The organism is Georgenia yuyongxinii (genome assembly GCF_006352065.1).
Lineage (GTDB): Bacteria > Actinomycetota > Actinomycetes > Actinomycetales > Actinomycetaceae > Georgenia > Georgenia yuyongxinii.
On sequence record NZ_CP040915.1, the window covers coordinates 56,188 to 113,858 of the forward strand.

At 73.6% G+C, this 57,671-nt stretch carries 44 protein-coding genes and 1 pseudogene (2 of these 45 only partly in view); 29 read left to right on the forward strand and 16 right to left on the reverse strand.

From position 1 onward, the window contains the following. Nucleotides 1–644 carry the 3' portion of a YeiH family protein gene (locus FE374_RS00275; RefSeq protein WP_223173596.1) on the forward strand. Its footprint begins 484 nt before the window's first position, so 644 of the gene's 1,128 nt are visible here — the last part of the coding sequence; the start codon falls outside the window, past its left edge; its stop codon occupies nt 642–644. A gap of 98 nt (nt 645–742) precedes the next feature. Then, complete coding sequence (locus tag FE374_RS00280; RefSeq protein ID WP_139926718.1) at nt 743–1,387, forward strand: nucleoside/nucleotide kinase family protein; 645 nt, start codon at nt 743–745, stop codon at nt 1,385–1,387. Between the two features lie 68 nt (nt 1,388–1,455). On the opposite strand, the gene FE374_RS00285 is transcribed toward FE374_RS00280, so the two are convergent. After that, the gene (locus FE374_RS00285) at nt 1,456–2,580 is read right to left on the reverse strand and encodes a ScyD/ScyE family protein (protein WP_139926719.1); all 1,125 of its coding nucleotides are present in this window, start codon (nt 2,578–2,580) and stop codon (nt 1,456–1,458) included. Nucleotides 2,581–2,859: 279 nt separating this feature from the next. Continuing rightward, entirely contained in the window at nt 2,860–3,801 is a 942-nt protein-coding gene (locus FE374_RS00290) for a SprT-like domain-containing protein (RefSeq protein ID WP_139926720.1), read from the reverse strand. Between the two features lie 370 nt (nt 3,802–4,171). Between FE374_RS00290 and FE374_RS00295 the strand changes: the two genes are divergently transcribed. Further along, the gene (locus FE374_RS00295) at nt 4,172–5,311 is read left to right on the forward strand and encodes an NAD(P)-binding domain-containing protein (RefSeq protein WP_230978617.1); all 1,140 of its coding nucleotides are present in this window, start codon (nt 4,172–4,174) and stop codon (nt 5,309–5,311) included. A 55-nt stretch (nt 5,312–5,366) separates the two neighbouring features. Further along, nucleotides 5,367–6,935 (forward strand): aspartate:alanine exchanger family transporter, encoded by a 1,569-nt coding sequence (locus tag FE374_RS00300; RefSeq protein ID WP_139926721.1) that lies wholly within the window; start codon nt 5,367–5,369, stop codon nt 6,933–6,935. 12 nt (nt 6,936–6,947) lie between these two features. Here the strand turns inward: FE374_RS00300 and FE374_RS00305 are convergent, their stop codons facing one another. From FE374_RS00305 to hrpA, 5 genes and pseudogenes are all read right to left on the reverse strand, one after another. Then, entirely contained in the window at nt 6,948–7,628 is a 681-nt protein-coding gene (locus FE374_RS00305; RefSeq protein ID WP_139926722.1) for an ABC transporter ATP-binding protein, read from the reverse strand. Nucleotides 7,629–7,971: 343 nt separating this feature from the next. After that, a pseudogene (locus tag FE374_RS00310) lies at nt 7,972–8,847 on the reverse strand (ABC transporter ATP-binding protein); the annotation flags it as partial. Then, nucleotides 8,844–11,735 (reverse strand): FtsX-like permease family protein, encoded by a 2,892-nt coding sequence (locus FE374_RS00315; RefSeq protein ID WP_139926724.1) that lies wholly within the window; start codon nt 11,733–11,735, stop codon nt 8,844–8,846. The pseudogene FE374_RS00310 and the gene FE374_RS00315, both read right to left, overlap by 4 nt. After that, nucleotides 11,732–14,908, reverse strand: coding sequence for an ABC transporter permease (locus FE374_RS00320; RefSeq protein WP_139926725.1), 3,177 nt, complete (start codon nt 14,906–14,908; stop codon nt 11,732–11,734). The genes FE374_RS00315 and FE374_RS00320 overlap by 4 nt, the downstream gene beginning before the upstream one ends. Before the next feature lie 27 nt (nt 14,909–14,935). Then, nucleotides 14,936–19,351 (reverse strand): ATP-dependent RNA helicase HrpA, encoded by a 4,416-nt coding sequence (hrpA, locus tag FE374_RS00325; protein ID WP_168205517.1) that lies wholly within the window; start codon nt 19,349–19,351, stop codon nt 14,936–14,938. 127 nt (nt 19,352–19,478) lie between these two features. On the opposite strand from hrpA, the gene FE374_RS00330 reads away from it, so the two are divergent. From FE374_RS00330 to FE374_RS00355, 6 genes are all read left to right on the forward strand, one after another. Next, a complete protein-coding gene (locus FE374_RS00330; RefSeq protein WP_139926726.1) occupies nt 19,479–20,684 on the forward strand; it encodes a multidrug effflux MFS transporter in 1,206 nt (401 codons plus the stop codon). 142 nt (nt 20,685–20,826) lie between these two features. After that, nucleotides 20,827–21,498, forward strand: coding sequence for an alpha/beta hydrolase (locus FE374_RS00335; protein WP_139926727.1), 672 nt, complete (start codon nt 20,827–20,829; stop codon nt 21,496–21,498). A gap of 35 nt (nt 21,499–21,533) precedes the next feature. Beyond that, on the forward strand, nt 21,534–22,058 hold the full coding sequence (locus FE374_RS00340; RefSeq protein WP_139926728.1) for an ASCH domain-containing protein: 525 nt from the start codon (nt 21,534–21,536) through the stop codon (nt 22,056–22,058). Between the two features lie 132 nt (nt 22,059–22,190). Further along, entirely contained in the window at nt 22,191–23,237 is a 1,047-nt protein-coding gene (locus FE374_RS00345) for an endonuclease/exonuclease/phosphatase family protein (RefSeq protein ID WP_168205518.1), read from the forward strand. A gap of 73 nt (nt 23,238–23,310) precedes the next feature. Next, complete coding sequence (locus FE374_RS00350) at nt 23,311–23,994, forward strand: GNAT family N-acetyltransferase (RefSeq protein ID WP_139926730.1); 684 nt, start codon at nt 23,311–23,313, stop codon at nt 23,992–23,994. Continuing rightward, nucleotides 23,991–24,239, forward strand: coding sequence for a hypothetical protein (locus FE374_RS00355; protein ID WP_139926731.1), 249 nt, complete (start codon nt 23,991–23,993; stop codon nt 24,237–24,239). Before FE374_RS00350 ends, FE374_RS00355 begins: the two co-directional genes overlap by 4 nt. A gap of 3 nt (nt 24,240–24,242) precedes the next feature. On the opposite strand, the gene FE374_RS00360 is transcribed toward FE374_RS00355, so the two are convergent. The 6 genes from FE374_RS00360 to FE374_RS00385 all read right to left on the reverse strand — a co-directional run bounded on the left by FE374_RS00360 (nt 24,243) and on the right by FE374_RS00385 (nt 28,373). Continuing rightward, nucleotides 24,243–25,016, reverse strand: a complete 774-nt coding sequence (locus tag FE374_RS00360; RefSeq protein ID WP_139926732.1) for an alpha/beta hydrolase family protein — start codon at nt 25,014–25,016, stop codon at nt 24,243–24,245. 98 nt (nt 25,017–25,114) lie between these two features. Further along, a complete protein-coding gene (locus FE374_RS00365; RefSeq protein ID WP_139926733.1) occupies nt 25,115–25,681 on the reverse strand; it encodes a hypothetical protein in 567 nt (188 codons plus the stop codon). 60 nt (nt 25,682–25,741) lie between these two features. Next, nucleotides 25,742–26,455: an ABC transporter permease gene (locus FE374_RS00370; RefSeq protein ID WP_139926734.1), complete on the reverse strand. Its 714-nt coding sequence runs from the start codon at nt 26,453–26,455 to the stop codon at nt 25,742–25,744. After that, on the reverse strand, nt 26,452–27,369 hold the full coding sequence (locus FE374_RS00375; protein WP_139926735.1) for an ABC transporter ATP-binding protein: 918 nt from the start codon (nt 27,367–27,369) through the stop codon (nt 26,452–26,454). Before FE374_RS00375 ends, FE374_RS00370 begins: the two co-directional genes overlap by 4 nt. 77 nt (nt 27,370–27,446) lie before the next feature. Beyond that, nucleotides 27,447–28,043: a TetR/AcrR family transcriptional regulator gene (locus tag FE374_RS00380; protein WP_139926736.1), complete on the reverse strand. Its 597-nt coding sequence runs from the start codon at nt 28,041–28,043 to the stop codon at nt 27,447–27,449. Nucleotides 28,044–28,145: 102 nt separating this feature from the next. Next, on the reverse strand, nt 28,146–28,373 hold the full coding sequence (locus tag FE374_RS00385; RefSeq protein WP_168205519.1) for a PLDc N-terminal domain-containing protein: 228 nt from the start codon (nt 28,371–28,373) through the stop codon (nt 28,146–28,148). A gap of 186 nt (nt 28,374–28,559) precedes the next feature. Between FE374_RS00385 and FE374_RS00390 the strand changes: the two genes are divergently transcribed. The 6 genes from FE374_RS00390 (at nt 28,560) to FE374_RS00415 (ending at nt 37,432) form a co-directional block, all read left to right on the forward strand. Continuing rightward, nucleotides 28,560–29,555 carry an SAM-dependent methyltransferase gene (locus tag FE374_RS00390; RefSeq protein ID WP_223173597.1) on the forward strand — a complete coding sequence of 332 codons (996 nt, stop codon included), beginning with the start codon at nt 28,560–28,562 and terminating at the stop codon, nt 29,553–29,555. A gap of 33 nt (nt 29,556–29,588) precedes the next feature. Then, nucleotides 29,589–30,506: an NADP-dependent oxidoreductase gene (locus tag FE374_RS00395; protein ID WP_139926739.1), complete on the forward strand. Its 918-nt coding sequence runs from the start codon at nt 29,589–29,591 to the stop codon at nt 30,504–30,506. A 156-nt stretch (nt 30,507–30,662) separates the two neighbouring features. After that, complete coding sequence (locus tag FE374_RS00400) at nt 30,663–31,694, forward strand: methylenetetrahydrofolate reductase (RefSeq protein WP_168205520.1); 1,032 nt, start codon at nt 30,663–30,665, stop codon at nt 31,692–31,694. An 8-nt stretch (nt 31,695–31,702) separates the two neighbouring features. Then, nucleotides 31,703–34,129: a 5-methyltetrahydropteroyltriglutamate--homocysteine S-methyltransferase gene (gene metE, locus FE374_RS00405; protein WP_139926741.1), complete on the forward strand. Its 2,427-nt coding sequence runs from the start codon at nt 31,703–31,705 to the stop codon at nt 34,127–34,129. Nucleotides 34,130–34,421: 292 nt separating this feature from the next. Further along, nucleotides 34,422–35,873, forward strand: coding sequence for an NAD(P)/FAD-dependent oxidoreductase (locus FE374_RS00410; RefSeq protein ID WP_139926742.1), 1,452 nt, complete (start codon nt 34,422–34,424; stop codon nt 35,871–35,873). A gap of 83 nt (nt 35,874–35,956) precedes the next feature. Then, the gene (locus FE374_RS00415; protein ID WP_139926743.1) at nt 35,957–37,432 is read left to right on the forward strand and encodes a gamma-aminobutyraldehyde dehydrogenase; all 1,476 of its coding nucleotides are present in this window, start codon (nt 35,957–35,959) and stop codon (nt 37,430–37,432) included. A gap of 249 nt (nt 37,433–37,681) precedes the next feature. Here FE374_RS00415 and FE374_RS00420 read toward each other — a convergent pair whose 3' ends face one another. Then, on the reverse strand, nt 37,682–38,149 hold the full coding sequence (locus tag FE374_RS00420; protein WP_139926744.1) for an Lrp/AsnC family transcriptional regulator: 468 nt from the start codon (nt 38,147–38,149) through the stop codon (nt 37,682–37,684). 257 nt (nt 38,150–38,406) lie between these two features. Between FE374_RS00420 and FE374_RS00425 the strand changes: the two genes are divergently transcribed. From FE374_RS00425 to FE374_RS00445, 5 genes are all read left to right on the forward strand, one after another. Further along, nucleotides 38,407–39,627 (forward strand): polyamine ABC transporter substrate-binding protein, encoded by a 1,221-nt coding sequence (locus FE374_RS00425; protein ID WP_223173598.1) that lies wholly within the window; start codon nt 38,407–38,409, stop codon nt 39,625–39,627. A 2-nt stretch (nt 39,628–39,629) separates the two neighbouring features. Beyond that, the gene (locus FE374_RS00430; RefSeq protein ID WP_139931158.1) at nt 39,630–40,805 is read left to right on the forward strand and encodes an ABC transporter ATP-binding protein; all 1,176 of its coding nucleotides are present in this window, start codon (nt 39,630–39,632) and stop codon (nt 40,803–40,805) included. Continuing rightward, a complete protein-coding gene (locus tag FE374_RS00435) occupies nt 40,802–41,710 on the forward strand; it encodes an ABC transporter permease (protein ID WP_139926745.1) in 909 nt (302 codons plus the stop codon). Before FE374_RS00430 ends, FE374_RS00435 begins: the two co-directional genes overlap by 4 nt. Beyond that, on the forward strand, nt 41,710–42,537 hold the full coding sequence (locus FE374_RS00440; protein WP_139926746.1) for an ABC transporter permease: 828 nt from the start codon (nt 41,710–41,712) through the stop codon (nt 42,535–42,537). The genes FE374_RS00435 and FE374_RS00440 overlap by 1 nt, the downstream gene beginning before the upstream one ends. A gap of 126 nt (nt 42,538–42,663) precedes the next feature. Then, a complete protein-coding gene (locus FE374_RS00445; protein ID WP_139926747.1) occupies nt 42,664–43,863 on the forward strand; it encodes a M20 family metallopeptidase in 1,200 nt (399 codons plus the stop codon). Nucleotide 43,864: 1 nt separating this feature from the next. Here the strand turns inward: FE374_RS00445 and FE374_RS00450 are convergent, their stop codons facing one another. Beyond that, nucleotides 43,865–44,146, reverse strand: coding sequence for a helix-turn-helix domain-containing protein (locus FE374_RS00450; RefSeq protein ID WP_139926748.1), 282 nt, complete (start codon nt 44,144–44,146; stop codon nt 43,865–43,867). A gap of 728 nt (nt 44,147–44,874) precedes the next feature. Between FE374_RS00450 and FE374_RS00455 the strand changes: the two genes are divergently transcribed. Continuing rightward, nucleotides 44,875–47,904, forward strand: coding sequence for a S8 family peptidase (locus FE374_RS00455; RefSeq protein ID WP_139926749.1), 3,030 nt, complete (start codon nt 44,875–44,877; stop codon nt 47,902–47,904). A 118-nt stretch (nt 47,905–48,022) separates the two neighbouring features. Here the strand turns inward: FE374_RS00455 and FE374_RS00460 are convergent, their stop codons facing one another. Then, nucleotides 48,023–48,676: a TetR/AcrR family transcriptional regulator gene (locus FE374_RS00460; RefSeq protein WP_168205521.1), complete on the reverse strand. Its 654-nt coding sequence runs from the start codon at nt 48,674–48,676 to the stop codon at nt 48,023–48,025. A 211-nt stretch (nt 48,677–48,887) separates the two neighbouring features. Here FE374_RS00460 and FE374_RS00465 point away from each other — a divergent pair, with 211 nt between their 5' ends. The 7 genes from FE374_RS00465 to FE374_RS00495 all read left to right on the forward strand — a co-directional run. Then, a complete protein-coding gene (locus FE374_RS00465) occupies nt 48,888–50,567 on the forward strand; it encodes an amidohydrolase (protein WP_139926751.1) in 1,680 nt (559 codons plus the stop codon). 51 nt (nt 50,568–50,618) lie between these two features. Then, nucleotides 50,619–51,791, forward strand: coding sequence for an ABC transporter ATP-binding protein (locus FE374_RS00470; RefSeq protein WP_168205522.1), 1,173 nt, complete (start codon nt 50,619–50,621; stop codon nt 51,789–51,791). A gap of 101 nt (nt 51,792–51,892) precedes the next feature. Next, nucleotides 51,893–53,059, forward strand: coding sequence for an ABC transporter substrate-binding protein (locus FE374_RS00475; RefSeq protein WP_139926752.1), 1,167 nt, complete (start codon nt 51,893–51,895; stop codon nt 53,057–53,059). Next, nucleotides 53,056–53,985, forward strand: coding sequence for an ABC transporter permease (locus tag FE374_RS00480; RefSeq protein ID WP_230978408.1), 930 nt, complete (start codon nt 53,056–53,058; stop codon nt 53,983–53,985). The genes FE374_RS00475 and FE374_RS00480 overlap by 4 nt, the downstream gene beginning before the upstream one ends. Then, entirely contained in the window at nt 53,985–54,851 is an 867-nt protein-coding gene (locus FE374_RS00485; RefSeq protein WP_139926753.1) for an ABC transporter permease, read from the forward strand. The genes FE374_RS00480 and FE374_RS00485 overlap by 1 nt, the downstream gene beginning before the upstream one ends. Nucleotides 54,852–54,964: 113 nt before the next feature. After that, a complete protein-coding gene (locus FE374_RS00490) occupies nt 54,965–56,431 on the forward strand; it encodes an aldehyde dehydrogenase family protein (protein ID WP_139926754.1) in 1,467 nt (488 codons plus the stop codon). A gap of 241 nt (nt 56,432–56,672) precedes the next feature. After that, on the forward strand, nt 56,673–57,671 hold the 5' portion of the coding sequence (locus FE374_RS00495; protein ID WP_139926755.1) for an MFS transporter. It continues 570 nt past the right edge of the window; only the first 999 of its 1,569 coding nucleotides appear in the window; the start codon lies at nt 56,673–56,675; its stop codon lies beyond the right edge, outside the window.

Consider the following 57,671-nt stretch of genomic DNA (forward strand, 5'->3'; position numbering starts at 1 on the left):
CTGGCGAGATCGCGGACGACGAGGACGTCGAGGACGCCGCGGCCACCGCCGTCGCCGCCGTGACCGTGTTCGGCACTCTCTCGATGCTGGTGCTGCCCACGGCGGCCGCGGCCCTCGGGCTGGGGGACCACGCCGCCGGGGTCTGGGTGGGGGCCGGCATCCACGAGGTGGGCCAGGTGGTGGCCGCCGGCGGCGTCCTGGGTCCGACGGTGCTGGCCACCGCCGTCGTCACCAAGCTCGGCCGGGTGGTGCTGCTCGCCCCGCTGGTGGCCGGGGTCGGCTACGCCCGCAGCCGGCGGGCCCGCGTCGCCGTCGAGCACCAGGTGGCCGTCGACTCGGCCAGCGTCGTCACCGGCGCGGCGCCGACCGGCGTCACGCACACCCGCCCGCCGCTGGTCCCCGGGTTCGTGCTCGGGTTCCTGGCACTGGTCGCGGTCCGGTCGCTGCTGCCCGTACCCGCCGTCGTGCTCGACGTGGTCGAGACAGCGGCCACGCTGCTGCTCACCGTCGCCATGGTCGCCCTGGGCACCGGGGTCAACCTCACGGTCCTGCTCCGGCGGGGCGGACCGGCGATGCTGCTGGGGCTCGTCGCGGCGCTGCTCGCGGCCGGGATCTCGCTGCTCGGGGTGCTCACCCTGCTCTGACCAGCTGCCCCGAGGCCACGGCGTGGGCCGAGGTCCACCATGAGGGACAGACGGCCACATGTGTCGCTCGCCACCGGATGTCCCCCTACGATCACGCCATGGCGCCGCAGGGGGTTACCAGCAGGACCGAAGTGCTCGAACGACTGGCCCGCGGTCTGGCGGCGCGTGCCAGCTCCGGGCGCGTCCTGCGCCTCGCGATCGACGGCCCCGACGCCGTCGGCAAGTCCACCTTCGCCCGCGACCTCGACGACGTGCTGCACCGGTTCCTCCCCGAGGGGGCCGAGGTGCGGCGCTTCTCGGCGGACAACCACATGATCTCGATCCAGGTGCGCCGCTCGGCCCAGGCGACCGACCCCCGATGGCTCTACGACAACTTCCTCGACCTCAAGCGCATCCGCGAGATCGCCCGCGGTGTGCCGGAGGCGTCGCCGTCGGGCTCGGTGGTCATCATCGAGGGGATGACACTCCAGCGCCCCGAGCTCGCGGACCTGTGGGACGTCACGGTCTACATGTCCGCCTCCGCGGAGCTGACGATCGAGCGTGCCGGTGCCCGGTACGCCTCTCTCATCGACGTCACCGAGGAGCCGGACGAGGTCGGCGACATGGAGCGCCGCTACCGGGAGCGGTACGTGCCGGCGTACCGGGTGTACATCGACGACGTCGCACCTCACGAGCGTGCGGACGTCTTCGTCGACATGACGGACTTCGACGCCCCGCGGGTGGAGCGCTGGAACGGGTTCTGACGGACGCGGTGCGCCGTGCCCGAGGGCTGCCGTGCCCGAGGGCTCCCGGCGCACCGCGGTCGGAAGTCCTACCGTCGCACCGGGAACGAGGCCTTCACCTTCAGGAGTGCGCCAGTGCCCTCTTCCGACGTCAGGTCGTAGGTGGTCAGGTACAGCTTGCCGCGCTGCCACTCAACAGACGCTGGTCCGTCGATCTCGAGGAAGGTGCGGGCCGTCGAGGATCCGCGTGGCAGCACCGAGACCTTGCCGCCGAACAGCTCGCTGACGTAGATGTCGCCCCACGGGGCGACGGCCAGGTTGGTCGCGCCCATGAAGCCGCTGGCCACCTGGCGCTGCTTGCCCGTCCACGGGTTGATGCGCCAGACCGACCCGTACGCGCCCTGCTCACCGGGGAAGCCGGGGAGCGAGGTGACGTAGAGCTGGCCGTCGTGCCCGAGCTCGACGTCGGTGGGCACCGGCTCGGCGAGGTAGGTCAGTCCGACGGCGCACTCGGGCACCCCCATCTCCACCGCCTCGGGCGGGATCACCGCCTCTACCGGCGGCAGCACGGCGAGCACCTTTGGGTCCTTGCCGTGCGCGCTGACCTTGAGGATCGCGTTCGCCGCCGCATCGGCGACGATGACGTCCCCACCCGGAAGGGTGGCGGTGGCGTAGGGGTGGGACTCCACGATGCCGGTGTAGGTGCTGGGCCCGAGCTCGGGGGGCACCACGCAGCTGGCGGGCAGATCGACGACACCATACGTGACCTTGGCGTCCGGGTTGTTCGTCTCCTCGAAGGCCCAGAGGTCGGCGAGGGTGCGGACCTTGCCCTTCCGGTCCATCTGCTGGATGAGCGCGGTGGGCGGGGGTGCGTTCGGGTCGGGCTCTGCGCCGGGCTCCGGGCTGGGGGTGCGGTTCTCGGCGAAGGTCACCTTGCCCGAGCCCACCGAGACCCCGGCGATCTCGGCGCCCTCCGCCGCGTAGATGTCAGAGCGCTTGCCGCGCTTGTCGACCTTGGTGAGGACGCCGGCGTTGGACTGGGTGACGTAGCTGGTGCCGTCGGACGTCACCGCCAGGGACAGGGGGCTGACGAGACCCTCGGCGAAAGTCTCCGGCTCTGGCGGGGAATGCCGGGCAGCGGCCGGCGCGGCCACGCCGGCCAGAAGGAGACAGCCGGCCGCGGCCGTGCTGAGGAGGCGTGCGGTGCGAGGCATCGGGGCTCCAGAAGGGGAGGGGGCGTGCGGCCGCCCCGGTGCGGCAGTGCACCGAGGCGGGTCGAAGGTGGGCAAAACCCTTTCGGACTGGGCGTTACCGACGCGTTATCGCGGCGTTATCCGGGCCGTCGACGGGTCCCTCGTGCAACCGCAGTTGCGGGATGGGCATGACCGCCGCGACCGGCCGGCCGTACCGGCATGTGCTCGAGGTCCTCGAAGAGGTCGCCCGGCAGCTCCGCAACACCTGACTACCAGCTCGCCGTCGCTGTCGTCCCGGCCCTAGCCCGGCCGCACCGGCTCGACTAGCTCGAAGGGGACCGTGAGCACGTCCCGGCCCGCCCGCACGTGGTACCGGGTGCGGGCGCTCTTGACCACCTTGCCCTCCACGCCGAGGTACTTGCCCGGCGCGATGATCCGCACCCGCCAGCCCGGGGTGAGCCGCCCGCTCGCCGCGGCGAGCTCGAGCCGCATCCGCGGGGTGAGCGGAGGATCGGCGATCTCTACGGGCGGATCCTCCACACGCCAGCGGTGGCCCTCCTCGTCGACCACCCACGCGGTGTCGTCCTCGGCCGCCACGCGTTCACGGCGACCGGCGACGTCGAGCAACTCCTGCTGCCACCAGGTCCCCGGTGGCTCGTGTGCGGCGGCGTCCGGCGCCGGCGTACCCGGGCCCAGCGGGCCCTGGTCGGCGTAGATCTCCGCCGCGCGGCGGCGCTCCCGGCCGGCCACGAGGCTGCGCAGCTCGCGGTCGTACCGGGCACCCATGGGCACCCGGCGGCCGTGGTGGGTCCAGGCGAGCAGGAAGTCGGGGTTGAACCCCGGGTCACACCGGGCGCAGCTCGCCGGGCGGGTGGGGCGGCGGTGCCGCTCGTAGGAGTGCCCCCGCGGGCACGTGCCGCGCCACGGCGCGGGCGCTCGAGGGGCCTCCGCGTCCACCAGGCGGGTCCCCGAGCAGCCGATCGCCACGGCCCGGGCCCGCCACACGGCGTCGTGCCCGTGCTTCGGGCCGACGAGCGCGTGCGCGACCTCGTGCAGCACCGTGTCCCGGACCTGGTCGACGTCGTACAACCGCATGAGGTGACGCGAGACGGAGATAGTGCGCGCCTCGAACTTGCACGCCCCGGCCCGGCGCTTGGCGTTGTCGAACGTGAACTGCCACGTGCGCAGGCCGTGCTCAGCCAGCAGCTCCAGCCCCAGCCTGCGGACCTCCACCAGATCCACGCCGCCACCTCCCCCGCGCCGCCGATCGACCCCCCGGCCGATCCTGTGACGACGAGGCTACGACGTGCCACCGACATCGGAAGCGGTCGGCTCGCGCGATGTGGACCCGCACCGTGCCACCTGTCCGGAGCGGACCCGCCCGCGGTAGGCGCGGTGGCCCAGGCGCCACCTGGTGTGACCAGCCGGACGCCCGCCCAGGGAAGGTGTGACGGCCCGAGCGCGTTCCGCGAGAGTGACCACCGCACCAACCACCACGACCGCTGCGTCCGTGCCCATCGCGGCCCCCGGCCCGGTCGACGCCCTGGCCCGTGATGCTCTGGCGCGCGGCGCCCGGGCGCGTGACGCCCGGGCCCGCGCCGGCGCGGCCGAGATTCCGGCCGGCACCACCGAGGTCGACGTCCTGGTCGTCGGCGCCGGGCAGGCCGGGCTCTCGGCCGCCTACCACCTGCGTCGGCGCGGGTTCGTGGCTGCCGGTGAGGTCATCGCGGGCGAGCTGCTCGGCCGGCCCGCGCCGCGGGACACCGCCGACGCGGCCGGCCCCGGGACCTACCTGGTCCTCGACGCCGAGGCCGGCCCCGGCGGGGCGTGGCGCCACCGGTGGCGCTCGCTGCGCATGGCGACGGTCAACAACATCTACGACCTGCCCGGCATGGCGCAGCCCGAGGTCGACCCGTGCGAGCCCTCTGCGACGGTGCTGCCCGGCTACTTCGCCCAGTATGAGGATGAGCTCGATCTGCCGGTCCTGCGGCCGGTCCGGGTCAGCCGCGTCCGCCGCGCCGACGAGGACCCCGCGGGCCGCCTGCTCGTCGAGACCGACGCCGGCACGTTCGCCACCCGCGTCCTCATCAACGCCACCGGCACCTGGACCAAGCCGTTCTGGCCCCGGTACCCCGGCCAGGAGACCTTCCGCGGCCGTCAGCTCCATGTCGCCCAGTACGTCGCGGCGGAAGAGCTCGCCGGCCAGCACGTGGTCGTCGTCGGTGGCGGCATCTCCGCCGTCCAGCTGCTCGAGGAGATCTCCCACGTGGCCACCACCACCTGGGTCACCCGCCGCGAGCCGGTGTGGCGGGACGAGGACTTCGACCCTGACGCCGGCCGCCAGGCCGTCGCGCTGGTGGAGGAACGGGTCCGCCAGGGTCTGCCGCCGCGCAGCGTCGTCTCGGTGACCGGGCTCATCTGGCGACCTGAGCTGCGCGCGGCGGCGGTCCGCGGCGTCCTCGACCGCCACCCCATGTTCACGCGCATCGAGCCCGACGGCGTGCGCATGGCGGACGGCACCCTGCGGCGCGCCGATGTGATCCTGTGGGCGACGGGCTTCCGGGCCGCGCTGGACCACCTGTCGCCGCTGCGCCTGCGCGGGCACGGCGGCGGCATCACCATGGACGGCACCCAGGTGGCGGGGGAGCCGCGGGTGCACCTCATCGGCTACGGGCCGTCGTCGTCGACCGTGGGCGCGAACCGGGCCGGCCGGGACGCCGTCCACACGCTCACCGAATACCTCCGCGGCTGAACGACTCAGGAGCTACCTGGCGGCGCGCTCGGTCGCCCGATGGGACGCTTCCCCCATGCTCGACGTCCTCGCCGCCGCACCACTGCTCACCATGATGCTCGTCGTCGCACTGGGCACGGTGCTCGGGGCGGTGCCGTTCGGCCCGGTGCGTTTCGGTCCCGCGGGTGCCCTCTTCGTGGGGCTCGCGGTCGGCGCCCTGGACCCGCGGCTGGGTGAAGGGCTCGGGCTCATGCAGACCCTCGGCCTGGCGCTGTTTGTCTACACCGTCGGCCTGGCGGCCGGCGCCGGGTTCTTCCGGGACCTGCGCCGTCAGCTCCCGCTCATGGGCGGCGCGGTGGTGGTGCTGGCCCTCGTGGCCTTGGCGGCGGTCGTGGCGGGTTCGGTCGCGGGGCTGTCGCCGGCGCTCGCGTCCGGCACGTTCGCCGGCGCGCAGACCTCGACGCCGGCCCTCGCTGCGGCGACCGCGCTGGCCGGCACGGACGAGCCCGCCGTCGGGTACTCCCTGGCCTATCCGGTCGGCGTGACGGTGACGATCCTCGTGGTCGCCGTCGTGCTGTCGCGGCCGTGGCGGGCCCGCCGGGACCCGGACCCGGTGGCGGGGGTCGGGCTGGTCGACATCAGCGTCGAGGTGGAGCGCCCGGTCCGCATGCGCGAGATCCCCGGGTTCGCCGACGACCGGGTGCGGCTGTCGTACCTGGCGCGGGCGGGGCAGACGCGGGTGGTGGCTCCGGATGAGGAGCTGGAGGTGGGGGACCGGGTGGTCGTCGTCGGGCCGGGACCGGCCGTGGCTCAGGCGCGGGACTTCCTGGGGCAGCGGGTCAGTGAGCACCTCGCCGACGACCGTCGCACGGTGGACTTCCGCCGGTTCCTCCTCTCGGACTCGCGGGTCGCCGGGCGCACCGTCGGTGAGCTGGAGGTGCCGGGCCGCTTCCGTGGTGTGGTCACCCGGGTGCGCCGGGGCGACCTCGACCTGCTGGCCTCGGACGAGCTGGTGCTCGAGCTCGGCGACCGCGTGCGGGTGGTCGCACCGCGCGAGGAGTTCGGCGCGATCTCCGCGCTGTTCGGTGACTCCGAGCGCAAGGTCAGCGAGGTCGACGCCTTCTCGCTCGGCATCGGGCTCGCCGTCGGGCTGCTGATCGGTCTCGTGGCGATCCCGCTCCCCGGGGGTCTGGAGTTCGCGCTCGGCTCCGCCGCCGGCCCGCTGGTGGTGGGCATGGTGCTCGGGCGCCTGGAGCGGACGGGGCCGATCGTGTGGGGCCTGCCCGCCTCGGCCAACCTGACCCTGCGCCAGCTGGGTCTGCTGCTCTTCCTGGGTGCCACGGGGTTGGCGTCCGGTCAGGCCTTCGCGGCCCAGGCGTTCACGCCTCTGGGGCTGCGGGTGGTGGTCGTCGCCGTCGTGCTCGCCGCGGTCGGTGCGGCGCTGTTCGTGCTGCTCGCCCGCCTCGTGGGGACGTCGGCGCCCCGGGCGGCCGGGGCCCTCGCCGGGTTCGTGGGGCAGCCGGCGATCCTCGCCTACGCCAACGGGCGGACGGTCGACGAGCGGGTGGAAGCGGGGTACGCGGCGCTCTTCGCGCTCGGGATCATCGTGAAGATCCTGCTGGTGCGGGTGATCGGGACCGCGTGAGGGGCGACGGGGTCACGTCTCGTCGAGGCGGCCGTCGGTGAGCTCCACGACCCGGTCGGCCACCCCGAGCAGCGCGGGGTCGTGGGTGGCGACCATCGCGGTCAGGCCCTCCTCGTCGACCAGCTGGCGGATGAGGTCCATGATCTCCCGGCCGGTCTGGGAGTCGAGCTGACCGGTGGGCTCGTCAGCCAGGAGGACCCGCGGCTCGGGGGCCAGGGCACGGGCGAGCGCGACCCGCTGCTGCTGCCCGCCGGAGAGCTCGCCCGGGCGCTGGTTGCGGTGCGCGGTCAGCCCGACGAGCGCGAGCACGGCCGCCACCCGCTCCTCCCGCTCGCTGGGGTCCATGCGCTGCAGCCGCAGCGGGACGCCGACGTTCTCCGCGGCCGTGAGCATCGGGATGAGCCCGAAGGACTGGAAGACGTAGGCCAGCGTGCCGCGCCGCAGCTCGAGCAGCTCGCTCTCGCGCATGGCGGTGACCTCCTGCCCCGCCAGGTGCACCCGGCCGCCGTCGGCCCTGTCCAGCCCGCCGACGAGGTTGAGCAGGGTGGTTTTTCCCGACCCGGAGCGGCCGCGGACGGCAAGCAGCTGGCCCGCGGCGACGTCGAGGTCGATCCCCCGCAACGCGTGCACCGCCGTGCCACCGCGCCCGTAGGTGCGGCGCAGGTCGTGCACCGCGATGAGCGCCTCAGCCACGGCCGTCCTCCTCCCGGGCGGGGAGGGCCTGCTCGCCGTCCTCGGCGTGCGGGCCGCCGTCCTGGCCTGACGGGCCGCCGTCCTGGCCTGACGGGCCGCCGTCCTGGGCCCGCGGCCCGCCGGACCCGTCCGCCGTCTGCCCGCGCCGGCCGCGTCCCCACCGCCGGCCGGCACCGGTCTCGCCGCCCTTATGTGGGAGCAGGCCACGGCCGGCCCGCTCGTCCGCACGCGCCGCGGGGCGTTCGGCCCGGTGCGCGTGCGGCCGCGGCTCGTGCACCTCGCCGCGTCGCGCCTCGCCCCGGTGCGTCCCGCGCGCGCGATCCGCGGCCTGCCCGCGGGCCGCCGGCCACACACCGATGTGGTCGGGGGTCAGGTCCAGGCGCACCCGGTCGCGCATGTCCAGCGCCGCGGTGAAGTCCCGCGGCAGCTGCAGCCGGCCCGCCCGGTCCAGCACCGCGTACTCCTCGGCCACCAGCAGCTCGCGGCCCTCCTCGTCGACGTCGGTGCGGCGCACCACCTCCGAGCTGGTGCGCCCGTCCCGGATGCCGATGGTCCGGTGTACGTGCTCCGAGACGAGGGCGTCGTGCGTGACCACCACCACCGTCACCCCCAGCTCCGTGTTGACGGTGCGCAGGGCGGCGAACACGCGGTCGGCGCTGGCCGAGTCGAGCTCACCGGTGGGCTCGTCGGCGAGGAGCACCTGAGGGTCGTTGGCCAGGGCCACGCCGAGAGCGACCCGCTGCTGCTGACCGCCGGAGAGCTGGGCGAGCCGGTGCTCGCGCACGTCCCCCAGGTCGAGCAGCTCGACCAGCCGGCCCGCCCGCCGCTCACGCTCGCTCCGCTCCACGCCCGCCAGGAGCATCGGCAGCACCAGGTTCTCCTGGGCGTCGAGGTAGGGCAGGAGGTTCTGCGCCGCCTGCTGGTAGAGGAAGCCCACCACCTGCCGGCGGTAGCGCAACCGGTCGGCCGCGCGCATGGTGAGCAGGTCCTGCCCGGCGACCCGGGCGACCCCCGCGGTGGGCCGGTCGAGCCCGGACAGGATGCGCAGCAGCGTCGACTTGCCCGACCCGGACGCGCCGATGATCGCCAGCAGCTCGCCGGGGTCCACCAGCAGGTCCAGCCCCTGCAGCGCGACGACCTCCACGCCCTCGGACTGATAGATCCGCAACAGGTTGTCGCAGACGATCTGCGCGTCGTGCCCGTAGGCGAGGGTGGTCATGTCTGGTCTCCGATCCGCAGGGCCGAGGACAGGTTGGCGCGCCGGTCCCGGGCGGCGTCCAGCAGGACGGCGACCGCGACGGCACCGGCGACGAGCACGCATAGCGCCACCGTGACGAGAATGTCGGGCCGCAGCGGCGGGTCCGCGGGGCCGCCGGTGAACGGGGAGAGGTCGAGCGCCGGCCCGAGCAGCAGCGGCAGGGCCAGGCCCACCGCCACCCCGGGGAGCAGGGCCGCGACCGCCAGGGGCAGCACCTCCCACGCGGGCAGGCGCCGCACGTCCCGCGGACGCATGCCCATGGTCCGCAGCCGTGAGACGGCCGCGCGTCGCTCGGCTGCGCTCAGGGCGAGCAGCAGCGCCACGCTGACCACCGAGTACCCGGCGGCCAGCACGACCGCGCCGGCGTAGGCGCGGCGCAGGTGGGCGGGCAGCGGGGCCTCGGCGACGGCGTCGCGCACCTCCTCGCGCGAGGTCACGTCCCGGCTCGCCGACGGCCCTAGCAGCGCCTCGACGCGCGACTCCGCGTCGGCGTCCGCGGTGCCGTCGCCGGGCGCGTCACCTACGCCCTCGCCCGGTACGTCACCCCCCAGCGTCCCGTCGAGGTCCACCAGCACCGACGTGGGCTCCACGCCACCACCGGTCACGGCGGTGAGGTCCGCCAGCGGGACGAGCACCACCACCGCGTCGGCGTCCGCACCGCGGCGCAGCGCGGGTACCACCCCGCGCAGGTCCAGCGGGACCAGCCGGCCTGCCGTGCCCAGCGCGGCGTCGTCGCCGACGGCGGTGGAGACGGCCGCGGGCAGCGGGTCGTCCCGGCCGCCCCCGCCGCCGAGATCGGGCAGGTCGACCGCCAGCGGGGTGCCGGCCAGCAGCTCCGCGAACGCCGCCGGGTCCGCGCCCAGCGCCGTGACCGGCCGCAGCTCACCCACCGCCGCACCGACGTCCCGGTAGGCCGGCACCACCGCCGCCACCCCGTCCGCGCCGGCCAGTGTCTCGACCTGCTCGGCGGTCAGCGCCGGGTCGTCCACCCGGAGGTCGGCGCCGACCTCGCGCCACGCGGCGCGGGACTGCTCGACCGCCACGGTGCTGAGCACCGTGCCGGCGAAGATCGACAGGGCGACGGCGAGCAGCAGCACCAGCAGCGGCAGCGCCGATGCCGGGCGGGCCCGCGCCGCCCGGGCGGTGCCCAGGAACGCGGTCAGGCCCGGACGGCGGGCGAGGGCACCCGCGGCCCAGCGGATCGGGTAGGGGTACAGCCGCAGCACGACCAGGCCGACGGCGAGCCCGACCAGCGTGGGCACCAGCGCGGCGTACAGGTCGACGCCACCCTCGGCCGGCTGGGACAGGCCGCGACGGCGCAGGGCGAGCACCCCCAGCACGGCCAGGGCGAGCACCGCCAGCTCCGGGGCCAGCCGGGCCGCCGGGTGCAGTCGCCCCCGGGCCGGCGGGCCGTGCAGCGTACGGGTCTCCGCGCGCACCGCCCACGGCACCACGAGCAGCGGGAGGAGGACCGTCGCGGCGGCGAGCAGCAGCGGCGCGGGGGAGCCGCCGTCGGGCACGAGCACCCACGCCGCCACGAGCGCCACCACCGCGCCGGGCAGCACCCAGGCGAGGGTCTGGGCGGCCAGGAGGAGCGAGACCTGGGTCAGCGAGGCACCGCGGGCCCGGACGAGCCGCAGGCGTTCGCGCCGCTGGCTGGTGCCCACGAGCATGGTCAGGGTCGTGCTGAGCACCGCCAGCGCCGCGATGCCGGCGTAGGCCACCGAGTCCAGGCTGCGGGTGACCCCCACCGCCAGGGCGTGCGCGTCGAGCAGGCCGACGAGGCCGGTGGAGGCCCGGACTGGGAACGGGGCCAGGGTCGTGCCGGCCGTCTGCACCCGGCCAACCGCAGCGGTCAGGACCGCCGCGTCCGCCGCCCGGAGCCGCTCGGCGTCCCACACGAAGCGCCAGGCATGGGTGAGGTTCCCGGAGACCTGCGGCGGGAGCGACGGCGGCGCGCCGGCCCCGGCGAAGGCACTGGTCAGGGCGCCGTACCCGTCCTCCGCGACCAGTGCGGTGGCTAGCCAGCGCAACCCGCCGTCGCCGGTCGGCGCCCGGGCCGGGACGAGGGCCCGCGGGTCGGCCGCCCAGTAGTCGTCGCCGTCGTCGACGGCACGGAAGATCCCCGTCACGACCACGGTGAACTGGGGCAGCTGCACGCCGTCGCCGGGGGACTCGAGCAGCAGCGCGTCGCCCACCTGCGCGTCAAGGGTCGCGGCGACCGGCTCGGCGAGGGCGACCTCGACGGCCGGGAGGTCGCCGCCCGGGTCCGGGCTGGTCAGGTCCGGGTCGACCGCCACCCCGCCGAGCTGCGACGTGGGCGCCCGGCCGGCCACGAGCTGCACCCGCTCGGTCCAGGCCTCCTGCATGCGCAGCGTCAGTCGGGCCGGCTCGCCGCCGGGCTGGGCGCCGTCGGGCAGGGTCCGGCTGTCGAAGCCTTGGGAGTAGGCGGCGAACCCTGTCGCGCCGAGCAGGTCGGCGGCCGGGGCGCCGAGCCGGTCGAGCACCGCCTGCCGCACGTCGGCCACGAGGGCGTCGGTGAAGGGCTGAGGCTCGAAGAACCGGCCGGGGGTGCCCGAGACGGTGAGGTCGCGCTGGACCGGCAGGGCCGTGGCGACGCGGTGGACGAGCGCGTCGTCATAGGCGGCGGCCGCGGCTCGCGGGGCGGCCACGACGAAGAGGGTGGTCACGGCCACCAGCACCGCGAGGACCACGTTGACCTCGGGGGTCAGGTGGAGCTGGCGACGCAGCAGCGCGAACCAGCCGGGCAGGACGGCGCGGCCCACCGGCGCCTCGGCGTCCGGGTGCGGTGCACGCTCCGGCGGGGCCGCTTCGGCGGGGCCGCTCATGTCGTCCCTCCGGCACGGAGGATCGCGGCCACCCGGCGCGGCCGCAGCCGCCGGACCAGCCCGAGGGTGACCAGGAGCAGGAGGACCACGACCGCCACCGCGAACCCCACCAGCGCCAGCCACGGCGGCGCCACCTGCACGGCCGGCACGGGCGGGACGACATCGGTGGAGATCACCGTCGAGGGCACGATCGCGACGGCCGCGACGGTGCCGAGGACCACCCCCAGCACGGTGGTCCCCGTGACCAGGGCCGCCCGCTCCACCAGCAGCGCGCGCCGGACGGCCCGCGGCGGGGCCCCCAGGGCGTAGAGCACGGCGAGCTCGCCCCGCTGGCGGTTCATGAGCACGACCGTGGTGACCGTGAAGCCGATGACCGCAAGGACCAGCGCCGCCCCGGTGACCAGCAGCAGGGCCTGGCTCATGCCGGCGGCCAGGGGGTCGGCGGCGAGCTCGGCGGCGGCGGCGGCCCGGTCGGCCACCACCGTGCCCGGTGGCAGCGCCTCGCGCAGGGCCTCGGCGACGGCGCTCGCGTCGGTGCCGTCGGCGCTCTCGGGCAGGCCCAGCCACCACTGCGTCACTCGGTCGGGGGCGGCCAGCGCCGCGGCGGTGGTCCGCAGGTCGGCCGGGTCCAGGCCCCGGGCGACCAGGGACGGCAGGTCGGCGACGATGCCCTCGCGCGGCTCGTCCAGGCTGGGCCAACCCGCCACGACGGCGGTCGGCACCAGCGTCAGCGAGCCACCGTTCCAGGGGATGCGCACCTCCTCACCCAGCTCGGCTCCGGCGGCGGCGAGCACCCCGGGGGTGACGAGCACGGGCAGCGGCCCCGCCGCCGTCGCGCCGGCTCTGACGGCGACGGCGCGGCCCTCCCCGCCCGACCACGACCACTCGGTCGATCCCGGCACCACCACCGGCGCCGCGCCCGCCTCCACCGTCCGCATCTCGCGGACCAGGTCGCCGCGCAGCGGGCCGGGCAGCTCGGCGTCGAGCCCGGCGACGGCGAGGGGGTAGGTGGGGATGCCGTCGTCCGAGCCCCCGGTGAGGTCGAATGTGAGGGTGTGGAGGCCCGGCGCGGTGGGGAGGTCCACCGCGACGCGGTGCCACAGGCCGCTGCCGTCCTCGAGCACGACCGCCAGGCGGGCCCCGGTCGTCGGCCCCGGGGTGGCCCCGGCTGCCGGTTCGGCGGCGGTCCCCGGCGCCGCGTCGGCGAGCTCGACGTCGACGGCGAGCGTGGCCGGCTCGCCGGGCAAATCGAGCACCGCCGAGGCCGGGCGGGCAGCGACCAGCGGCTCGAGAAGTCCGGCGAGGTCGCGCCCGCCGAGCTGGTCCGGGCGGGCACGCACCACGCCCGGCGCGCGGTCGACGTCGAGCGCGAGGAGGTCGACCCCGTCGAGCGGGCCAACCGTGACGTGCTGGCGCAGCACGGGCAGCACCCGTTCGCGCCCGCCGACCTCGGCCGCGAGGAGCTGTTCGACCGTCAGCGAGGCGGCGGCAGGCGCCATCGGCAGGTCCACCCGCAGGTCGGCACCCACCTGGTAGGTGGCCTGGTCCGCGTGCGCCTGGGCGGCGGTCCCGCGGTGGACGAGGGCGAGGGAGCCCATGGCGACGGCCAGGACCAGCAGCAGCACGAGCCCGGACTGGCGCGGGAGGTACCGGTCCACCTGCCACCCGCCCCACGCCGTCGGCAGTCCGCGGCTGCGGCTCGCGAGGCGCCGACCCAGCCGGGTCAGCACCGGCAGCAGCCGCAGGCTCACCACGCTCACGGCCAGCAGCACCAGGGCCGGGGCGCCCACCACGAAGGGGTCCACCCGGCCGGTGAGCGCCGCCGCGCCCGCCGTGCCCGCGTACCGGCGCAGCTGGGTGTACCCGACGACGCCCAGACCCACCAGCACCAGGTCCAGGCCCGAGCGGCGCACCAGGGCCAGCCGCGGCCGGGCGGCGCGGCGGGAGCCCGGCGCGGGCGGCGCCGTCCGGGCGGCGGTGACCACCAGCAGCACGCCCACGGCCACGGCGACAGCGACCGCCGTGAGCCACGTGCCGGCCGGCGCGGCACCGGTGCCGGCCAGGGCGGTGGCCAGCGGCGGCGCCACCAGACCGGCCACCACTGCGGCGGGGACCGCAACGACGGCGGCCTCGGCCGTGGCGAGCAGGAGCAGGTGGCGGCGGTCGGCGCCGCGGGCCAGCAGCAGGCGGTCCTCCGCGTCCCGGAGGGAGCCGAGGAGGGAGCCGGCGAGCAGCACCGCGGTGGCCGCAAGCAGCCCGAGGAGCAGGGCCGGGGTGAGGAGGGCCGAACGGGTGCGCAGCTGGGTCGCGTGGGCGCCCGCGAGCAGGTCCGGCAGCGGGGAGGTGACCTCGGTGTCGGCCAGGACCGGGCGTGAGGCGAGGTCTTCGAGGAGCGCGTCGACGTCGGCGCGGGCGGCCGGCAGCGCGGCGGCGTCCAGACCGGCGAGCTGCGGGTAGAGCCGCCAGGTGGCGTTGGCGCTGCGAGCGAGGTGGTCGGCGAAGGTGGCCGCCGTCGTCACGAGCGGGCCGTAGGTGGTGAACTCCTCGCGCACGACCCCGGTGTTCGCGAAGGCGTCCCCGAGCCAGAACGGGTCCGTGGGGTCCGTGGCCCGGTAGATCCCCGTGACCGTGACGGCGAGCTCCTGCGGGCCGGTGGGCAACCGGCTCTCTAGCCGTACCTGCTGGCCCACCGCCCACCCGAGCTGCTCGGCGACCGCCTCGGGCGCCGCGACCTCGATCCGGGTCGCCGTGGCCGGTGCGGCGTCCCGCGGCCAGGCGCCGCCGACCAGCTCGGCGTGTTCCTCGATGCCGGACAGGTGCGCTAGGCGGGCGAGGTCGGGGCTGTCGGGCTGCCCGCCGGGCAGCGTCCAGGAGACCGACCGGGTGGCCAGGTGGACCGTGATCGGTCGGTCGGCGGCGGCCACGGCGTCGCGCACGGCAGTGTCCATCGCGGCGAGACCGTCGGCGTGGATGCTGCCGGACACGACGATCGAGCGATCGACTGGCTCCGCACTGGTGACGGCGGTCGTCACGCCGCCGCGAGACAGAGAGCTGGTGAAGGCCTGGAGCGTGGCGAGGACCAGCACTGCCAGCACCGCGGTCGCGACCACGGCGGCGACGGCGGCGGGGTGTCCGCCCAGCCGCCGGGTCGCGAGCCCACCGAGGGTCCTCACGCGGCAAGTATGTCGTGAGGGTGGGGGCTACACCTCGGCCAAGACCTTGCGGATCCTCTTCTCCGAGACCTTGATCGGGGTGCCGAGCTGCTGGGCGAAGAAGCTCACGCGGAGCTCCTCGAGCATCCACCGCACCTCCGCCAGCCGGGCGTCCCGGGCGGGGTCCGGCGCCAGACGCTCACCGGCCGCGACCTCCGCCTCGTAGGCCTCTTCCAGCTCGCCGACCTTCCATGCGAGGTCCGCGTCCTGGTGGACGTTCTGCTCGGCCCGCTCGATCCGGCGCTGGGCGGCGCGGAGGTAGCGGGGCAGGTGGACCAGCCGGTCGGGCGGGGTGGAGGAGACGAACCCCGGGAACACCAGCCGCGCCACCTGGTCGCGCACCTCGGTGAGGGTGTTGAGCAGCATCATCGACGTCGCCGACTTGATTGCGGCCTCGACGTCGCGGTGCGCGTCGAGCGTGGCGACCACCTGCCCGATCACGCGGTGCACCCGTTCCTCGAGCGCCGCGCGGACGTGCGCCACCAGCTCGGCGTACGCGCTGGCGTCGACCACCTGCCGGCCGGCGTGGGCCGCGGTCCACTCGTCCACGAGCGCACCGACGGCGGCCAGCTGCACGTCCGCCACCAAGGCTTCGGTGTTGGGGTACGGGCTGGCGGCCAGGGTCAGCGCCTGCCGTCCGGTCCACCGGCTCGTCACGCGCTGGACGTTCAGGGCGGTCTCGAGGAGCACGAGGCGGCGCAGGCCCAGCCGGTGGGCGGCGGCCTGGTCGCCGGCGTCGGCCAGCACCCGCAGCGCTACGTTCGGGGTGCCCTTGCCGCCGGCACCCGACAGCTCCACCAGGGCGGGGTACCCGCGCACGATCAGCCCCTGCGACCCGGTGGACTCCACCTGGCGTGGGATGGTCCCGCCTGGCACGTCCGGCCAGGTGGTCAGGTCGTGCTGCTCGGGAAGCATCGGCGTCACGTGAGCGGATCGCGCCACATCGTCCCCGCCGGCTGTGGAGGATGACGCCGATGAGGTCAGTGAGGCACCGTCTGAACGGGCGGACGAGGACAATGTGGCGCGATCCGCACGGCCGGCGGGCCCGGACGCCACCTGGGCCTCTTCCATCGCGACCCGCACCGCCCCCCGGACCGCCGCCCGCACGGCCTGCTGCGCCTGGGGGGCGAGCTCGCGCTGGAGCGCGATGAGGTTCTTGCCCTCGGAGAGCACGGCGCCACGCTCGGAGAGCACCCGGAAGGTCATCCGCAGGTGGTCGGGCAGCTTCTCCTCGTCCCACGCGTCGTCCGGCACCTCCACGTCCCGCAGCCGCCGCACGGCGGACGCGAAGGCGTCGTGGTAGGACTGGGCGCCCTCGGGTGCGGGGGCGACCTCGTGCCACGGCGGCAGCGCGTCGACGACCTGCCGGGCCACGTCCGGGGCGGGCACGAGCTGGACCCGGACCTTTTTGGGCAGCGCCCGGATGGTCGCGGTCGCCAGCTCCGGCGCGAGCCCCGGCACCATCCAGTCGAAGCCGTCCGGCCGCAGCCGGGCGAGCACCTCCACCGGCACGTGCACGGTCACCCCGTCGGCGTACGACCCCGGCTCGAACTGGTACGTCAGCGGCAAGGTGAGGTCGCCCTGTCGCCAGGTGTCCGGGAAGTCGGCCCCGGACACGGCGGCTGCCTGCGGGACGAGCAGGTCCATCGTGAAGGTGAGCAGGTCCGGGTCGGTGCGCCGGGTTTGCTTCCACCAGGTGTCGAAGTGCCGGGCGCTGACCACGGACTCGGGCAGCCGCTCGTCGTAGAAGGCGAACAGTCCGTCCTCGTCCAGCACGAGGTCCCGCCGCCGGGCGCGTGACTCGAAGTCCTGAGCCTGGGTGAGCAGCTCTTGGTTGCGCGCGTAGAACTGGTGGTGCGTGCGCCACTGCCCGCCGACGAGCGCCTCCCGGATGAACATCTCCCGGGCCAGCTCGCGGGCGCTGACGTCCCCGAGCGGGGTGTCGCCCAGGCGGCCGAGCAGCACCGGCCGGTCCGCGACCAGCGTCATCCCGTAGAGCAGCACCTTCTCCTTGACCATGGCGGCGCCGTGCTTGGTGGACCAGTACGGCTCGGAGTAGGTCCGCTTGACCAGATGGGCGGCCAACGGCTCGACCCACTCCGGCTGGATGCGCGCCACCGTCCGTGCGAACAACCGGGACGTCTCCACCAGCTCCGCCGCCATCACCCAGGCGGGGGTCTTCTTCACCAGGCCGGAGCCGGGCCAGACCACGAACCGGGTGCCGCGGGCGCCGGCGTACTCGCGGCGCCGCTCGTCCCAGGAGCCGAGGTTGGACAGCAGCCCCACCAGCAGCGACTGGTGCAGCGCGTCGGCGCTCGCGGCGTCCGAGCCACGCCCGACGGCGACTACCGCCCGGGCCAGGTCGGGGCGCCCGTCCGCGGTGTGCTCCGCTGTCGCCGCGATCTCGTCCTCGTGCGGCAGGGCCAGCGGTCGCAGGCTCAGGCCGAGCGGCTTGGCGAGCTGGCGCAGCTGGGCGACGACGTCCTGCCACTCCCGCACCCGCAGGTAGTTCAGGTACTCCGCGCGGCACAGCCGCCGGAACGCCGAGCCGGACAGGTCACGCTGCTGGGTACGCAGGTAGCGCCACAGGTTGAGGTAGGCCAGGAAGTCCGAGGTGGGGTCGGTGAAGCGGCGGTGCTTCTCGTCCGCGGCCTGCTGGTGCTCGCTGGGCCGCTCGCGCACGTCCTGCACCGACAGGGCGGCGACGATGATCATCACCTCGGCCGCGCAGCCGTTCTTCTCCGCCTCGAGCAGCATCCGGCCCAGGCGCGGGTCGATCGGCAGTCGGGCGAGCTGGCGGCCGACGTCGGTGAGCCGGTCGCGGGGATCGGCCGCGGCCGGGTCGAGGGCGCCGATCTCGTGCAGGAGCTGCACGCCGTCGCGCACCGCGCGGGTGTCGGGGGGGTCCACGAAGGGGAACCGGGCGACGTCGCCCAGGCCCAGTGCCGCCATCTGGAGGATGACGGCGGCCAGGGAGGTGCGCAGGATCTCCGGCTCGGTGAACTCCGGCCGGGAGGCGAAGTCCTGCTCGGAGTACAGGCGGATGGCGATCCCGTCGGCCACGCGGCCGCAGCGGCCCGAGCGCTGGTTGGCGCTCGCCTGGGAGACCGGCTCGATGGGCAGGCGCTGGACCTTCGTGCGGGTGGAGTACCGCGAGATCCGGGCCGTGCCGGGGTCGATGACGTACCGGATGCCCGGCACCGTCAGCGAGGTCTCGGCGACGTTGGTGGCCAGCACGATGCGGCGGGTGGTGTGCGGCTCGAAGACCCGGTGCTGCTCGGCGGAGGACAGCCGCGCGTACAGCGGCACCACCTCGACGGCGCCCGGCACCGTGGAGCGCCCGCCCGGCGCGAGGTAGCGGGGCCCGAGGTGCTCGGCCAGGGCCACGTGGGTGTCGCGGATCTCCCGCTCCCCGGAGAGGAACACGAGGATGTCGCCGGGACCCTCGGTCATGAGCTCGTCGGCGGCCTGGAGGATGCCGGTGATCTGGTCCAGCGGTTCCTCGCGCGGCCCCTTTCCCGGCTTCGTGGCGACAGGGCGGTCGTCATCGGTCCCGTCCGGGTGGGTGGCATCGGGCGTCAGTGGCCGGTACCGGAGCTCGACGGGGAAGGTGCGCCCGGAGACCTCCACCACGGGGGCAGGCTCGACGGGTGCGCCGTCCGGGCGGCCGGCCTCGCGGGGGCCGAAGTGGGCGGCGAAGCGGGCCGAGTCGATGGTCGCGGAGGTGATGACGACCTTGAGGTCCGGGCGCCGCGGCAGGAGGTTGGCGAGGTAGCCCAGGATGAAGTCGATGTTGAGGGACCGCTCGTGGGCCTCGTCGACGATGATGGTGTCGTAGCGGCGCAGCAGCGGGTCGCGCTGGATCTCGGCCAGCAGGATGCCGTCGGTCATGAGCTTGACCAGGGTGGTCGCCGACACCTCGTCGGTGAACCGGACCTGGTAACCCACCGCCCCGCCCAGCTCGACACCGAGCTCCTCGGCGATGCGCTCGGCCACGGTGCGCGCAGCGAGCCGGCGCGGCTGGGTGTGCCCGATGGTGCCCGTGATGCCACGGCCGAGCTCGAGGCAGATCTTCGGGATCTGCGTGGTCTTCCCGGAGCCGGTCTCGCCGCTGACGATGACGACCTGGTGATCGCGGATCGCGGCCGCGATCTCCTCGCGCCGGGCGGACACCGGCAGCTGCTCGGGGTAGCTGATCCGAGGGCGGGCCGCCTCGCGGGCGGCCAGCTGCTCGGTCGTCCACGCCCGGTAGCCGCCGCGGCGCGGTGTGCGCGCACCGTCACGGTCGGCGCGCTCCGGTTCGCGCTCGCCGCCGCGGCCCCGGCGCCCGCGCCGCCGGCGGGGGGCACGCTCACCCGACGGCGGTGCCGCCGTCGTCGTCCGCTCGTCCTTCTCGCCACTCACGATGACCCATTGTCACCGATGTGCCGGGGGCCTTGCTGCCCGGGCTGCACCTGGTCCCGGCACGGCACCGGTGCTGCCTGCCGGGCGCCTGCGCTTCCCGACCGGACGGCGGGCCTAGGCTCGAGCGGTGAGTGCGCAACGCCGGCGGATCGGAGCCTGGTTCGTCGTGCTCCTCGCGGCGGTCACCGCCCTCACCCCGCTGACCATCAACCTCTACCTGCCGGCCTTCCCGCTCATCGCGGACGAGCTGGGGGTCAGCCATGGGCAGGTCCAGATCACGATGACCGCCACCCTGGTGGGCGTCGCCGTCGGGCAGCTGTTTCTCGGTTCGGTCTCCGATGCCGTCGGCCGGCGGGCGCCGCTCGTGGTGGCGTTGGGTGCCTATGCCGTGGTCAGTCTGGTCATCGCCGCCGCCGGGAACGTCGCCCTGCTGACCCTGCTGCGGTTCGTTCAGGGGTTCCTCGGGGCCGCGGGCATGGTGGTCGCGATGGCGGCCGTGCGGGACATGTACGAGGGCGTGCGGGTCGGCAAGGCGCTCTCGCGGCTGATGCTCGTGGTCGGCGTGGCCCCGGTGATCGCGCCGGCGCTCGGCTCGCAGCTGCTGCTGGTGGGCTCGTGGCGCCTGCTGTTCGTTGTCCTGGCGGGGCTCGCCGTCGTCCTGCTGGTCCTGGTCCTCCTCACGCTGCCCGAGACCCTGCAGCCGACTCTGCGCCGGCGTGGTGGCACCCGGGGCGCCGCCCGCAGCTACGTGAGCCTGCTGCGAGACCCGGCGTTCGTCGGGCTCGTGGCCGTGGGTGGTCTGGCCATGGCCGGGCAGTACATCTACATCTCGGCCTCGACGTTCGTCTTCCAGGAGGCGTACGGCCTCACTGCTCAGCAGTTCGCGCTGGTGTTCGGCTTCGGCGCGATCATGGTGACCGCCGGCACGCAGGTGTCCGGTGCGCTGCTCGGCCGGGTCCGGGCGGTGCGGATCGTCGGCGGGGCACTGGTGGTGGCGATGTGTGGGGCAGCCGCGATCGCCGTCGTCGCCCTCACCGTCGGGGTCGGGCCGGGCCGCCTGTGGCCGCTGCTCGCCGCGCTGATGCCGACCGTCGGCGCCGTCGGCGTGCTCCTGCCCGCCGTCCCGGCCATCGCCCTGGCCCGGCAGGCGCACGACGCAGGCAGTGCCTCCGCCATCCTGGGTGCCGCCCAGTTCGGCATGGCGGCGGTGGGCGCGCCGCTCAGCGGGGTGCTCGGGACGTCGGTGACCACGATGGCCGCCGGCATGTTCGTCGCCAACGCGCTCGCGGCCTGCGTGCTGCTCACGATCGCGCGCCGCCTGCCCGGCATGTAGCGACCCCGTCCGACCTGGCCGGGGCGGAATTCCCGACGGCGTTCAGCGGTTGACCGAACCGGCCGGCACGCGGCGCACCCGCACCGTGCCCCGACGGCCGGACCGGGCCGACGGCCCTCGCCCACCGAACCAGGAGCCCCGTATGAGCACGCCCCCCACCATCGACGCCGACGCCGTCCTGTGGTCCGCCCCCGCGGAGGAGCGGGCCGGCCGGCCGCTGCTGGTGCTCATGCACGGCTACGGCTCGAACGAGAAGGACCTCTTCGGGCTCGCCGAGTACCTGCCCGAGCGGTACCTGGTCGCCTCGCTGCGGGCGCCGGGCACCAACGACTACGGCTACGAGTGGTTCTCGCTCGGCGGCGAGCTCGCGGGGCCGCGCGGCCATCAGCAGACCGAGGCCACCGACCGGCTGCGCGAGGAGGGCGCCAACCGTGCCGCCGAGGCGGTCCGAGCCTGGCTGGACGGCTTGGAGGGCTATTCGAGCGTCGGGCTCGGCGGGTTCTCCCAGGGTGGCGCGATCGCCGTGCAGGTGCTGCGCCAGGACCCTGAGCGCGTCGCCTTCGCCGTCAACATCTCCGGCTTCGTGGCACCCGGTGAGCTCGACGGCGACGCCGTCCTCGCCGAGCGTCGCCCGCCCGTGCTGTGGGCCCGCGGCGACGCCGACCAGGTGATCGCGCCGTTCCTGATCGAGCGCACGGCAGCCTGGCTGCCCGAGCACAGCGCGCTGACCGCACGGGTCTACCCGGGCCTCGGCCACGGGATCTCCGCACAGACGCTCACGGACCTGGTCGCCTTTCTCGACGCCCAGGGCTGACCCGGCCCGACCGGCGCCTCTGCCAGACTCTTGCCATGGACTCCACCCCTCCCGAGGACGAGGCCGTCGAGCTGTTCTGGGCCGAGGCGCGCAAGGTCGTGGGCACCACCCGGCTGGAGGGCGTGGTGGGGCAGGACCCCCTCGCCGCGCTGACGCCGCCGGCCTGGTCGTTCGGCCAGGACGCCGAGGAGGCGGACGAGCTGCTCGCGCTGGTCGTCGCCGGCGTCAAGACGGCGACGGCGAGCGCCCTGTGGGAGTGGGAGGAGGAGGACGAGCCGCTCCCTCAGGGTGGCGACCTGTCCATCGTCTGCGACGGCGCCGGTGAGCCGCGCCTGCTGGTGCGGACCGCGTCGGTGCAGGTGGTGCCGTTCGACCAGGTGCCGACGGCGCACGCCCTCGCCGAGGGGGAGGGTGACAAGTCGCTGGCGCACTGGCGTGAGGTCCACGAGCGGTACTTCCGCGAGGTCCTCGCGCCCTACGAGCGCGAGTTCGCCCCGGACATGCCGGTGGTGCTGGAGACGTTCACCGTGCTGCACCCCAAGCCACGCCGGCGCGGCTGAGGCGGGCGGCCGGGTGGTCGGCCCCTCGTCCCCCTGCGCCATGGGGCCGACCATTTCGGGCAATATTCGTCCAGGATGGGGTGCGCTCGGGGTTCGCGCATCTCGGGACGCCCCTCCTGCCACACTGGCAACGTGCGCGTCGTCGTCGGCTGGCTTCTCACCCTGCTGCTGGGCGCCGCCGCGGTGCTCACGCTCAACCCGGAGTGGCTGGCGCGGCTCAACCCCGGCTGGGCCGGTCTGACCACCATCTATCCCGTCTCGCAGGCCATCGCGCTGCGGCCGCTGCTGGCGGGGGTCTTCGCGGTGCTCGCGCTGGTGATCCTCGCCGTCGGCGTGTTCCGCCGGACCCGCATGCGCCGCGGCATCAAGACCCTCACCCTCGGGGTCGTCGTCCTCGCGGTGGCCGTCGGTCACGCCTGGGTCGTCTGGGACCGTGGCCTGGACAACCCCGGCCGCCTCACCGCCGACGACGGCGTGCGCCCCGCGGATGCCGGCACCGGCGCGATCACCGTGCTGACCTACAACACCCTCGACGGGCGCACGACGGCGGAGGACGTCGCCGACCTGGCCGCGCAGAACGGCGCCGACGTCATCGCGCTGCCCGAGACCCCCCAGGCGACCGCGGACGAGATCGCGGCGCTGATGCTGGCCGAGGGTGCGCCGTTCCAGGTCTTCGTCGACGTCAAGGGTGAGCCCGGGATCGGGTCCACCGCCCTGCTGGTCGCCTCGACCCTGGGCGAGTACGTCCAGACGCCGGGCCCCCAGACCTCCCTGGGCGCCGTGCGCGCGGAACCGGCCAGCGGTGTGGGCCCGCGGCTGGTGGCCGTGCACGTCTCCCCGCCGATCAGCCGGCTGACCGCCCAGTGGCGGGCGGACCTGGAGGCGGTCACCGCGCTGTGCCGGGGCCGGGACGCCGCCGGGCTGGTCGTGGCCGGCGACTTCAACGCCACCCTCGACCACCGTCCCCTCCAGGACCTGGGTGGGTGCGCCGACGCCGCGCTCGCCGGGGGGGTCGGTGGCGTCAGCACCTGGCCCGAGCGCACCCCCGCCTGGCTGGGCTCCACCATCGACCACGTGCTCGCCGACCCTGCCCGGTACCGGGTCACCGAGGCCGCCGTCGTCCAGCGCGGCGAGAGCGACCATCGCGGCGTCGTCGCCCGGCTGCTGCCGGGCGAGTAAGACCCCGGCCGTGGTGACCGTCGCCCGAAAATTCGTGGAGCCGTGCCGTGCCGCGGTGCCACACTCGGCCGCTGTGAGCACGTTCCGCATCGCCGAGCTGGCGGTCCCCGCCGACCCGACCGCCACCCCCTCGTGGGCGGCGCAGGGCTGGCACGACGTCGGCGTCGAGCACATGCGCGACGCCCTCGGCCACGACGACTTCATCGACCCGGCAGCCAGCCTGGTGGCCTCCCACGCCGACCAGCGCCATGAGGTCTCCGTCGTGCTGCTCGCGCTCGTCCCGACCGCGGCCGCCGGCCTGCCGCTGATGCCGGCGACCACCACAGACCGGGAGGCCGACGCACCGGGCCGGGCAACGGACGTCCTCGGCTACTGCCGGCTCTCCATGCCCGTCAAGGACAACACCCACCTCGTCCACGTCGACCTGGCGGTCCGGCCCGGTCTCCGCCGGCAGGGCATCGGCACCGCGCTGTGGCGTGCGGCCGAGTCCCGGGCCCGCGCCGCCGGCCGCACGGTGGTCAGCGGCTGGACGACCCGCGTGGCGGAGGCCGACGCGGGCGACCCCGACGCCCTGGTGCCGCCCACCGGCGTGGGGCGTCTGCGCGCGGCCGACACCCCCGCGCGGTTCCTGCGCGGCCGAGGCTTCACGCTCGTCCAGACCACCCGGCACTCCATGCTCGCCCTGCCGCTTCCCGACGGCGCTGCCGTCGCCTGGCGCGCCGAGGCCGTCAGCTCGCGGCCTTCACGCAGATCATGACGCCGGGGCACCGGGCGGCGATGGCGTTCCAGTACAACACCCTGGTGCGCGCCGACCACCGCGGTCGCAGCCTCGGGCTGCTCGTCAAGGCGGTCAACCTCCAGCTGCTTGCCGCCACCAACCCGGCCGTGCGCCGCGTGCACACCTGGAACGCGGGGGAGAACGCGCACATGCTCGCGATCAACGAGCACATCGGGTTCGCCCGGGCCAGTACCGAGGGGGTCTGGCAGCGCCGGCTCGGCTGAGGCTCAGCCGGCTCGCTCGTCGGGCACGTGCTCGGCGAACCACGCCAGCGCCAGCTCGACGACGGCGTCGATCCGGTCCCGCACGCCGTGCCGGGCGCCGTCGACCACCTCCAGGCGTGTGGTTGCCGGCACGCGGGGCAGCCCCTCCCGGGTCAGCTCGGTGAGCTCGGCGTCCTCCTCCGCGCCGCCGTAGACGAACAGCGTGGGCACCCGCAGCCTGCCGAGGACCTCGTCCTGGTCGATGAGGGAGTAGTCGGCAAGCGTCTCGCGCGAGATCACCGAGAACTCGCGTGCGGTGCCGGCGTTGTCGTCCGGCACCCGCATGACCCCGTGCTCCTCGATCTCGTCGAGCTGGGCGGGGGAGAAGATCTGGTCCCACGGATAGTTCATCGGGCCGGTCAGCGCTCCCGTCAGCACCATGGCGACGACGTCGGCCGGCTGGGCGTGCATCGCCACCAGGGCGCCGAAGGAGTGGGCGTGCACCGCCTGGACGGGGTAGCCCTGCTCCGTCAGCCACGCCGATGCCGAGCGTAGGTCCTCCACCTCCCCGGCGACGGTCACGACGTCGTCGTCGCTGGCGCCGCAGCCGGAGAAGTCCACCTGGAGCGTGGCGAACCCTGCGGTGCGGTACGCCGAGGCGAGGATGTCGAAGCGCAGCGAGGAGTGCCGGTCGGAGAGGAAGCCGTGCGCGAAGAGCACCCCGCGCGTGCCGGGGCCGGGCTCGAAGGTCCCGGCCAGCCGGATGCCGCGCGGCGTGGTGATCGTGACCTCGGCCATGCCTCCACGGTAAAGGGTTGGTATGCGGCACGTCAGGAGGTCGGCGGCGGGTCTCGCGATTTGAACCTACGACTGTCCAGAATCTGGCCGCCGCTGCGTCAGTGCGCCAGCACCGTGGCGAGCGCCTCGAGGCTGTCTCTCCAGAACTTCTTCGTCTCGGCCACCTCGTCGGCGTCCCGCAGCCGCGTGTGGGCGATGCCGATGCGGACCTTGGCGCGGCCGTCCTTGCCGGGCGGGAGCTCGTCGACCGCGAGGAGCACCCGGGAGTCGTCGTCGGCGCGGAACCGCACGGTCTTCGGCTCGGTCACGCCCACGATGGGCCAGTCGACGTCGAGCCAGTCGCGGCGCAGGTCGTCGTCGGCGAGGTGGGGCCACACCTCGGCGGGGGTGACGTACACGGTCTTGGTCACGCTGGCCTCGAAGAAGCCGTCCGGGCGCTGGCCGGGTGCCCGCAGGCCGCGAGACTGCTCGTAGCCCACGGTGACGCCCTGGGCCCACCACCCGTCGACGTCGTGCTCGCCGCCGAGCCAGCGGGCGATGCGCGTGTGGTCCCAGTCGCGGGCCCCGGCCTCGTCGAGGAGGGCGTACCACTCCACGCGTGAGCGACCTGTCGCCTCCTTGAGGCGCTCCTCGCCGATCTGCTGGTCGTGGCTGCGTGTGGCCATGGGTGGAGCCTATGACCGAGATACTCGCCCACCAAAGACGTAGGTCTGGGACGCCGCGCGCTACGGGGTCCGTCGCCGTAACGTCGCCGCGCCGAGCAGCACCACGGCGACGATGAACCCGACGAGCACCGCCACCGGCACCAGCAGGTCCGGACTGGCCTGGCGGGAGACCTCGTTCATGGCGTCGACCGCGTAGGACAGCGGCAGCACGTTGGAGACGTACTCCAGCGCTCGCGGCAGCTGATCGCGCGGCACCAGCAGCCCGCACAGCAGGAACTGCGGCAGCACGATCGCCGGCATGAACTGCACGGCCTGGAACTCCGAGCTGGCGAAGGCGCTCACGAACAGGCCGAGCGCCACGGCGAGCAGCGAGTCGAGCACCGCCACCAGCACCAGCGCCGGCCAGGGGCCGGCGACCGAGAGACCCAGCGGGCCGAGCATGAGCAGGCACGCGAGGACCGCCTGGACGACGGCGACGATCCCGAACGCCAGCGCGTAGCCGAGCAGGAACGCCACCTTGCCCAGCGGCATCGTCAGCAGCCGCTCGAGGGTGCCCGAGCGGCGCTCCCGCAAGGTGGTGATGGAGGTGATCAGGAACATGATGATCACGGGGAAGAGCGCGAGAAGGGCCGGGCCGATCCGCTGGAAGGTCGGGCCACCGTCGTAGATCCACCACAGCAGCGTCAGCAGCACGCAGGGGACCACCACGATCATGGCGATGGTGCGCGGGTCGTGGCGCAGCTGGCGCAGCACGCGGTCGGCGGTGGCGATCATCGGGGCGCCCCGTCGCCCCGGTGCCGGGGTGGTCCGCCCGGCCGGTCCGCCGCGGTGCCGACTGCTGCGGTCGCGGCGGCACGCCCGGTCGCGGGCCCGGTCGTGGGCTTAAGGGCATGCCCGGGCGGGGGTGTGGTGGGGGCCGCGCCGCCGCCCGCGATGAGGTGCAGGAACGCCCGCTCGGGGTTGTCCTGCCCGGTGCGGCGCAGCAGCTCCGGCAGTGTCGTGCGGGTCAGCACGTGGCCCTCGCGCAGCAGCACGAGCTCGTCGCAGCGCGCCGCCTCGTCCATCACGTGCGAGGAGACGAGCAGGGTGGTGCCGGTCGCGGCGAGCTCGCGGAACGTGCCCCAGAGGGACTCCCGCAGCACCGGGTCGAGGCCGACGGTGGGCTCGTCGAGCACGAGCAGCTCGGGCGTGCCGAGCAGGGCCGCAGCCAGCGAGACCCGGGAGAGCTGGCCGCCGGAGAGGGTGCCCACCAGCTGCTTGCGCTGCCGGCCGAGCCCGGTGATCTCGAGGACGTCCGCCACGCCCCGTGGGCCCGCGCCGGCCTCGCCCTCGCGCCTGCCGTTCGCGCGTGCGGCCGCGCGTTCGCCGGGCAGGCCGAGGACGCGGGCGAAATACCGAAGGTTCTCCTCGACGGTCAGGTCCGAGTAGACGCTGGGGGCCTGGGTGACGTAGCCGATGCGCCGGCGCAGCTCCCGGCTGCCCGCGGGCCGGCCCAGCACGGTGACGGTGCCGCCCGCGACCCGCTGGACGCCGAGGATCGCGCGCATGAGAGTGGTCTTGCCGGAGCCGGACGGGCCCAGGAGCCCGCTGACCACGCCGGCGGTGATGCTCAGGCTGGCGCCCTCGAGCGCCGTCGTGCTGCCCCGGACCACGCGCAGGTCCCGCACCTCCACGGCAGAATTCACCATGTAGTGAATTGTGCGCGTGGTGGCCCGGTCCGTCAACGGGCGCGTGCCCGGATGCGCATCGGCCCCGACCCCCGGCGTCAGCTGCCGTCGAGGTAGTGCTGCACGACCGGGCCCACCCTGTTGACCAGCTCGTCGACCGACGCCTGCGCCAGCGGCGAGGCGCCCACCACATGGCGCACCATCGCGATCCCGATGAGCTGGGAGATGGCGAGCTGCAGGCGCAGGTCCACGCCGTCGCCGTCGAGCATGGGCCGCACGGCCGGCGGCATCACCTCCTCGAGGAACTGGCGCAGCACGGCCGCCGCCTCCGGCTCGGTCGTGGCCGAGCGGATCAGTGCGACGAACGGCGCCCGCCACGCGGCGTCCGACCACACCTCGAGGAAGAGGCGCACCATGACCGCACCGCGCCCGGACGCCGGGGCAGACGCGAGCCGGGCGATCACCTCGCCTGGATCGAGCGGGATGTCCAGGCACGCGGTGAACAGGTAGCGCTTGGTGCCGAAGTAGTGGTGCACCAGCGCGGGGTCCACACCCGCACGGGCGGCAATCGCGCGGATCGTGGTGCCGGCGTAGGACTGCTCGGCGAACTCCGCGCGTGCCGCGGCGAGGATCTCCCCGCGCGTGTCCGGGCCGCCCGGTCGGCGGCCGGGCCCGCGGGTAGCGGGCGTGGGCATGGCGTCACTGTAGGGCGGCCCTAGCCCCGGGGCAGGGCATCGCTCGCCCCGGGGCAGTGCATGGCCCGCCCCGGGGCAGTGCATGGCGCGCCGCGGGCGCGCTCAGCCGTTGGCCCGGCGCCCCCAGCGGAAGTACGTCAGCGGGCCTACGAGGTTGACGGCGATGATGGCCGCCCACTTCAGCTTGCTGCCGCTGACCGCCTCGGCCGGCCGGCGGGCCAGGTCCGTCCAGGCCGTCACCGCCAGCGCGAGCTCTACCGCGCCGACGGCGATGATCGCCGCCTGCTGGCCCGCGCTGAAGTCGCCCCAGGTCTTCTTCGTCCGTGTCATCAGGCCTTCTCCGTCCCGTGTCATCCGACCCTTCCCGTCGTGGTCAGCATCGCGCCGCAGCGGCCGGGCCGCCAGGTCCTTCGGTCCCCGTGGACGCACCCGACCGGTGGACGCGCCCCGCCTTGCCCGCCACGATGGAGCCCGGCATCGACGGGAGGCGCGACGATGGCCCTGAAGGTGCGCACGGTGGCACGGCTGGTCGGCGCGGGGCACGTGGGCGAACGGCTGCGCGCCGTCCGCGACGGGCAGGCCGCGGTCCGGGCCGCCACCCTCAGCTCGGCCCTGGGCACGGGCGTCCTGGAGGCCCTCCGAGCTGGGCGGACGACGGCGGAGCTCGCCGCGGACCTGGCCGTCACCGACCACGCGCTGCTCGAGGCGTACCTGCGCACGCTCGAGGCCGCCCGCCTCGTGCGAACCGCCGGTGGACGACACCGCCTCGCCCGCCGTGGCCGTGCGGTCCTCGGCGACGACGTCGTGCGGGCGGCCTACGAGGGCTTCGCCGGCTACCACACCGGCCTCTACCGTGACCTTGCACTCCAGCTCCGGGGCGGGCCGGCCCGGGACGACGTCGTCCGGCACGGGGACGTCATCGCCAGGCTCTCCCGCGCGCTGGAGCCGCTCGTCCACGACACCCTCGACGAGGCGGTCGCGGCCACCCGCCCCCGTCGCGTGCTCGACGTCGGTTGCGGTGACGGCGCGAACCTCGTCCACATGCTCCGCGCGGCGCCGTCGAGCAGCGGGACGGGCATCGAGGTCGACCCGGCCGCCGCGGCCCTCGCCGAGCGGACCCTCCGTGCCGAGGGCTTGGAGGGCCGGGCGCACATCTTGAAGGGCGACATCCGCGGCCTCGATCCCCAGCAGATCGGCGGCCCGGCGGACCTGGCGCTGCTGGCCAACGTCATCTACTACGTGCCGGTCGGGGAGCGGCGCGAGCTCCTGCGCGACATCGGCGCCCTGGTCGCACCCGGCGGCACCCTCCTGGTGGTCTCCACCATGGCCGACCGGTCCGCGTTCAGCCGCCACTTCGACCTGCTCCTGCGCGCACAGTCGGGCGAGATGTCGCTGCCGACACCGGACGACGTGACCCGCGACCTGCGCGCCGCCGGACTCGACAACCTCCGCGTGCGGCGACTGACCAGGGGCGACCCGCTGCATGCGGTGACCGCCCGACGGCCGTCATGACCGGTACAGCCCCTGCCCTGGAGGAGATGAGCCGTGTCCCGCGTCCTCGTGTTTCGTGAGTACGGCGGTCCCGAGACCCAGGAGCTGGTCGAACGGGACGTGCCCGAGCCCGGTGCGGGGGAGGTCCGTGTCGCCGTTCGCGCCGCAGGCGTCAACCCGGCGGACTGGAAGCGGCGGTCGGGCCGGTTCGGCACGAAGATCGCATTGCCGGCCCCGATGGGTCTCGAGCTCGCCGGGGTGGTGGAGTCCGTGGGCGCCGACGTGGCGGGCCTGGAGGTCGGCGACGCGGTGCTCGGGGTGCCCGCGCGCGGCTGGGGCGCGCTCGCCGAGCACACCATCGCCCGCGCGGAGGACCTGGTGCCCAAGCCGGCCGCCGTCTCGTTCGTCGATGCGGCGGCCCTGCCCGTCGCCGGGGCCACCGCCTACGACGTCGTCCATCAGGTGCCGCTGGGCCCCGGCGCCACCCTGCTCGTCACCGGCGCCGGTGGTGGTGTGGGGGTCATCGCGGTGCAGCTCGCCGTCGCCGTGCTCGGCCTGCGGGTGATCGGCACCGGCAGCGAGGCTAAACGGGCGCTGCTCGAGGAGCTGGGTGCCGTCTTCGTGGCGTCGGGCCCAGGTGTGGCCGACCGGCTGGTCGCGGCGGCGCCCGACGGCGTCGACGCCGTGGTGGACCTCGTCGGTGGCGAGGCGCTGCGCGAGGCCGCCCGGCTCGCGCGGGAGCCGGCCGCCGTCGTCAGCACCGCGGACCCGGCCGGCGCCCGTGAGCTGGGTGGTGCGGGTGTGGTGCGCCACCCGACGCGGGAGTCTCTCGGGGCGCTGCTCGGGCACGTGGTCGCCGGTCACGTGCGTCCCCGGGTGAGCGGGGTGTTCCCCTTGGAACGTGTCGCCGAGGCGGTGGCCGCCGTCGAGACCGGGCACGCCACCGGAAAGGTGGTCGTCGAGATCGGGTGAGACCGCCGACGGCGCGCGTCTCGCCCGCTGGGAAACCTGAACCGGGCGGCAGCCCGCGACAGACCCGCGTGCCATGCTCCACCGCGTCCCCGCACCGCGGTGCCGGCCCCGACCGTTGGAGCGTCAGATCGCATGTCCACCTCTAGCCTGCTGTGTGTGACCACCGCGACGCACCCAACGGTCTCCTTCGAGCTGTTCCCGCCACGAAAGCCCGAGCTCTACGAGGCGGTCTGGCAGCGGGTGCTGCGCATGGCGGAGGCGGGACCGGACTTCTTCTCGGTCACCTACGGGGCCTCCGGATCGTCGCGGGAGGCGTCGGGGGAGCTGGTTCGCCGGCTGCTGGCCGAGACCAGCGTGCCGCCGATCGCCCACCTGACCTGCGTGGGGGCGGACCGTGAGCAGCTGGCCGCCCGGGTGCGTGGCCTCCTGCGAGCCGGGGTCCGGGACTTCCTCGCCCTGCGCGGCGACCCGCCGGACGGGCAGACCACCTGGGCGCCGCCGTCGGGCGGGCTCGCCCGCTCCAGCGACCTCGTCGCCCTGATCCGGGAGGTCGAGGCCGATGAGCTGGGGTACGGGCCGGCGGCCAGGGCCGGCGCGGTGGCCAGGTCCGGCCCGGCGGCCAGGGCCGGCGCGGCGGGTGAGCCGCCGAGCGTGGTCGCGCAGGACCTCGGGGTGGTGCCGGCCGACGTGGTCTCGGTCGCCGTGGCCGCGTACCCGTCGGGCACCTCCCACACCCGTGAGGAGGAGCTGGTCGCGCTGCGCGAGAAGCAGGACGCCGGCGCGGACTTCGCCATCACGCAGGTGTTCTACAACGCCGAGGCCTACGCGTCGCTGGTGGCCGACGCCCGCGACGCCGGGGTCCACATTCCCATCCTGCCCGGCATCCTGCCGCTCACCGACCCCCGGCGCCTGCACCGTCTGGAGGCGCTCAGCGGCGTGCCGGTGCCGGCCGACCTGGACGCGCTGCTGGGGTGCGACGACGACGCCGAGCGCCAGCGCCGGGGCATCGACGCGACCATCGCCCTCATCGACGGGGTCCTGGAGGCCGGCGCCCCGGGCCTGCACCTGTACACGTTCAACCAGGACCGTCCCGCCCTGGACGTGCTCGAGCACCTGCGCGCCGGCGGTCTGCGCAACCCCGCACTGCTCACCCCGCCGGCCGTCCAGCGCCAGAGCGCCGCCGGGTAGGAGGCCAGATGGCCGCGTCCCCGCCACCTGCCGCCGGTCCCGGGCCTAGCACCGGTTCCGGTCCCGGTTCCGGGCCCGGTTCCACGCCGGGACCGGACCGCACCGTGCCGTGGTTCCCGGACGCGACCATCCTGGGCTACCCGCGCATCGGGCCGAACCGGGAGCTGAAGAAGGCCCTGGAACGGTACTGGGCCGGCGGCGAGCTCGACGACCTCGAGGCGGCCCTGGAGTCGCTGCGCCGCGCCACCCGGGCACGGCTGGCCGCCCTCGGCCTGCCGGACGACGACGCCGCGATCCCGTCGGACTTCTCTGCCTACGACCACGTGCTCGACGCCGCGGTCACCCTCGGCGCGGTCCCGCCGCGGTTCGCCGACGTGGTCGGCGACGACGGCCGGGTGGGCGCGGCGGGCTACTTCGCCCTGGCACGCGGGGACGGGGAGCGCCCGCCGCTGGAGATGACGAAGTGGCTGGACACCAACTACCACTACCTGGTGCCCGAGATCGGACCCGGGACGCCGCTGCGCTTCGCGGACGACCGCGTGGTGCGCGAGTTCCTCGAGGCGGCCGGGGACGGCTCCACCACCCGCCCGGTGCTCGTCGGCCCCGTGACGTTCCTCCTGCTGAGCAAGCCCGCCGCCGACGCCCCCGCCGGCTTCCACCCGCTGGACCGGCTCGACGACGCCGTCGCCGCCTACGCCGACCTCCTCCATGCGCTGGGTTTGGCGAGCGCGCCGTGGGTCCAGCTCGACGAGCCAGGCCTGGTGTGTGACACCTGGGACGTGCCCCGGGACCGGGTCCTGGCCGCCACCACCCGTGCCTACACCGCGCTCGCGGGCGACCTGACCCGGCACGAGCGGCCCGCCATCTTCCTCGCGGCCGGGTACGGCGCGCTCGGGGACGCCCTGCCCGTGCTGGCCGCGTCCGCGGTGGAGGCGGTGGGGCTGGACCTGGTCTCCGGTGCGCTGCCGCCCGCCCCCGAGCTGGCAGCGCTGGCCGGGAAGGTGGTCGTGGCGGGGGTGGTCGATGGCCGCAACGTGTGGCGCACGGACCTCGAGACCGCGGTGCGCACCCTGCGGCAGGTCCAGGACGGGCTCGGCCCCGGCGCCCGGGTCGCCGTGGCCACCTCCACCTCGCTGCTGCACGTCCCCCACGACGTCGCCCGCGAGAAGCGCCTGGGGAAGCGGCTGCGCCGGTGGCTGGCGTTCGCCGACCAGAAGGTCGGCGAGGTCCTCACCCTTGCCCAGGCGCTGGCCGACGGGCCGGAGTCGGTGGGGGCCGAGCTCGCCGAGGACGCCGCCGCGCGCGCCGACCGCCGCGGCTACCCAGGCGTGCGGGTGGCCGCCGTCCGCGTCGCCGTCGCCGCGCTGACGGAGGCCGATCTCACCCGCGCGCCCTACCTCGAGCGCCAGGCCGCCCAGGCCGTCAGGTTCGACCTGCCCCTGCTCCCGACGACGACGATCGGATCCTTCCCGCAGACCAAGGCGATCCGCCGGGCGCGCACCGCGCTGCGTCGCGGCGAGCTCGACCATGCCGGGTACGAGGCGGTCATGCGCGAGGAGATCGAGCAGGTGGTCCGCCTGCAGGAGCGGCTGGGCCTGGACGTGCTCGTGCACGGCGAGCCCGAGCGCAACGACATGGTGCAGTACTTCGCCGAGCTCCTCGACGGCTTCGCGACCACCGAGCACGGCTGGGTGCAGTCCTACGGCTCGCGCTGCACCCGCCCGCCGATCCTGTGGGGCGACGTCGCCCGCCCGGCGCCGATGACCGTGCGGTGGGTCGGCCACGCGGCCTCCCTCACCGACAAGCCGGTCAAGGGCATGATCACCGGCCCCGTGACGACGCTGGCGTGGTCGTTCGTCCGTGACGACCAGCCGCTGGCCGAAACGGCCACCCAGCTGGCGCTGGCCCTGCGGCAGGAGGTGGCCGACCTGCAGGCGGCCGGCATCGGCATCATCCAGGTCGACGAGCCCGCCCTGCGTGAGCTGGTCCCGCTGCGCCGGGCGGACAAGGAGGCCTACCTCGCCTGGTCGGTGCCCGCGTTCAAGCTCGCCACCGCGGTGGCGGCGCCGGACACCCAGATCCACACCCACCTGTGCTACTCGGAGTTCGCGGTTGTCCTGGATGCCATCGACCACCTGGACGCGGACGTGACGAGCATCGAGGCCGCCCGCTCTGGGATGGAGATCTTGCCCGCGATCCACGAGCGTGGGTTCGAGCGCGCGATCGGCCCCGGCGTGTACGACATCCACTCCCTGCGCGTGCCCTCGGTGGAGGCCATCACGGACCAGCTCGCGGCGGCGGTCGCCGCGATCCCGGCCCGTCAGCTGTGGGTCAACCCCGACTGCGGGTTGAAGACCCGGCGCTACGAGGAGGTCGTGCCGGCGCTGACGAACCTTGTGGCGGCCGCCCGCGCGGTGCGGGCACGCCACCCCTAAGAGCTCTGCCCGGAAGATGTCATCTTCTCGGCGAGATGTCATCGGTGCGCCGACGGCGGTGCCTCGCCACTGCCGCGCCCGCACGCCGGGCAGGGCGCGCCCGGCCCGACACGCCATCGTTTCCGAGAACCCACGCATCTCCACTGATTTCGTCGTCCAGCAACTCATCAACGATGGAATCCCTTGTTAGCCGTCACAGGGCATGCCAGGATCGCCACAATCGGGACACACCCGCGACGGCGCCGGTCCGCATGGCCCACGCCGTCGGCAGCGCACGCGACGGAGCCACCGCATGACCGCCACCACCGCCTACGACCGCGCCGAGGCAGCGGTGCCCGCCGCCGAGATCCGGGCGGCTCTCGCCGGGGCCGCACCACGCCCGTTCTGGCTCGACGACCCCGCCCGCCCGGTCGCCGGCCCCGGCCTCACCGGGGACGTGACCACCGACCTCGCCGTCGTCGGGGGTGGGTTCGCGGGGCTGTGGACGGCGCTGCTGGCCAAGGAGCGTGAGCCGGACCGGCGCGTGGTCGTGCTCGAGGCCCGGCGGATCGGGTGGGCCGCGTCGGGGCGCAACGGCGGCTTCTGTGAGGCCAGCCTGACCCACGGCGACGCCAACGGCGCTACGCACGTGCCGGACGAGCTGGACCGGCTGCGTGAGCTCGGGCAGGAGAACCTCGCCGAGCTCGCCGAGACGATCGCCCGGTACGGCATCGACTGCGACTTCGAGTGGACCGGCGTCCTCAACGTGGCCACCGAGGAGCACCAGGTCGAGTGGCTCGCCGAGGACGCCGCCCGGTCCTCCGGCACGGCGCACGACCCCGCCGGACCCCACTACCTCGACCAGGACGCCGTCCGCGCCGAGGTCGCCTCACCGCTCTACCGGGCGGGGCTGTGGGACAAGTCCGGCACCGTCATGCTGCACCCCGCCAAGCTCGCGTGGGGGCTCGCCCGCGTGTGCCGTGAGCTCGGCGTGGAGATCTACGAGAACACCCCGGTGCGCGCCGTGGACAGCGCCCGGGACCACGTGGCGCTGCGCGCCGACCGCGGCATGGTGACCGCGCGGCGGGTGGCCCTGGCCACCAACGCCTTCCCCTCCCTGTTGCGCCGCACCCGCTGGCACACCGTCCCGGTCTACGACTACGCGATCGTCACCGAGCCGCTGACCCCGGAGCAGCTCGACGCGATCGGCTGGCGCCACCGCCAGGGCCTGGCCGACCTCAACAACCGCTTCCACTACTACCGGCTCACCGCCGACAACCGGATCCTCTTCGGCGGCTACGACGCGGTCTACCACTACGGCCGCGCGCTGCGCCCCGGCCACGACCAGAACGAGGAGACCTTCTCCCGCCTGGTCGCCCACCTCTGCGCCACCTTCCCGCAGCTGCACGGCATCAAGATCACCCACAAGTGGGGCGGCGCCATCGACACCTGCACCCGCTTCTTCGCCTTCTTCGCCACCGCGCACCGCGGCCGGGTGGCCTACACGGCGGGCTTCACCGGCCTCGGCGTGGGCGCCACCCGGTTCGCGGCCAACGTGCTGCTCGACCTGCTGGCCGGCACCCGCACAGAACGCACCGCGCTGCGGATGGTCCGCCGTCGCCCCCTGCCCTTCCCGCCCGAACCGATCGCCTGGCTGGGCATCAAGCTCACCACCGCCGCACTCGTCCGGGCCGACCGCCGCCAGGGCCGCCGCGGGCCGTGGCTCAAGCTCATGGACGCCCTCAAGCTCGGCTTCGACTCCTGACCGCCGCACGGTGCCCGACGGCGGCACCCACCCGATCCCCGACGGCGCACCGCGCCACGTCCCATCCCGAACCCGGAGGCACCATGCACCAGTACATCGACGGCGAATACCGCGACGGTCACGGCGAGACCGGTCGACGCATCGACCCGACCACCGGCGAGGTCGCCGAGACGATCCGGTACGCCGACCCCACGGACGTCGACGCCGCCGTCGACGCCGCGAAGCGGGCGTTCCCCGCCTGGTCCGCGCTGAGCCCGGCCGAGCGGGCCGACGCCATGCTGCGCCTGGCCACCGAGCTCGACCGGCGCAGCGGCGAGCTCGCCGCCCTCGAGACCGCCCAGACCGGCAAGAGCCTGCGCATGTCGACCGAGTTCGACGTGCCCGGCACCATCGACAACACCGCGTTCTTCGCCGGAGCCGCCCGCCAGCTGCAGGGCCTGGCCGCCGGGGAGTACGCCGGCCGGGCGACGTCGATGATCCGCCGCGAGCCGATCGGCGTCGTCGGCTCGATCTCGCCGTGGAACTATCCGCTGCAGATGGCCGGGTGGAAGATCCTGCCTGCCATCGCCGCCGGCAACACCATCGTGCTCAAGCCCTCCGAGCTCACCCCCGGCACCAGCCTGATCTTCGCCGAGGCCGCCACCGCCGCCGGCCTGCCCGCCGGCGTCGTCAACATCGTCACCGGCACCGGGCAGGTCGCCGGCGAGCACCTGGTTCGCCACCCCGACGTCGCCATGACCTCCTTCACCGGCTCCACCGCGGTCGGGCGCCGGATCATGGAGATGGCCAGCGCGACCGCCAAGCGGGTCCACCTCGAGCTCGGCGGCAAGGCCCCGTTCGTGGTGTTCGACGACGCCGACCTCGAGGCGGCCGCCCGCGGCGCCGTCGGCGGGTCGATCATCAACGGCGGCCAGGACTGCACGGCCGCCACCCGCGCGTACGTGCACCACTCCCTGTTCACCGCGTTCACCGAGCGGGTCGCCGAGCTCATGGAGCAGGTGGTCGTCGGCACCCCCACCGACGAGGCCACCGACCTGGGCAGCCTCATCACCCACGCCCACCGCGACAAGGTGGCCGGCTTCGTCGACCGGGCCCGTGCCGCGGGCGCCCGGGTGCTCACCGGCGGGGAGGCGCCCAACGGCACGCTCGGGGCCGGGGCGTTCTACCGGCCCACCCTCGTGGTCGATGCCGCCCAGGACTCGGAGATCGTCCAGCAGGAGGTGTTCGGCCCCGTGCTCGTGGCGCTGCCCTTCGACACCGACGACGAGGCGATCGCGCTGGCCAACGACACCCCGTACGGGCTGGCCGCCTCCGCGTGGACGAACGACCTGAACCGGTCCCTGCGGGCGAGCGAGGAGATCCAGGCCGGGTGCGTGTGGATCAACGACCACATCACCATCACCTCGGAGATGCCGCACGGCGGATACAAGGCGTCTGGGTTTGGCAAGGACATGTCGCCGTACTCGCTGGAGGAGTACACGAACGTCAAGCACGTCCTGGCCAGCCGCGAGCCCGGCCCCGGCCGCCCGTGGCACGACACGGTGTTCCGCGTGCGCTGACCCGCTCGCCCCGGGGGGTGGTGGTGGTGGTGGTGGTGGCGGCGAGATGTCATCTGCTCCGCGACAAGTCATCGCTTCGCGCGATGAGCGCGATGAGCACGGCGCTTCGCGGGCAGGCTGGTAGTACTTCGTTCAGGGATAGCCTGAGGAAAGTACTACCAGCCCGCGGCGAACTTCGGCGGCATGCACGGATGACTCCCGGAGAAGATGCATCTCGCGGGGGGAACGACGCGGGCGAAGGAGGGGCGGCTAGTGGGCGCCCCAGGTGTAGATCTGCTTCTGCAGCTTCAAGTACACGAGCGTCTCCGTCGTCCGCACGCCCGCCAGGCCTCGGATGCGGGTTGAGGTGATCTCGAGCAGCTGGTCGTCGTCCTCGGCGACCACCTCGGCGAGGATGTCGAACGAGCCGGCGGTGATGACCACGTAGTCCACCTCGGGCATCGCGGCGAGCGCCTCGGCCACGGGCTGGATCGGCCCGTCGACCCGCACGCCGACCATGGCCTGGCGGCCCATGCCCACCTGCACCGGGTCGGTCACGGCGACGATCTGCATCACGCCGGCGTCGAGCAGCCGCTGCACCCTCTGACGGACTGCTGCCTCGGAGAGCCCGACGGCGCGGCCGATGGTGGCGTAGGAGCGTCGCCCGTCCTCCTGGAGCTGGGCCACGATCGTCTTGGAGACGTCGTCGAGGCCGTTGCGCGGCCGTGGCTTCGTCATCCGGACATAGTGACAGTGACCTTGGTCGGTTGCGATCGGATTCCGTTGTGAAACAAGAAAGTTACAACGGATCCTTGCGTGACCGGGGGCACCTCATGCCAAGATCAGCAGCACTGACCCGATAAGGGGGACAAGGTCGTCGTTCCGAGGGAGGTGGTAGGAGCAGTGACGCCCCGTACCGCCGTGGCGCGCCTCCACCGCGCCGTCCCGGGCCACGTCCCCGTACCGCCGTGCTCGACCCCCTCCGAAGGACGCTGATGGCCACCAACTCTCGATCCCTGGTTCCCGTGCGGCGCACCCTCGCGGTGCCGTCGTCCGTCTCCCGGCGCATGTTCCTGCGGACGGCGGGCGCCGGTGGCCTCGCGCTGGGCACGGCTGCACTGCTCGCGGCCTGCGGCACCCCGGCCCGGCAGGGCGCTCAGCCCGGCGCGGCCGCGGAGGACCTCTCCGACACCGAGAAGCTCCTGAACTTCTCCAACTGGCCCCTCTACATCGACTACGACGATGCGGAGGAGGGCCGCCCGAGCCTCGAGGCCTTCGAGGACGCCACCGGCATCACGGTGACGTACACCGAGGAGATCAACGACAACGCCGAGTTCTTCGGCAAGGTCCAGAACCAGCTCTCTAACGGGCAGGCGACCGGCCGCGACGTCGTCATCCTCACCGACTGGATGGCCGCCCGCCTGGTCGGCCTCGGCTGGCTGCAAGAGCTCGACAAGGCCAACCTGCCCAACGTCGAGGCGAACCTGCTGGACAACCTGCGCTCGCCGTCGTGGGACACCGACCGCAGCTACTCCGTGCCCTGGCAGTCCGGCATGACCGGCATCGCCTACAACGCCGCCGCGATCGGCGAGATCCGCAGCATGGAGGAGATGCTCACCAAGCCCGAGCTCAAGGGCCGGGTCACCTTCCTGTCCGAGATGCAGGACGCCATGGGCCTCATCCTGCTCAACATGGGCAAGAAGCCCGGCGACTTCACCGACGCGGACTTCGAGGCGGCGATCGAGCGGCTGCAGGGCGCGGTCGACGCCGGCCAGATCCGGTCCTTCACCGGCAACGACTACGCCCAGGACCTGGTCCAGGGCAACATCGTCGCCGCGATGGCCTGGTCCGGCGACGTCATCCAGCTGCAGTTCGAGAACCCGGACATCAAGTTCATCGCCCCCGAGGAGGGGCTGATGCTGTGGTCGGACAACATGCTCGTGCCCACCGGCGCCGCCCACAAGAAGAACGCCGAGGCGCTGATGAACCACTACTACGACCCGGCGGTCGCCGCCCAGGTCGCGGCGTGGGTGAACTACATCAGCCCGGTCGCCGGCGCCCGCGAGGAGATGGAGAAGATCGACCCCGCGCTCGCGGAGAACCCGTTGATCTTCCCCGACGAGGACTTCCTCGCCCAGACCAACCTCTTCAAGGGCATGACCGAAGAGGAAGAGCGCAAGTACAACGAGCTGTTCCAGCAGGTCATCGGGGCGTGATGATGGCGCGACAGAGCAGGCAGGAGCGGGCCGGCCGCCTCGAGGGCGACCTGCAGATCCGCGACGTGACCAAGACGTTCGGTGCGCACACCGCCGTCGACGACCTCACGGTCACCATCCCCGAGGGCTCGTTCTTCGCCTTGCTGGGACCCTCCGGGTGCGGCAAGACCACCACGCTGCGCATGGTCGCCGGACTCGAGGAGCCGACGGCGGGGGAGATCTGGCTCGGCCGGCAGGACGTCACCCGGCTCAAGCCCTACCGGCGGCCGATCAACACGGCCTTCCAGAACTACGCCCTCTTCCCACACCTTGACATCTTCGAGAACATCGCGTTCGGCCTGCGCCGGCGCGGGATCAAGAACGTCCGGGCGCAGGTCGAGGACATGCTGGGGCTCGTCGAGCTGGCCGGGTACGGCGACCGCCGCCCGTCCGAGCTCTCCGGCGGCCAGCAGCAGCGCGTGGCACTGGCCCGGGCTCTGATCAACCAGCCCAAGGTGCTGCTCCTGGACGAGCCGCTCGGTGCGCTGGACCTCAAGCTGCGCCGTCAGATGCAGATCGAGCTCAAGCGCATCCAGACCGAGGTGGGCCTGACCTTCCTCCACGTCACCCACGACCAGGAGGAGGCCATGACCATGGCCGACACCATCGCGGTGATGAACAACGGCCGGATCGAGCAGATGGGCTCCCCGGCCGAGCTGTACGACCGGCCGGCCACGACGTTCGTGGCCAACTTCCTGGGCCAGTGCAACCTGCTGCGCGCGACGGCGGCGCCCGCCGGCGACGACGTCGCGCTCACCGTCGAGGGCCGTCGCTGGGCGGTCCCCGCCGCGCGCAGCTCTGCGGCCGGCACCGACGTCTGGGTCGGGGTCCGGCCCGAGAAGCTGCGCCTGACCGCCGCCTCCGCCGTCGGGCCCGGCATCCCCGCCGGCGCGAACGCCGTCGAGGGCGTCGTGACCGACACCAGCTACGTCGGCGTGAGCACCCAGTACCTCGTGAAGGTGCCGTGGGGGCAGGAGCTGGTGGTGTTCGAGCAGAACGTCGGCGTCGAGGGGCCGGTCGAGCCGGGCACCGACGTCGTCGTGCACTTCGACGGCGGGCACGGGTTCGTCCTGGACGCCGCGGGCGACGGCGTGCGCGGAGGTGCGCCGGCCGAGGCGACGGTCGGGGCGCTGACGTGAGCGCGCTCGCCGGACTGACCCTCGAGACCCAGCAGGGCGGCGCCCCCGCGCCGGCTCGCAAGGGCCGACGGCGGACCGCCTACCTGCTCCTGCTGCCGGGCGCCCTGTGGCTGCTGCTGTTCTTCGTGGTGCCGCTGGTCCAGCTGGCCGCCACGAGTCTGTACGACCCGTCCGGGTCGCTGTCCACCGGCTACCAGATGGCGTTCGCGTTCGAGAACTACGTCAACGCGGTCACGGCGTATGCCCCGCACCTGCTGCGCTCGTTCCTCTACGCCGGCATCGCCACAGCCTTGGCGTTCCTGCTGGGCTACCCGCTGGCCTACGCGATGGCCTTCCGGGCCGGCCGGTGGAAGAACCTCATGCTGCTGCTGGTGGTCGCACCGTTCTTCACCTCGTTCCTCGTCCGCACCCTCGCGTGGAAGTCGATCCTCGCGGACAACGGCCCGGTCGTGGGGATCCTCCAGGCCGTGGGTCTCATCGCGCCGGACGGGCGCCTGCTGGCCACCTCCGTCGCGGTCGTCACCGGCCTCACCTACAACTTCCTGCCGTTCATGGTGTTGCCGATCTACGCCAGCCTGGAGAAGCTCGACCCCAAGCTCGTGGAGGCCGCCGGCGACCTGTACGCCAGCCCGGCGACGGCGTTCCGCAAGGTCACGCTGCCGCTGTCGATGACCGGGGTGGTGGCCGGGACGCTGATGACGTTCATCCCGGCGGCGGGTGACTACGTCAACGCCGAGCTCCTCGGCACGCCGAACCAGTACATGATCGGCAACGTCATCAACAGCTCGTTCCTGGTGACCTTGAACTTCCCGCTGGCGGCCTCGTTGTCGTTCGTGCTGATGGCGATCATCCTGCTGTTCGTGCTGCTGTATGTCCGCCGCGTGGGCACGAAGGAGCTGGTGTGATGGCCACCCCCCAGACCGCACCGCGGACCTCGTACCGGGCGCGGCGCTGGCTCGGGCGCAACCTCGTCTCCGTGGTCGCCGCGCTGGTGCTCGCGTACATGCTGCTGCCGAACGTCGTCGTGGCGATGCTGTCCTTCAACAAGCCCGCCAGCCGGCTGAGCTACGACTTCAACGAGTTCACCTGGGACAACTGGCTCAACCCGTGCGCGGCGGGCGACATGTGCGCGGCGCTGGGCACCAGCTTCCGTATCTCCCTGGTGGTGACGGTCGTCGCCACGCTGCTCGGCACGCTTATGGCGTTCGCCATGGTGCGGCACCGTTACCGCGGCCAGTCGGCCACGAACGTGCTGATCTACCTGCCGATGGCCACGCCCGAGGTGGTGATGGGCTCCTCGCTGCTCACCCTGTTCGTCGCGGCCGGCACCCAGCTCGGCCCGGTCACGGTCGCGATCGCCCACATCATGTTCTGCCTGTCGTTCGTGGTGGTGACCGTAAAGGCGCGCTTGGCCGGGCTCGACCCGCGCCTGGAGCAGGCGGCGATGGACCTGTACGCGAACGAGTGGGAGACGTTCCGCCGGATCACGCTCCCCCTGGTGGCGCCGGGCATCGCCGCGGCGGCGATGCTCAGCTTCGCGCTGTCCTTCGACGACTTCGTCATCACGAACTTCAACTCCGGGACCACGGTGACCTTCCCGATGTTCGTGTGGGGCAGCGCCCAGCGCGGCGTGCCGCCCCAGGTCAACGTGGTGGGCACGGCGATGTTCGTCATCGCCGTCGCCGTGCTCGTCCTGTCCCAGCTGCGAGGGCGGCGCGCCCCTCGCCGCTGAGCAATCCCAGACTCGACGCCCGGCGCGCCCCCCTTCCGCGCCGGGCGTCGTTCCTCTCCCTCACACCGACAACCCCAGCCCGCGTGTGACGTCGCCTGCCGTCCCGCGCCGAGGCACAATCAGCCGATGGGGACCGCCACGCGCAGTGTCGCGCAAACCGCCCGCGAGCAGGCCGCCGCGCACCTGCCCGCGATCGTCCGCGACATCACGGCACTGGTCGAGACCGAGACCTCCAGCTACGACCCCGCGGCGCTGCGCACCGGGTCCTTCCACGTCGCCACCCTCGCCGGCCGGCTCTGCGGGCCGCCGGCTCGCGAGCACCGGCACCCCGGCGGCGAGTACGGCGACATGCTCACGCTCACCTGGCCCGGCACCGCGCCCGGCCGGGTCCTGATACTCGCCCACTACGACACGGTGTGGCCCACCGGCACCCTCGCTACCTGGCCGGTCACCGCCAGCCGCGACGCCGACGGCCGCGAGGTGCTCACCGGCCCCGGCATCTTCGACATGAAGGCCGGCCTGGTGCAGAGCCTGTGGGCGCTCCGGCTGCTCCAGCAGTCCGGCGCAGCCACCCCCACCGTGACCCTCTTCCTCAACGGCGACGAGGAGCTCGGCTCCCCGGTGTCCCGCCCGCTCATCGAGGAGCTCGCCGTCCTGGCCGACGCCGTCCTCGTCGCCGAGCCGTCCGCCGGCGGCGCCGTGAAGACCGGCCGCAAGGGCGTGGGGTTCTTCCGCGTCGACGTCGTCGGCATCGAGGCCCACGCGGGGCTCGACCCAGAGGCCGGCGCCAGCGCTATCCATGCGATCGCCGAGGTGATCACCCAGGTCACCCGCATCTCGGACCTCAGCAAGGGCACGTCCATCAACGTCGGCCTGGTCGACGGCGGATCGGGAGCCAACGTCGCCGCCGGGCGCGCGACGGCGGTGGTGGACATCCGCGTGCAGGACCCCGCCGAGCAGGAACGGGTGGATCGCGCCTTCGACGCCGTCACGGTCAGCGACCCGCGCGTCAAGGTCACCATCGGTCACCACTGGAACCGCCCGCCCATGTTCCCCAACGAGGCGTCGGCGCCGCTGGTGGGCGTGCTGCGCGAGGTCGCCCACGAGCTCGGGTACGAGCTCCAGGAGGCGTTCGTCGGTGGTGCCAGCGACGCGAACTTCGTCGCAGGGCTGGGCCGGCCGGTGGTGTGCGGTCTCGGTGCGGTCGGCGCCGGTCCGCACGCCCGCACCGAGTTCATCTACGCCGACGCCATCCCCACGCAGGTCGCGCTCACCGCGGGCGCGCTCGGCCGCCTCGCCCATGGCCTGCCGCTACTGACGGCCTGAGTCACCACCCCCATCGTGGCCGCGGGGGCCGGCCCTCGACCAGCTCACCTGGGTGGATGCCCATGTACTCCGCGAGGATCCCGATCTCGGTGACCGTCCAGGGCACCTGGTCGTGCCAGCGGGCGGACACCGACGCGCGTGACCGGCCGATCATCTCGGCAAGGTCCTGCTGACTGAGGTCCCGGCGCGCTGCCTCGAGGCGGATGTTGCCCGAGACGACGGCGGCGAGCCCGCGCACACGCAGGTCGGGCAGGTCGAGCTCGTCCTCGTCATCGGCGGTCATGGGGCGCTCCTTTCCCACAGCGAAAGGGTTCCGCTTCGAGGTCCTGCCAGGTCTTCCGACACGGCTTCGGCCAAGCGAACCTCCGGTCAGATTGTCGGTTCGAGCCGGCTGGGTCCAGCGGCCGGGTACGAAACTGTGGACCCGCTCGTCGGGAGTACGCAGGCGCCTGATCGGCGAGGGCCTCTTCTGGCGCGGCGGGGTCTCGTCTGGCGCGGCGGCGCCTCGTCTGGCACGGCGGCGCCTCGTCTGGCACGGCGGCGCGCCTCGTCTGGCGCGGCGGCGCCTCGTCTGGCACGGCGGCGCCTCGTCTGGCACGGCGGCGCGCCTCGTCTGGCGCGGCGGCGCCGGACCACCTCCGACGACGTCGTCACCGACGACGTCAGGTGCGCGCGTGGCTGCCCGGCGGAGAAGCTGACCGCAGTGCGGCGGGGCCTAAGCGAGGTCGGGAATGCTGACAGGGCCCGGCGGCGAAACCCGCGCTACCAGCGGCGACCGCTCTACACCGAAAGTGGGCCACCTGCGCCACCTGCGCCACCTGCGGCACCAGCCACGACCGCACGGCGGGGATACGAACACCGCGGAGCAGTGTTACTTCCTGCCATGGCCGGTTTCGCCTACCGGGCGTGCCGGCAAAGTCGCCTACGACCGCGGGCTCGCCCGATGGAATTCGCTCACGCGCACTGTCGCGCGTGGCTTGTCCACCGAAAAGGCCCGAGGAGAACGCGTCCATGACGATCCATCCCTGGTCGAGGCTGCGCAGACGCGGGCTCGCCGCCGCGGCCGCCGTCGGCGTCGCCATCGCCACCCTGCCCGCGGCGGCCACGGCCACCGCCGCTCCGAACGGCCCCAGCTCGCCGCGCTCCCCGGCAGCTTCCCCCGTGGCGCCTGCCGAGCCGGCCATCACCACCGAGTTCCTGGCCGAGGGTGAGGCGCCTGCCTACAAGGCGGGCCGCTACGTCGTCGTCATGCGCGACGAGCCCGTCATCGCCTACGAGGGTGGCGTTGCCGGGATCACGGCCACGAAGCCCGCGGAAGGCGAGAAGTTCGAACCGGACACCGCGGCCGCGAACAGCTACCGCGGGCACCTCAAGGCGCGGCAGAACCGCGCCGCCCGCGCCGCGGCGGCGAGCCCGGTCTACACCTACACGGAGGCCGTCAGCGGCTTCGCGGCGGAGCTGAGCGCCGAGCAGGCGGAGCAGCTCGCGAAGGACCCGACCGTCCTGTCCGTCACGCCCGACGTCCTGCGCCAGCCGGACACCGCCGACTCGCCCGACGTCCTCGGCCTCACCGGGCGAAAGGGTGTCTGGGACCAGCTGGGCGGCACCAAGGACCTGCGCAAGGGCGCCGGCTCCGGCGTCATCGTCGGCGTCCTGGACTCCGGCATCCGTCCCGAGCACCCCTCCTTCGCCGACAAGGGCATGCCCAAGCCGAAGGGCTGGCGCGGTACGTGTGACACCGGCGCCGCCCCACGCTCCACCTTCCGGTGCAGCAACAAGCTCGTCGGCGCCCGGTACTTCGTCCAGGGCTTCGGCGCCGAGGGCCTGGCCACCTACGAGAGCCTGTCCCCGCTGGACGTCGACGGCCACGGCACGCACACCGCCAGCACCGCCGCCGGGAACCACGGCGTGACAGCCACGATCGACGGCGCCTCGCGCGGCGTCATCTCTGGCATGGCCCCGGCCGCGCACGTGGCCGCCTACAAGGTCTGCTGGGACGACAACGCCGGCGGTGGCGGCTGCGCCAACAGCGACATCGTCGCCGCCATCGACCGAGCGGTGGCCGATGGCGTCGACGTCATCAACTTCTCGATCTCCGGCACGTCAAGCAACTACCTGGACCCGACCGAGCTGGCGTTCATGTACGCCGCGGACGGCGGCGTCTTCGTCGCGGCGTCCTCCGGCAACACCGGCCCGGCGCCGTCGACCACGAACCACCCGTCCCCGTGGCTGACCACGGTGGCGGCATCGACCCACACCGTCATCGAAGGCACCCTCGTCACCGGCGACGGCGCTCGGTACATCGGCGTCTCCAACAGCGGCACCCTCCAGACTCCCGCGCCCATGGTGCTCTCCGACTCGATCCCCGCCGCCGGCGCGGACACCCAGTCAGCGGCCCTGTGCCTGCCCGGCAGCCTGGACGCGGCCGCCGCCGCGGGCGCCGTCGTCGTCTGCGACCGCGGGGTCAACCCCCGGGTCGAGAAGAGCCAGACCGTCAAGGACGCCGGCGGCGTCGCCATGGTGCTGGTCAACCCGACCCCGAGCTCGCTGGACCCCGACGCCCACGTGCTGCCGACCATCCACCTGCAGAACACCGCCCGTGACGCCGTCCGCGCCTACGTGGCCGGCAACGACGCCCCGACCGGGCGAATCCTCGGCACCAACGAGGGCTCGACGACGCAGGTGCCCGAGGTCGCGGCGTTCTCCTCCCGTGGCCCCTCGCTGGGCGCCGGCGGGGACCTGCTCAAGCCCGACATCTCCGCGCCCGGCGTGGGAGTGCTCGCGGCGTACAGCCCCGTCAAGGGCGGCCGCAGCTTCGACTACGCCTCCGGCACGTCGATGTCCGCCCCGCACGTCGCCGGCCTTGCCGCACTCATCAAGCAGGAGCACCGGCGCTGGTCGCCGGCGGCGGTGAAGTCCGCGATGATGACCACCGCCCGCGACCACGCCAGCACGGCGAGCAACGACCCGTTCGCCTCCGGTGCGGGGTTCGTCGAGCCGCGGAAGTTCCTCGACCCCGGCCTCGTGTACGACGCGGGCCAGTCGGACTGGTGGGACTTCCTGGCCGGCCAGGGCGTCACCTACGCCGACGGCAGCCCGGTCTCGACCAACCCCATCGACGCCTCCGACCTGAACCTGGCCTCCGTCGCCATCGGTGACCTGGTCGGTGAGCAGACCGTCACCCGGACGATCACCAACGTATCCGGCCGTCCAGCGGTCTTCCGCGCGTCGGTCGACGGGCTGGACGGCGTGGACGTCACGGTGACGCCCACCCAGGTTCGCCTCACCCCGGGCCGTTCGGCCGACGTGACCATCACATTCACGGCGGCGGGTGCGCCGCTCGGTGCGTACGCCACCGGTCACCTCACCTGGACCAGCGACCGCGGGCACGTCGCCCGCAGCCCGCTGGCGGTCCGGCCGCTGCCGCTTTCCGCCCCGGCGCAGGTCACCGTCCCGGTCGACGCGACGGGTGTGGAGATCCCCGTGGTCCCCGGCTTCACGGGCACACTGGGCACCAAGGTGACCGGCCTCGTCCCCGGGGACGTCACCGCGGCCACCGCCCAGAACGCCGGCGGCGGCGCGTTCGTGGTGGGCGACCCGCGCAACCACACCCAGGACTTCACGGTCACCGGCACCAAGCTGGTGCGCATCGAACTGAAGTCGGCCAACCCCACCGGGGACGACCTCGACCTGTACGTCACGCGGCGAGGCAGCAACCAGGTCATCGCCGCCGCCACCACGCCGGCCGCGAACGAGGTGATCTACATCGGCGGCTGGCCGGCCGGCGAGTACACCATTCACGTGCAGGCCTGGTCGGTCGCCGACGCCGCACCCATGGCGAGCTTCGACGTGCGGGTCTTCCAGCCCGACGGCGACGCCGGCACGCTCGTCCTCGACCCGGCCGCGCTGCCGGTCACCGCGGGCACCCCGGTCACCCTCACCGGCGCCCTGCGCACCGACGCGGCGACGCCATATTTCGGCCGCGTCGAGCTCACCGACGGCTCGCGCGTGATCGGCCAGACGGCGGTCTCGGTCGGGTGACCGGCCTGCCAGCAGGGCACTGAGGGCCCGGGGACCGGCACAGGCACCACCTGCGCCGGTCCCCGGGGCACCGCTGCGTCCACGGCGGGACGCGCTCAGCCGTGCGCCACGGACGCGCTCAGCCGTGCGCCCGGGCGGCGACCTCGATGTTCGTCAGCACGGCGTCGACGACAGTCGCGAAGACGTCCCGCTCCTCCACGCGGGCCAGCTCCTCGGAGTGCGCCCGGGTGGCCGGGAACTGGTTGCGGGGAAGCGCACCGTAGACGCGCGACCACGCGGCGTCATCCTTCTCGGCGAGGGCGGTGGGCAGCCCGTGGACGGTGGCCCGGAGCCCCGAGAGCGCCAGCATGGCGTCGACGAAGGCGCGGTAGTGCAACACGGTGAGGTCCGGGGGCAGGCCGACCGCCTGAAGCGTCGCGATCACCATCTCCACCCACCGGCGCTCGCCCGGGCCGCCGGTGATGCGGGCGAACCCGAGCGCCGTGACAGTGGGGAACTCCTCCGCGACGGCGTAGAACGCGTGGGCGGCTGCCCGCAGACGCGCTCGCCAGTCGAGGTCGGTCGCGTCGGCCGCGAACCTCTCGAACGCGATGTCGAGCACCTTGTCCATGCACGCGAGGACCAGCTCGTCCTTGTCGCGGAAGTGCCGGTAGAACGCCGTGGGATCCGCGCCCAGCTCCTTGCCGATCCGCCGCAGGGTGAGGGCCTGCGAGCCCTCGCGCCGGGCCAGCTCCAGGGCGCAGTCCACGATGGCCTCGGCGCTGAGGGCCACGGTTTTCCCGCCCGCTGTGCCCACCGGATCGACCCCCGTCGCTCGTTGTCAGTGGCGCTCAGGATCCTCATCCGCAACGCCGATGTCAACAGCGTTGACATCGGCGTTGATCTGCGGTTCTATCTGGCCCAATCGAGACGTAGGTCACGTCCCGACGCCGGGCAGGGTCGCCCGAGCGGGACAGGCGAGGACGCACTGGAAGGGGTGAGACGTGGCAGCAGACTGGGTCTTCACGTCAGGACGGATCTTCGACGGGCACCGCGTGCACCCGGCGGCGACCGCGGTGGCCGTCAGCGGGAACCGGATCATCGCCGTCGGCACGGACGCCGAGGTCCGGGCCCAGGCCGGCCCTGCCGCCGAGCACGTCGATCTCGCCGGCCGGCTCCTCACCCCCGGCTTCACCGACGCCCACCTCCACGCCGGCCAGGGCGGCATCGAACGCCTCGGCTGCGACCTCACGGCGGTCACGGGCGGCGCCGACGCGGTGGTCGCCCACGTGCGCGACTACGCCCGGTCCACCGACGCGGAGTGGATCAGCGGCGGCGGCTGGTCCATGAGCGACTTCCCGGGAGGCAACCCCACCGCGGACCTCCTGGACGCCGTCGTCCCCGACCGGCCGGTGTTCCTCATCAACCGCGACCACCACGGCGCCTGGGTGAACTCCGCGGCCCTGCGCCGCGCCGGGATCACCGCCGCCACCCCGGACCCGGCGGACGGGCGCCTCGAGCGCGACGCCCACGGTGAGCCGACCGGCACCCTGCACGAGGGTGCGATGGACCTGGTGGCGGCGCTGATGCCGGTCGAGACGGCCGAGCAGCAGCGGGCCGGGCTGCTCGAGGCGCAGCGGTACCTGCACGCCCACGGCGTCACCGGGTGGCAGGAGGCGATCGTCGGTGACTACGCCGGCCACCTCGACATCAGCCCCGCCTACCGCGAGCTGGTCCGCGAGGGCCTGCTCACCGGGCGGGCCACCGGGGCCCTGTGGGTGCCCCGCACGACCACACTGGCAAGCGTCGGCGAGCTGGTGGCCGACCTCGCCGAGCGTCGCCGCGTCAACGGCGCCGGCGGCTTCCCCACGGTCAGCGCGAAGATCATGATCGACGGCGTCGCCGAGAACCGCACCGCCGCGATGCTCGAGCCCTACCTGTGCCCCTGCGGCGGGACCGAGCGGCCCGCGGACGGCGGCCTGGGTCTGACGTACCTCGGCTACGAGGTGCTCCTGGAGGTCGCAGCCGCGCTCGATGCCGCCGCCTTCGACCTGCACATGCACGCTATCGGCGACCGTGCCGTCCGATACGGCCTCGACGCCGTCGAGCAGCTACGGGCCCGCGGCGGCGGGGACACCGGCCGGCACCACATGGCGCACGTCCAGATCGTCCACCCGGCCGACGTCGCCCGCTTCGGCGCGCTCGGGGTCACCGTCAACGCCCAGGCGCTGTGGGCCGCCAACGAGGACCAGATGACCGAGCTGACGGTGCCGCTGATCGGCGAGGAGCGCACCGGCCACCAATACCCCTTCGCCGCGATGTGCGCGGCCGGGGCGCGGCTGGCCATGGGCTCGGACTGGCCGGTCTCCAGCCCGGACCCCTGGCAGGCCATCCACGTGGCCGTCACCCGCCGGCCCCCTGGCGAGCCGGACCGCGAGCCGCTGCTCGAGGACCAGGCGCTGACCCTGCAGGCGTCGCTGGCCGCCTACACCTCCCGCTCGGCCTGGCTCAACCGGCAGGAGGAGGCCGGGAGCATCGTGCCCGGCCGGCTGGCCGACCTCGTGGTGCTGAGCACCGACCCGTTCGGGCTCGCCCCCGAGGACCTGCACACCGTCGGCACCGACCTCACGCTCGTCGGCGGCCGTGCGGTGCACGCCACCGACCGGCAGGGCGCGTTCGCCTGAGCCGTCCTGCCAAGGACCTGAGCCTGACCGAGGAACGGAGTGATCCACCGGATGAACATCCTGGAGAAGCAGTCGGCGCCCGCCCGGGGTCGTGCGCGCCCGACCGACCGCAACGGCGCGGTCGCGCTGCGTTCGCTGAGCAAGACCTTCGACGGCAAGCACGCGGTCAAAGACCTCGATCTGGACGTCCAGCCGGGTGAGTTCGTCAGCCTGCTCGGGCCCAGCGGGTGCGGCAAGACCACCACCTTGCGCCTCATCGCCGGGTTCGAGTACCCCGACACCGGCACCATCGAGGTGTCCGGGCTGCGGGTCCAGGACCTGCCGGCGCACCGGCGCCCGGTCAACACCGTGTTCCAGTCCTACGCGCTGTTCCCGCACATGAGCGTGGCCGACAACGTAGCGTACGGTCCCAAGCTCAAGGGCGTGCCTCGCGCGGAGATCCGCACGCGCGTGGCCGACGCGCTCGACCTGGTCCGCATGGGCGAGTACGCCGCCCGCAAGCCCGGCCAGCTCTCCGGCGGGCAGCAGCAGCGCGTGGCCCTGGCCCGGGCACTGGTCAACCGGCCCGCCGTCCTCCTCCTCGACGAGCCCATGTCCGCCCTGGACCGCAAGCTCCGCGAGGAGATGCAGGTCGACCTCAAGATCATGCAGCGCGACCTGGCGATGACCTTCATCTTCGTCACCCACGACCAGTCCGAGGCGCTCACCCTGAGCGACCGCATCGCCGTCATGAACGCCGGCACGATCGACCAGATCGGCCGCCCGGCCGACGTCTACGACGCCCCGGCCACCGCCTTCGTCGCCGGGTTCATAGGCCAGCAGAACTTCTTCACCGGCACCGTGCAGGCCGCCGGCGCCGAGACCGTCGTCGCCGCGGGCGAGGTCACGTTCCGGACGTCGCGGCCGGCCGCCGGCGTCGAGGGCGGGAACGGTGTCGAGCCCGACGCGGCGAGGGGGGACGACGCCGAGCCCGGCGCCGAGGTCACGGTGGCGGTGCGTCCCCACGACGTCGTCGTCGAGCCCGTGCAGAGCCCGGGCCCGAACCAGGTCCGCGGCGTCGTGCGGGCCGTGTCCGAGATCGAGCACGACGTCCACTACATCGTCGAGACCGCCTCCGGGCGGGTCCTCGCCCGCACCCGCCGCGGCACCGAACCACCGCTGGCGACCGGGGCAGAGGTCACCTGCTCCTGGCCCGCGCACGCCGTCCACCTCTTCACCGCCTGACGCCCGCCCACCTTCGCCACCTCACGCCGTCCAGCACGTCCCGGTCCCACCACCTCCAGCCCCCTCCCCGGCAGCCCGCCACCCGAATCAAGGAGCAGCAGATGTCCTCACACGAACCGATCAAGGCGCTGATCCCCCGCGAGATGCTCGGCCGGGGCATGGGCCGCCGCGCCTTCCTCGGCGGGGCCGGCGCCCTCGGCCTGACCGCCTTCCTCGCCGCCTGCTCGGGCAACAGCTCCGCCGGCAGCAACAGCGGGGGCGGGGCCGGCTCGAAGACGCTCAACATGTACTCCTGGGCGGGCTACAACGACCCGGCCGTGATCGAGGACTTCACCGCGCGCTCGGGCATCTCGATCACGGTGGACAGCTACGGCTCCAACCCCGAGCTCGCGGCCAAGCTCAACGCCGCCCGCGGCACGAGCGGCTACGACATCTGCGTGCCGACCCACTCCTACGTCAAGCAGCTCGCCGAGCAGGGGCTCATCCAGGAGCTCGACCACAGCCGGCTGCCCAACCTCGCCAACCTCGACCCCGGCGTGAGCGACACGACCTTCGACCCGGGCAGCAAGTACAGCGTCTGCAAGGCCTGGGGCTCCACCGGCTTCGTGTACGACACCACGGTCATCCAGCGTGAGCTGACCTCCTGGGCGGACTTCCTCGACGCCGCCCAGAACGAGGCCTCCGGCAGCGTCTCGATCATGGAGGACCAGAAGGAGTGCATGTTCATCTACATGTTCGCCAACGGGCTGCCGCCGAACACCACGGACGAGGCGCACCTCGAGGCGTACCGGGAGTACTTCCTGTCTAACGTCGCCCCGCACGTCCAGGCCTTCGCCTCCGCGACGAACGCCTCCGTGGCCAACAACGAGCGGGCGCTGATCCACTGCTGGAACGGTGACGCCCGCCTGGGCATCATGAGCAACGCCGACCCCGAGCGGTACAAGTGGGTGTGGCCCTCCGAGGGCGCGAACATCTGGCAGGACAACTACTCCATCGTCGAGGGCGCCCAGAACCTCGACGCCGCCTACGAGTTCATCAACGACCAGCTCGACCCGGAGGTCTCCCTCAAGGAGCTGTCCTACCTCGGGTACAACACCGGAGTCGCCGGCGTCGAGGACGCCGCGATCGGGGCCGGGGTGGAGCGTCCCGAGATGATCTTCATCGACGCGGAGCGGATGAAGAAGCTGAAGTACAGCGAGATCACCGAGGTGGACCAGTTCATCATCTCCACGTTCGACGAGATCAGGGCCGCAGCGGGCCAGGCATGACGAGCGTTCGACTCGACGGCGGGCGGCGGCGCCGGGGCGGGATGGCGAAGGCCGGTCTCGGCGCCGTGCCGCTGACCGCCTGGCTGGTGCTGTTCTTCCTGGTGCCGTCCGCCGTCGTCCTGTACTACAGCTTCGGGTACAAGCCCGACGTGTTCTCCACCCACGCCACCGACGTGCTGTCCCTGGACCGGTACGCGGAGGCGATCACCCCGGCGTTCCTCGCGATCTTCCAGCGCACGGTGCGCATCGCCGCGGTGGGCACGCTCGTGTGCGTCCTCGTCGCGTTCCCCGTCGCGTACTGGATGGCCGTGAAGCTGCCCGCCCGGTGGCGCGGGGTGGTGCTGGCCATGGTGCTCGTGCCCTATTGGACGAACTTCCTCATCCGCACCATCGGCTGGCAGATCGCGCTGAGCCCGGAGGGGTTCCTCTCCAAGTTCCTCGCGGGTGCCGGGCTGCTCACCGGGCCGCTGGAGATCCTGTACACGCCGACGGCGGTGCAGATCGGCGTCGTCTACAACTACCTGCCGCTGATGATCCTGCCGCTGTACGTCACGCTCGAACGACTGGACCCCAAGCTGCTCGAGGCCAGCCGGGACCTGGGCGCGTCCGCGTGGCGGACCTTCACCCGCGTGACGCTCCCGCTCAGCGTGCCCGGCCTCGCCGCCGGCAGCCTCCTGGTGTTCGTGCCGCTCATGGGTGACTACGTCACGCCCAGCGTGCTCGGCGGCGCCAGCGGCTCCATGGTCGGGCAGATGGTCGCCGGCCAGTTCCAGGCCGCACAGAACTGGCCGCTCGGCGCGGCGATGGCGGTGCTGCTGATCCTTGCCATCCTCGGCCTGATCATCCTCGTCGCGCTCGTGGCCCGGGTCGCCGTCGGCGTCGCGAAGAACCTGTCCACCATCTCCCTGACACCCCGGGAGGCCTGATGGCCCGCGTGGCCCGACGCCCGAAGAACCTCGACGCCCTCCTGCACGTATGGGGCGTGCTGGGCCTGCTCTTCCTGTTCTTCCCGATCGTCGTCATCGTCGTGTACTCGTTCAACACCGGACGCACGCTCGCGGCGTGGGAGGGGTTCGGACTCTCCGCCTTCACCTCGGCGCTGAGCAACCCGAACATCCTTGCCGCCGTGCGGGTCTCGCTGGTGGTCTCGGTCGCGGTCGCCGTCCTGGCCACGGTGCTGGGCACGTTCGCCGGCATGGCCCTGTCCCGCAGCCGGGGCCGCTGGCGGCCGGGCTTCCTGGCGCTGCTGGCCCTGGTCATGGTGACCCCGGAGATCGTCAGCGCGATCTCGCTGCTGCCGTGGTTCGTCACCCTCGGCATCGACCTGGGCATCCCGATCTTCAGCTCCGGCGCGGTCCGGCTGGTGATCGCCACCTCGCTGTTCTCCACCGCGGTCGTCACCTTCATCGTCCGGGCCCGCATGGACGGCATGGGCACCTCCCTGGAGGAGGCCGCCGCCGACCTCTACGCGCCGCCGTGGCGCCGGTTCGTCGACGTGACCCTGCCGATGATCCGGCCGGCCGTGATCTCCGGGGCGCTGCTGAGCTTCACGTTCAGCCTGGACAACACGGTCGTGGCATCCTTCGTGTCCGTCGCCGGCGCGACGCCGTGGCCGGTGTACGTCTTCTCCGCCGTGCGGCAGGGCCTGCGGCCGGAGGTCGCGGCGATGTCCACCGTGCTGCTCGGGGTGACGCTGCTGGCGCTGCTGCTCGTGGTGCTGGTGCTGCGCAAGGACCCCGCCGCCTCGGGCGGGGGCGGCGCGTCGAGGCTTGCGGCGACGATCGCCGGCTGAGCCTCCCGCCCCGCGCCGTCGACCTGATTCCGGCATCATGGAAGGACGACACGAACGGCGGCCCCGCGGCCCGCGCCGTGGCCACCGCCGACGATGACGAGCGGAGACGTGACGTGGCTACGGTGGCGGCGCAGACGAATGTGTGGGCGGGAAAGCTGTTCTCGGACGGCTGGTCGGCCGGCGGCGGTGAGCCGATCGAGGTCCGCGCACCGGCCACCGGGGAGCTGCTCGTGTCGGTGGCCTCCGCGACGGCGGCCGACCTGAATCGTGCGGTGGCCAGCGCCCGGACGGCACAGCCCCAGTGGGCCGCGCTGACCTATGACCAGCGGGTGGCGGTGATGCTGCGGGCGGCGCAGCTGCTGGGGGAGGACCCCGACCGGCTGGGCCACTGGCTGGTGAACGAAGCCGGGTCAGGGCAGGGCAAGGCGGCCTTCGAGGTCGGGCTGGTGACCACGGAGCTGCAGGAGGCCGCGGCGCTCGCGTCCCACCCGTACGGGGAGATCCTGCGTTCGTCGAAGCCGCGGCTCTCGGTGGCCCGCCGGGTGCCGGTGGGGGTGGTCGGGGTGATCTCCCCGTTCAACTTCCCCGGGATCCTCTCGATGCGCTCGGTGGCCCCGGCGCTCGCGCTGGGCAACGCAGTGATCCTCAAGCCCGACCCGCGCACGTCCATCTCCGGCGGGCTGGCGCTGGCGGAGCTGCTCGACGAGGCGGGCCTGCCCGAGGGGGTGCTGCACGTGCTGCCCGGCGGTAAGGAGCTGGGGGCGGCGATCGTGTCCCACCCGGGCATCCCGTGCCTCTCCTTCACCGGCTCGACGGCGGCGGGCCGGAAGGTCGGGGCGGCGGCCGGGCCTCTGCTGAAGAAGGTCCACCTCGAGCTGGGTGGGAACAACGCGCTCCTGGTGCTGCCCGACGCCGACGTCGAGGCCGCCGCCTCGGCCGGGGCATGGGGGTCGTTCCTACACCAAGGTCAGGTGTGCATGACCACGGGCCGCCACCTGGTCCACTCCTCCATGGCGCAGGAGTACGTGGCCGCGTTGGCGGAGAAGGCCCGGAACATCCCGGTCGGCGACCCCGCGGACCCGGCCAACGCGCTGGGGCCGATCATCGACGCCCACCAGCGCGACCGGATCCACTCCCTGGTGACCTCCTCGGTGGAGGCCGGAGCGAAGGTCCACGCCGGCGGGGAGTACGACGACCTGTTCTACAAGCCGACCGTCATCACCGACCTCACCGCCGAGTCGCCGGCGTGGAAGGAGGAGATCTTCGGGCCGGTCGCCCCGGTGATGACGTACGACACGGTCGAGGAGGCCATCGAGATCATCAACGCCTCCGAGTACGGGCTGACCGTCGGGATCCTGACGGCGAACGCGTACAAGGCGTTCGAGCTGGCCGAGCGGATCGAGTCCGGCGCGGTGCACATCAACGACCAGACCGTCGACGACGAGGCCTCGATCCCGTTCGGCGGTGTCAAGGCCTCCGGGGTGGGGGGCCGGTTCGGTGGGCCGACCGCGAACCTGGACACCTTCACGGAGACACAGTGGATCACCATGCAGGCCGAGATCGAGCGCTACCCGTTCTGACCGTGCGCGGCCGTGCGCGGCGTCGAGCTGGCGCCGCCGCGGTATCGGCTGAGGCGGGTCGGTCCGGCGGAATCATCCGACGCGAGTGATGCCCCCGGCCGCTGGCACCGCGACGCTGGGCGCGTGCCGCGGCGGCGGACGACACGGCGCCCGCCGCGGCGGATCGGTTCACAGGTGAGGAGGGCTGATCGATGTCGATCACAAAGTCTGCCCTGCGCAGCGCCGCCTGGACCTTGGTCTGATGGCAGGCGTCAGCCCGACGACGGTCGACCGTGCCGCCGGCACTGGGGTGCTCCTGGCGGCCTGCGTGTCGGCGCTCGTGGTGAATGCGAACACCTCCGCCGTCACGATCCTGCTGCCCGCGATCAGCGCGGACACCGGCGCGCCGCTGTCGACACTGCAGTGGGCGGTGACCGGCTACATGCTCGTCGGCGCCGCGGTGATCGTCACGGCCGGCGCGCTCGGCGACGTGCTCGGCCGGCGTCGGGTCTTCATCGCGGGCCTTCTCCTGTTCGTGGCGTCCTGCGTGCTGATCGCCCTGTCGACCGGCGGTGCCGGGGTGATCGCCGGCCGGATGATCCAGGGCGCAGCCGGCTCCACCATCCTCGCGTGCGGCATGAGCCTGCTCTCGGTCGCCGCGTCGGGCGCCGGCCAGATGCGGGCCATCACGCTGTGGGGCGCCGCGTCGGCGATCGGCGCGGCCGTCGGCCCTCTCGTCGGCGGCGTGCTCGTGGACGCGACCGGCTGGCAGGGGCTGTTCTGGATCGACGCGGCGATCGCTGCCGCCTGCGTCCCGCTCACCCTGGCGACCGTCGAGGAGTCGCGAGACCCGGATCGTCCGCGGTCGATCGACGTGCTGGGAACAGTGCTCGTGGCCGTCGCGCTGGTCCCGCTCGTGCTCGCCCTCAGCAAGGGCAGCGACTGGGGCTGGATCTCGGTGCCGACCCTCTCCTGCCTGGCGATCGCGGTCCTGGGCGGGGTGGGGTTCGTGGCCGTCGAGCGGCGGGCCAGCGCACCGCTCGTCGATCTGCGCCTGCTGCGGAACCGGGTGCTGATCGGCTCGACGATCGCGATCCTGATCGTCGCAGGTGCGATCAATGCGCTGATGTACCTGCTCAGCCTCTACTTCCAGGATCCGGCGGCGTTCGGCATGAGCGCGCTGGAGGCGGGCCTGGCCACCCTTCCTGCGGCAGCGGCGATGATCGCCGTCACACCGCTGATCACGCCGCTGGCCCTGCGG

What these genes read in the sequence shown, in the direction of transcription:
- FE374_RS00280 (WP_139926718.1), top strand. Translation starts at nt 743, where the DNA reads ATGGCGCCGCAGGGGGTTACCAGCAGGACCGAAGTGCTCGAACGACTG.
- FE374_RS00285 (WP_139926719.1), bottom strand. Translation starts at nt 2,580, where the DNA reads ATGCCTCGCACCGCACGCCTCCTCAGCACGGCCGCGGCCGGCTGTCTC.
- FE374_RS00300 (WP_139926721.1), top strand. Translation starts at nt 5,367, where the DNA reads ATGCTCGACGTCCTCGCCGCCGCACCACTGCTCACCATGATGCTCGTC.
- FE374_RS00315 (WP_139926724.1), bottom strand. Translation starts at nt 11,735, where the DNA reads ATGAGCGGCCCCGCCGAAGCGGCCCCGCCGGAGCGTGCACCGCACCCG.
- FE374_RS00335 (WP_139926727.1), top strand. Translation starts at nt 20,827, where the DNA reads ATGAGCACGCCCCCCACCATCGACGCCGACGCCGTCCTGTGGTCCGCC.
- FE374_RS00340 (WP_139926728.1), top strand. Translation starts at nt 21,534, where the DNA reads ATGGACTCCACCCCTCCCGAGGACGAGGCCGTCGAGCTGTTCTGGGCC.
- FE374_RS00355 (WP_139926731.1), top strand. Translation starts at nt 23,991, where the DNA reads ATGACGCCGGGGCACCGGGCGGCGATGGCGTTCCAGTACAACACCCTG.
- FE374_RS00360 (WP_139926732.1), bottom strand. Translation starts at nt 25,016, where the DNA reads ATGGCCGAGGTCACGATCACCACGCCGCGCGGCATCCGGCTGGCCGGG.
- FE374_RS00365 (WP_139926733.1), bottom strand. Translation starts at nt 25,681, where the DNA reads ATGGCCACACGCAGCCACGACCAGCAGATCGGCGAGGAGCGCCTCAAG.
- FE374_RS00370 (WP_139926734.1), bottom strand. Translation starts at nt 26,455, where the DNA reads ATGATCGCCACCGCCGACCGCGTGCTGCGCCAGCTGCGCCACGACCCG.
- FE374_RS00375 (WP_139926735.1), bottom strand. Translation starts at nt 27,369, where the DNA reads ATGGTGAATTCTGCCGTGGAGGTGCGGGACCTGCGCGTGGTCCGGGGC.
- FE374_RS00380 (WP_139926736.1), bottom strand. Translation starts at nt 28,043, where the DNA reads ATGCCCACGCCCGCTACCCGCGGGCCCGGCCGCCGACCGGGCGGCCCG.
- FE374_RS00385 (WP_168205519.1), bottom strand. Translation starts at nt 28,373, where the DNA reads ATGACACGGACGAAGAAGACCTGGGGCGACTTCAGCGCGGGCCAGCAG.
- metE (WP_139926741.1), top strand. Translation starts at nt 31,703, where the DNA reads ATGGCCGCGTCCCCGCCACCTGCCGCCGGTCCCGGGCCTAGCACCGGT.
- FE374_RS00410 (WP_139926742.1), top strand. Translation starts at nt 34,422, where the DNA reads ATGACCGCCACCACCGCCTACGACCGCGCCGAGGCAGCGGTGCCCGCC.
- FE374_RS00415 (WP_139926743.1), top strand. Translation starts at nt 35,957, where the DNA reads ATGCACCAGTACATCGACGGCGAATACCGCGACGGTCACGGCGAGACC.
- FE374_RS00420 (WP_139926744.1), bottom strand. Translation starts at nt 38,149, where the DNA reads ATGACGAAGCCACGGCCGCGCAACGGCCTCGACGACGTCTCCAAGACG.
- FE374_RS00425 (WP_223173598.1), top strand. Translation starts at nt 38,407, where the DNA reads ATGGCCACCAACTCTCGATCCCTGGTTCCCGTGCGGCGCACCCTCGCG.
- FE374_RS00430 (WP_139931158.1), top strand. Translation starts at nt 39,630, where the DNA reads ATGGCGCGACAGAGCAGGCAGGAGCGGGCCGGCCGCCTCGAGGGCGAC.
- FE374_RS00440 (WP_139926746.1), top strand. Translation starts at nt 41,710, where the DNA reads ATGGCCACCCCCCAGACCGCACCGCGGACCTCGTACCGGGCGCGGCGC.
- FE374_RS00445 (WP_139926747.1), top strand. Translation starts at nt 42,664, where the DNA reads ATGGGGACCGCCACGCGCAGTGTCGCGCAAACCGCCCGCGAGCAGGCC.
- FE374_RS00450 (WP_139926748.1), bottom strand. Translation starts at nt 44,146, where the DNA reads ATGACCGCCGATGACGAGGACGAGCTCGACCTGCCCGACCTGCGTGTG.
- FE374_RS00455 (WP_139926749.1), top strand. Translation starts at nt 44,875, where the DNA reads ATGACGATCCATCCCTGGTCGAGGCTGCGCAGACGCGGGCTCGCCGCC.
- FE374_RS00470 (WP_168205522.1), top strand. Translation starts at nt 50,619, where the DNA reads ATGAACATCCTGGAGAAGCAGTCGGCGCCCGCCCGGGGTCGTGCGCGC.
- FE374_RS00475 (WP_139926752.1), top strand. Translation starts at nt 51,893, where the DNA reads ATGTCCTCACACGAACCGATCAAGGCGCTGATCCCCCGCGAGATGCTC.
- FE374_RS00480 (WP_230978408.1), top strand. Translation starts at nt 53,056, where the DNA reads ATGACGAGCGTTCGACTCGACGGCGGGCGGCGGCGCCGGGGCGGGATG.
- FE374_RS00485 (WP_139926753.1), top strand. Translation starts at nt 53,985, where the DNA reads ATGGCCCGCGTGGCCCGACGCCCGAAGAACCTCGACGCCCTCCTGCAC.